The organism is Streptomyces sp. NPDC048288, from assembly GCF_043201555.1.
In the GTDB taxonomy this organism is placed as follows: domain Bacteria; phylum Actinomycetota; class Actinomycetes; order Streptomycetales; family Streptomycetaceae; genus Streptomyces.
The window spans coordinates 272,048-326,088 of record NZ_JBICZD010000005.1 but is presented as its reverse complement, the minus strand read 5'-3'; the positions used below and the strand labels follow the sequence as shown (position 1 = coordinate 326,088).

Genomic DNA, 54,041 nt, shown 5'->3' with positions numbered 1-54,041 from the left:
GCGAGGGCCATCAGCCGCTCGTGCTGCCGGGCCCTGGTGCTCAGATAGGTGATACGGGTCAGGGCGCGCTCGATCTCGACCACCTCCGGGGTGGCGGCGGGGACGGCTGGAAGCGGTTCTGTGGACATACCAGCCAGTTTACCATATCGTTGCGTAACTCAAGTAAGTTACTGCGTGCGTTTACGCAGAGTACTGCGTGACGCGCAGCGTTCACCGATCGGAGCCGTATGTCCCTCCTGGCCCGTCCATCGGTCGCCGCCCTCGGCGCGAAGACCCTGCAGCGGCTCACCCTCCTGGCGAGCAGGCGCCTGAGCGGCCCGGGCTCCGACGCCGCCTCGCACGCCCGGTTCCCCGAGTACCCGCGCCGGGTCCGCGAGCTGACCGTCCCGACGTCCGTCGCCCCGGCCCGCGCCACGGTCTACCTCCCGGCGGCCGAGGTGACCGCTCCCCCGGTGCACGTCAACTTCCACGGCGGAGGTTACGTCATGTCGCTCACGGAGCTCGACGACCCCCTCTGCCGGTTCCTGGCGGCCGAGGCCGGGGTGGCGGTGGTGAACGTGGACTACGTCGTGGCCCCGCAGCACCCCTTCCCGGCCCCGCCCCGCCAGGCCTACGAGGTGGTCCGCTGGGTCGCCGAGCACGCGGCCGAGCAGGGCTGGGACGGCTCCCGGCCGACCGTGGGCGGGCAGAGCGCGGGGGGCGGGCTCGCCGCGGCGGTGGCCCGGCAGGCGTGGGAGGAGGGCGGCCCCTCGATCGCGCTGCAGGTGCTGCACTATCCGCCGCTGGACCTGGTGACGAGCGCGGCGGACAAGCGGGCGGCCATCGCCAGGCCGATGCTGCGGCCGTGGATGGCGGAGGTGTTCGACACGGCGTATGTGCCGGAGCCGAAGCGGCGGGCCGACCCGCTGGTCTCTCCGGCGCACCCCTCGGACACGGCCGATCTGACCGGGATCGCCCCGGCGGTGGTGATCACCGCGGAGTACGACCTGTTGCGGGCGGAGGGTGAGCGGTATGCCTCACGGCTGGGGGCGGTGGGGGCGTTGGCGGAGCATCACGAGGTGGGTGGGGTGGATCACGGGTACGACGGCAAGGACGATGCGAAGGCGCGGGAGGTGTATGCGCTGATCGCGCGTCATCTGCGGGCGGTTCGGGAGAAGGGCGCCTGAGAACTCGGGGAGTGCGGGGGTGCCGGCGGCTGACGGTGAGCTGTGGCTGGTCGCGCAGTTCCCCGCGCCCCTTTGGGGCGCGGACGAACCGTTGCTTATGAAGCTAGGCTTCGAGACTCGGCACAGTGACGCCCAACTTGTCGGCTCGCTCGGTGAGTTCGCGCCAGACCTTCGGTGCCACCGGGATCCCCTTCTCGCCCCGTTCCGCAGCCTTCGCCGCGCTGCGCTCGCCCGGGTAGAAGACGCCGGCCGCGCCCTCGGCGGGCGGGAGGGACTTGAGCGTGGTGAGGGTGTCGTCGACCGCGGCGAGGAAGGCGGTCGGGTCGCCGAAGGCCGCCGGGTCGAGGGCGATGAGGAGGGCGTTCTGGCGGTGGGCGCGGTCGCCGGTGTGGAAGGAGGCGAAGATCGGGGCGCCGACCAGGACGCTGGTGAGGAGTTCGAAGGCCAGGGACATGCCGGAGCCCTTCGCGCCGCCCAGGGGCAGGGGCATGACGGCCTGTTCGGGGTCGGTCGTCGGGGTGCCGTCGGCGGTCGCGGCGGCGCCCTCGGGCAGCGGCGTGCCGCTCGCCTTGGCCTGGCGGATCTTGCCGAGGGCGATGGTGGCGGTGGCCATGTCCAGCAGCAGCGGGGCGTGTTCACGGGCCGGTACGGCGATGGCGAGCGGGCTGGTGGCGACGGCGGCGCCCTGGACGCCGGTGTAGCCCATGTTGGGCATGCCGGCCACGAACCCGATTCCGACCAGGCCCTGTTCGGCGATCCGGGAGACGTAGTAGCCGATGGCGCCGGTGTGGACCGTACGGCGGACGCCCACCGAGGCGATGCCGGTGTCGCGGGCCCGTCGTACCGCCTCGTCGGCGGCGGCGGTCAGGGCGACCGGGCCGGGGGCGCGGTCGGCGTCGAGGACGGCGGCGGCCGGGGCCGTGGATTCGACGGTCAGGTGCGGGTCGGCGTTGGCGACGCCCTTGGCGAGCAGGTCCAGGTACGCGGGGACCCGCGCGGTGCCGTGCGAGTCGACGCCGCGCTGGGCGGCCCAGACGAACACGTCGGCGGTGGTGCGGGCGTGCTCGGCGCTCAGGCCGCCCTTCTCCAGGAGGGCGGCGGAGAAGGCGCGCAGGTCGTCGGCGGGCACCAGGGTCTTGGTGGGGGTGTCGGACATGGTGGCGGGTCTCCTGGGCTAGCGGGTGACGAGGACGTCGACGACGGCGGTGGTGCCCTCGGAGACGGCCTTGAGAGCACGTTGGAGGGCGGGCGCGAGGTCGTTCGCGGTGTCGACGGTCTCGGTGTGCATGCCGAAGGGCTCGGCGAAGTCCGCGAGCCGGGGCAGCCGGTGCAGGTCGGTGCCCAGCCACTCGCCGGTCTCGGCGGCGGCGCCGTCGGGGTAGAAGCGGCGGTGGTTGAGATTCATCGACTTGTAGACACGGTTGTTGAACACCACGACCAGCAGCGGCAGGTCGTACGCCTTGGAGGCGTCGTACGACGGGATCACCGGGTTGTAGGTGAAGGCGCCGTCGCCGATGGTGAGGACCACCGGGCGTTCCCGCGCGGCGAGTTTGACGCCGAGGGCGACCGCGATGCCCTGGCCGAGTCCGCCCTGGACGTAGAAGTAGGAGTCGGGGTCGGCGGTGCGCAGATGGCGTTTGACGACGCGGCTGTGGGTGATGGTCTCGTCGACGACGATCCCGTTCCGGCCGTCGAGGAGCTTGCGCAGCGTGGCGGCGACCAGCACCGGGTCCACGCCCGTCCTGCCGGGCTCCTCGCAGGCCTTGACCTCGGCCATGGCGAGCGCGCCTGTCTCCTCGGAGTACCGGGTGTGCTGGGCCGCCCGGCGCTCGGCGACGGCCGTCTCGTCGAGGTCCCGCGCCCGCTTGGTCAGCTGGCGCAGCGTGTTCGCGGTGTTGCCCTCCAGGTAGGTGTCGGCGAACAGCACCTGGTAGACGACGTGCGGGCGCTGCGGCACCTCGTCGATGACGACGATCTTCGCCTTCGAGGGGCGGCGGGAGGGCGGGTAGAAGGGCGCCCGGCAGTTCACCAGGAGGATGAGGTCGGCCGTGTCCATCCACGGCCCGATGTCGCTGCCGGCGTGCAGCGGGTGGGTGCGCGGGAAGTTGCCGCACACCGCCGAGTCCGGCTCGACGACCGGGATGTTCCAGGCCTCGGCGAAGGCCACCAGGGCCTCGAAGCCGCCCGCTTCCCGTCCCGCCGTCTCGGTGACGATCACAGGGTTGACCGCCTCGCGGATCAACTGGGCGACGGGGTCGACCTCTTCGGGCGAGCTGTGGGTGGAGCCCGGCGCCACGACCGGCTTGGCCTCGCGGCCGTCCCACTCCTCCAGGAGGATCTCCAGGGGGATGTTCAGGTACGCCGGCCCGGCGGGCGCACGCCAGGCCAGTTCCGCCGCCCGGGTGACCATGGTCGGCAGCGTGTGCACGCTGGCGGCCTCGGTCGACCACTTGGTGAACGGCTGGGCGACGCCGTGCGGGCCGCCCACGATCGACAGGTTGCGGTACCACTGGCCGCCCGGGTCGTGGCCGGGGGCGTCGCCGTAGGTCGTCGACTCCGAGGAGGCGACCACCATGGGCACGCCGGCCAGCAGCGCGCCGTGCACGGCCATCGAGCCCTGGAGGAGGCCCGGGGCGGCGTGCAGGAGCACGCCCTGCGGGCGGCGCCTGACCAGCCCGTAGCCGGTGGCCATGCCGACGGCGACCGTCTCGTGGGTCAGGTCGAGGTACCGCGGTGCGGGGGCGCCGTCGCGGTGGCGGCGGGCCAGCGCCTCCCACACCGGGGCCCACTCGGACCCCGAGGAGCAGAAGAGGTAGTCGGCGCCCACGGCGTTGAAGGCGGAGACGAGGGCGTCCCCGCCGTCGGTTCCTGGGGTGTTGGTCATGAGCGGTGCTTCCTCAGCCCTCGATCGGCCAGTTCAGGACCTCGGAGATACCGCGGCCCAGGATCCATTCAAGCTCCTCGGGCGTGAAGTCCCAGTGCTTGGTGAACTGCTCGATCGTGTCGGTGTAGGTGATGCCGTGGCCTAGCAGCCGGGTGATGTCGGTGCCGTAGAAGCAGCGCTGCGGGCCCATCTTGTCGACCATCTCGCGCACGTACTTCTGGATGTTGTTGTTCGGGAAGGGCTGCGTGGAGTAGCCCGGCAGCGCCGACACCTTGACGTAGATGTTCGGGTGGACGGCCAGGTCCGCGGTCTCCTGGACCCAGTAGCCGATCGCGTCGTCGACGCAGCGGGCCATGATGCCCATGTGGTCGATGATGATCTTCAGCTCGGGGTGCTTGGCGGCGATCTCACCCAGCTCACGCTTCCAGATCGGCGCGTGGACCATGGTCGGAATCCGGAGTTCCTCGGCGAGCGGCCAGTACCAGTCGTTGGTGCCGTCGATCATCCAGTTGCGGTCCTGCGGCCGGTGGAAGGTGAGCCGGGTGCCCTTCACATGGGGGTTCTGCGCGAAGTCCTTGAGCATGGCCGTGCCCTCTTCGGGCTTGTTCTGCGGGATGCGGGCCATGATCCCGAACCGGTCCGGGTGGGCCTCGCAGGCCTCCAGGGCGTAGTCGATGCGGTCGCCCTCCCAGGACGGCGGCAGGATCAGCGCCCGGTTCACGCCGGCCTCGTCCATCAGCTCCAGGGCCTCCTCGTAGGAGAAGGGGTCCTCGCGGTGGCCGTTGAGCCGGATCCGCTCACGGGCGCCGGGCACCCAGGGGCGGTCCGGGGTCTCTTCCTTCCAGATGTGGATCTGCGTGTCGACGACGAACATGGCGCGAACTCTCTTTCTCGGTGGGGATCTTGGGGTGGTGCGGAAGGAACGCTAGGCGTCCGGTGCGCTCTTGCGGAGATCCCGGAGCGCAAGCTGTTGTTGCGCGGAAGCGCCCTGTTCACAGCGGCCTTTCAGGCCCCGGAGCGGGTACCCCGGGAGCCGTCGAAGACGGCGGCGGCGATGTGTTCGGCGATCGCCATGGAGGCGGTGGCGGCCGGCGAGGGCGCGTTGCGTACGGCCGTGATCCGGCCGACCTGATGGATACGGAAGTCGTCGACGAGCGTGCCGTCGCGGTCCAGCGCCTGCGCCCGTACGCCCGCTCCGCCGCGCACGACGTCACGGACGCCGACCTCCGGGACGTAGCGCCCGGCGTCCTTCATGAAGGCGGCGGTGGAGAAGGACCCGCGGTACTCCCTGATGCCGGTGCGCCAGTGCCGGGCGGCCATCCGCCAGGTACCCGGGTAGGCGGCGAGGGCCAGCAGGTCCCGGGGGGAGACGCGGCTGCGCCGGTACCCCTCCTTGGCGAGGGCGAGGACGGCGTTGGGGCCGACCTCCACCGAGCCGTCGACACGCGGGGTGAAGTGCACGCCGAGGAAGGGGTAACGGGGGTCGGGCACCGGGTACACGAGCCCGCGCACCAGATGCCTCTTGTCGGGCTTCAGCAGCATGTACTCGCCGCGGAACGGGATGATCCGGGGCTCCTGCTTGTCCTGGGCGAGTCCGGCCACGGTGTCGGACTGGAGGCCGGCGCAGAGGATCAGCCGGTCCACGCGCACGCGGTCCTGGCCGGAGGCGACCTCGATGCCGCCGGGCACGGTGGTGACGGACGTGACCGGGAAGCCGAGCCGTACCTCACCGCCCCCGTCGACGACGTCCTGGGCGAAGGCGCGGGCGACCGCCGGATAGTCGGTGATCGCGGTGCGCGGGGAGTGCAGGGCGGCGACCCCGCCGGCGTGGGGTTCGATCTCCCGGATCTCCTCGCGGGAGACCTTCCGCAGCTCCGGCACATGGTTGTTCTTCGCCCGGGTGTACAGGTTCTCCATCCGGCCGAGTTCGTCCGCGCGCACCGCCACGACCAGCTTGCCGATCTCGTCGTACGGCAGCCGCCGGTCCTGGCAGTACTCGCGCAGCAGGGACACACCGCGTACGCACAGGTCGGCCTTGAGGCTGCCCGGGGTGTAGTAGATGCCCGCGTGGACCACGCCGGAGTTGTGGCCGGTCTGGTGCCGGGAGACCTCCTGCTCCTTCTCGAACACCACGACCCGGGTGCCGGGTCGGCGCAGGGCGATCTCGCGGGCCGTGGCCAGGCCCACGATCCCGGCGCCGACCACGCCGATCGTCTCGTCAGCCATCGGCCCGCTCCGGGGCACCGATGTGGACGGCCACCGTCTTGACCCGCGTGGAGAACCTCAGGACCTCCTCGCCCTGCTCCTTGTAGGCCGTACCGGAGTCGTGGAAGCCGCCGAACGGGAGGTGGACGTCCCACCCGGTGGTCGTCGTGTTGACCGCGACCTGCCCGCACTCGGCCTCGTCGGCGAAGCGGTACGCGGAGCCGAGGTCGCGGGTGAACACGGCGGCGGCGAGGCCGAAGGCGGAGTCGTTGACCGCCTCGACGGCCGCGTCGAAGCCGTCGACCGCGCGGACGGCGAGGACCGGCCCGAAGACCTCCTCCCGCCAGACGGCCATGTCGGGCGTGACATCGGCGAGGACGGTGGGCCGCACGTAGCAACCGTGCGGCCGCTCGGGGTCCGTGTCGCCGCCCGTGAGCACGGTCGCGCCCTGCTCGACCGCCCTGGTGAGGTCGGCGAGGACGCTGTCGCGCTGCTTCGGGCTGGACAGCGGGCACAGGGTCGTCGCCGGGTCGTCGCCCGGCCCGACCGTCAGCGCCCGTACCTCCGCGACCAGCAGCGCGACGAACTCGTCGTACACCGGCCGCTCGACGATCACCCGGCTGGTGGCCGTGCAGCGCTGTCCGGCCTGCCCGAAGGAGGCGGCGACGACGGCCCGGGCGGCGGCCGGCAGGTCGGCGTCGCGCAGCACCACGGACGCGTTCTTGCCGCCGAGTTCGCCCTGGAAGCGGACGTTGCGGTCGGCGAGACGGCGGCGGATGCGGTTGCCGACGGCGTTGGAGCCGGTGAAGGTGATGCCGGTGATCCGGGGGTCGTCGAGGAGCGCCTCCTCGATCTCGGCGGTCCGGCCCGTGACCACGTTCAGCACCCCGGGCGGCAGGCCCGCGTCGTGCAGGGCGCGGGCGAAGTGCAGCCCCGACAACGGTGTCTCGCCGGCCGGCTTGAACACGGCCGCGTTGCCGGTGGCGAGCAGCGGGGCGAGCTTGCGGGCGGGGGTGATCAACGGGTCGTTCCAGGGGCTGATCACCAGGATCACGCCGATCGGCTCGCGCTGGGTGTGCGTACGGTGGTTCGGGCGTACGTCGTGCAGGAGGGTTCCGTAGCCCTGGCGGGCCAGACCCGCGTAGTACTCCAGGAAGTCGGCGGCCTTGAGGGTCTCGCCGGTCGCCTCCGCGACGGTCTTGCCGTTCTCGGCGGTGACGTCGGCGGCGATCTCCTCGACCCGTTCCCGGATCAGCCGGGCCGCCTCGGTGAAGACCCGGGCCCGCTCGAAGGGGCTGGTGCGCTTCCAGACGGCGAAACCGCGCTCGGCGTGGTCGTAGGCCCGGGTGACGTCCTTGGCGGAGAGCGCGGGGACGCGGGCGAAGGGGGTGCGGACGTCGGCGGGGTCGTGGACGTCGATCCATTCACCGGTCGTCACCCACTCCCCGCCCGACAGGGTTTCCAGGGTGCGCATGGAGATCACTTCCTTCGTCGTCCGCGGTGCCGCCCGTACGGGGCCGGATGCGACAACACACCATGTGGGAGGGGGTCCACCAGCCCCGTGGGGGCAGGCATTGATTGCGCCGTGCGCGCCTCGGCGGCCGGGTGATCCATGCTGGAATCGGCGGGTCCGACACGTCCTGAGGAGAGATCGCATGGCATACGCAGTCGTCGCCCAGTACCGCTGCGCACCGGCCGACGCGGACGCGGTGCGTGCCGCGCTGCTGAAGGCGCAGGCCGCTTCCCGTGCCGAGCCCGCGAACCTGATGTACGAGGTGCACGCGGTGGAGGGGGAACCGGGTGGGTTCCTGCTCTATGAGCGGTACGTCGATCGGGAGGGGTTCGAGGCGCACAAGGCGGCTGACCACTTCAAGGAGGTTGTGGTGGGGGTGGTGTGGCCGTTGCTTGTGGAGCGCACGGTGACGTTCGCGGAGGTGCTTTAGCGTCGGCCGTCTCAGAGGCGCGGATGGAGTGTGGTTCTCGCGCAGTTCCCCGCGCCCCTTCAGGGGCGCGGGGAACTGCGCGACCGGCCACGACGGGCCCGCAGTCAGAACTCGTTGCCCCAGACGTACCGGGCGACGGTCTCGACCAGTACGAGCTTCTTGCGCTGGTCCTCGGCTCCCAGGAGCGGGCGGCTCGCCACGTCCGCGAAGCCCCTCGACGGGGACACCGCGCCGTCCTCCAGGTCCTTGAACTCGCCGGCCGCGTCGATGCGGGACATGACGGTGTCGACGTCCTCCAGGTCGGGCACCGTCGCGTCGGCGACGCCGAGGCAGAAGTCGCGTTCGTCGGGCAGGGCCCTGAGGAGGTCCAGTTCCGCCGGTGTGCCCTGGTCGAAGGGCAGGATCCAGCGGTCGGCGGCGATGGCGTCGTAGAGGTGCTCGGCGCGGGTGCGGTCCAGGTCGGCCGGGGCGGTCCAGCCGGGGGCCACGGCGATCCGGACGCCCTCGGGGCGCTCGTCCAGGCGTACCGCCAGGGCGTCGACGGCGAGGGCGTCCGCGAAGGACAGGGCACCGGGGTCGGCCGGGCTCGACCCCAACTGGCCGAGCAGCAGGGGGTTGTTGAGCTGGATCAGGCGGACGCCCCGCGAGACCAGCAGCTGGATCTCCGCCCGGACGATCTCCGCGAGGGCCTCGCCCAGTTCGCGGGCCGAGGAGACGCCGAGGCCCGGCTGGAAGGTGGTGGCCGCGAGGTAGGCCGGGGAGGGCAGGGCGGCCTTCGGGGCGATCACCGTCAGATCGGCGAGCCGGGCGGCCCGGTCGGCGAGCAGCGGGCCGTTGGCCTTGGGCAGCGACTCGGCGACCCAGCGGACCAGGCCGTCGGGGCCCGTGTCGTCGGTGCGGCGGAAGCCCGACACGGTGTCGAGGACGGCGCCGCGGAAGTCCTCGCGGGGGAAGTCGCCGTCGGTGACGACGGTGGAGCGCAGCTTGCGCTGGTAGGCGACGGCCTCCCGGACCGCCGCGTCGACGGCCTCCGGGTCGGCGGTGGACAGGCCGGGCGGCCGGACCAGGCTGCCGTGGTGGTCGATGCGGTAGTTGAAGGTGTCCGCCATGGTGTCAGTCCTTTCCGCCGGAACCGGTGACGCCCCACGCGGCGAACTCCAGTTCGTAGCCGAGGTCCTTGAGGACGTCCTCGGCGATCCGCTGGTCCTCGTCCGCGGTGCCGCCGGCGATGCCGAGGCCGCCGATGATCTCGCCGTCCTTCTTGATGGTGACGCTGCCCTCGGCGGCCATGATCGGGAGGGCGGCGCCGGGGAGCTGGGAGAGCTGGGCGAAGAAGACGGGCTGGCTCTCCTGCCACTTCTTCAGCATGGGGCCGGGGCGCTGCATGACGGCCGCGGTGTAGGCCTTGGCGCGGGCGATGTCGGGGGTGAGCGGGCGGGCGCCGTCGGGGCGGCGGATGGCGATCGGGAAGCCGCCGGCGTCCACGACGGCGACGCTCACCGACTTCCCGATCTCCTGGGCGCGCTCGTGGGCGGCGCCGATGATCTCCTCGGCGGCGGCCAGGGTGAGGCTGGTCATGCTGCTTCCTTCGGTGCGGTGAGGGTGCGGCGGAGCCGGGCGACGGCCGCGTTGTACTTGTCGGGCGCCTCCCAGTACATGGAGTGCGGGGCGTCCGGGACGATCTCCAGGTGGGAGCCGGGCAGCAGTTCGTGGGCGCGGGTCACGGTCTTCACGCTGAGGACCGCGTCCTTCTCGCCCGCGAGGAAGGCGACCTTGACGCCGGAGGCTCCGATCTCCGCCAGGGAGGGGCCGTTGGTGTCGAGGTTGCGCAGGTCCTGCATCCTGGCCACGTTGAAGGTGCCCATCTGCTGGAAGAGGAAGGTGAGGTCGGCCCGCTCCCGCTGGAACGGTCCGGTGAGCAGCCGGTCGATCACGGGCAGCTTCACGGCCTCCGCCCGGTCGGCGGCGGCGAGTTCCTTCAGCTCGGGGTGGCTGATGCCGCCGAGGGAGTGGCCGAGGACGACGGAGGAGACGCGTTCGGGGCGGAGCAGGCCGGCGCGCAGGGCGGCGACGGAGCCGATGGACTGGCCGACGAGCATGGCGTCGGTGATGTCCTCCTGGTCGAGGACGGCGACGACGTCGCCGGGGAAGTCCTGGCCGTCGAACTCGTCCATGGAGGAGTCGGACTTGCCGAAGCCGCGCAGGTCCACGGTGAGGACGGTGAACTCGTCGCGCAGCGCGGCCACCTGCTGCCACCAGGCGGCGTGGTGTCCGCCGCTGCCGTGCACGAACAGGATCGCCGGGCCGCTGCCGTGGCGCTCGTAGTAGATGGCGGTGCCGTCGGAGTCGGCGAGAGGCATAGGGTGAACTCCCGTACTGAAGCGCTTAGTTGGGGCGGCGGCCGTGGTACACGAGCTCGATCATGGTGTGGTCGGGGTCGTGGATGTAGCAGAACTTGGACTGGTTCTCGGGGCGTTCGATCGGCCGGGTGTGCCGGATGCCGAGCTCCGTGAGGTGGGCGAGGAACTCGTCCCAGTCGTCGACCTCGACGGCGAAGTGGTAGGGCGCCATGCGCTCCATCTCCTCGACCGGGGTGAAGTGCAGGTCGAAGTTGCCCCGGGTCATCAGCACCACGCGGGTGTTGGACTTGGGCTGGATCCGCTTCATCCCGAAGACCTTGGTGTACCAGGCCGCGGTGCGATCGGGGTCGGTGGTGGGGAAGTTGACGTGGTGGATGTAGCGGGGTTCCGCGCTCATGAGTGGTTCCCTTCCAGGTGTACGGGGTTGGACAGCACGCCGATGCCGCTGATCTCGACCTCGACGGTGTCGCCGGGTTCGAGCTGGCAGGTGGATTCGGCGCCCATCCAGAGCACGTCACCGGGGTGAAGGGTGATGTGCCTGGTGATCTCGACGATGTGGTCGAACGGGTCGAAGACCATGTCCCCGGTCGGGAACGCGGCGCGGACCTCGCCGTTGACGCGCAGGGTGGTGGTCTGCGCGAGCGCGTCCACATCGGTCTCGATCCAGGGGCCCATCGGCTTGAAGGTGTCGCTGTTCTTGCTGCGCCAGAAGGTGCGGTCCTGGTGCTGCCAGGTGCGGGCGCTGATGTCGTTGCCGATGGTCCAGCCGAACACCGCCTCGCGTGCCTGCTCGTGGTCGGCGTGCCGGAGCGTGCGGCCGATGACGGCGACGAGTTCGGGTTCGGCCTCGAAGCGTCCGGTCACCTCGGCGGGCCGGACGATCGGCGAACCGTGCCCGGTCAGCGCGTTGTTGGCCCGGTAGCCGACCTCGGGGCGCTCGGGGGTCGGGGCGCCGGCGTGCTCGATGTGCCGGGGGTAGTTGTAGCCGACGGCGTAGAAGACGCCGGGTACGACGGGCGGCAGCCAGCCGGCGTCGGTCACGGGGACCGTGCCGAGGACGTCGAATCCGCCCTCCAGCGGCGAGCCGGAGAGCAGTTCGACGTCCTTCTTCCCCACCCGCCCCCAGACCGGCCGGCCGTCGATGGCCACCCGTGCGAACCTCATGGCGTCAGCAGGTGGGAGACGCGCTTGGTGACCAGGTAGGCGTCCAGCGCCTCCGGCCCGCCCTCCCGGCCGTACCCGCTGTCCTTCACCCCGCCCGACGGGGCTTCGTGCACCGAGCCGCCGCAGTGGTTGAGGGAGAGGATGCCGGCCTCCAGCCCGTCGGAGAGCTTCTCGGCGGTGGCGGCCGACTCGGTGAAGCCGTAGGCGGCCAGCCCGTAGGGCAGTGAGTTGGCGGTGGCCAGGGCCTCGTCGAGGTCGCGGAAGGGCACGATCGGCGCCAGCGGCCCGAACGGCTCCTCGGACATCAGGTCCGCGTCGGCCGGTACGTCGGTGAGGACGGTCGGCGCGAAGAAGTAGCCGGGGCGGTCGAGCCGTTCGCCGCCGGTGCGGACCGTGGCGCCCTTGGCCACCGCGTCCGCGGTGAGCCGCTCGATCGACCGCAGCCGGCGCTCGTTGGCGAGCGGTCCCATGGTGGTGCCCCGGGTCAGGCCGTCGCCGGTGACGACCGCCTCGGCGGCCTTCACGAACTCGGCGGTGAAGTCGTCGGCCAGGGACTCGTGGACGAGGAAGCGGCTGGGCGAGGTGCAGACCTGGCCGGCGTTGAAGAACTTGGCCTGGGCGGCGCGCCGGGCGGCCTGTCCGGGGTCGGCGTCGGCGCAGACGATGACGGGGGCGTGGCCGCCCAGCTCCATCAGGGACGGTTTCATGACCTTGCCCGCCTCGGCGGCGAGGAGCTTGCCGACGGGCACCGAGCCGGTGAAGGCGATCATGCGGGTGACCGGGGAGGCGATGAGGTGGGCCGAGATCTCGGCGGGTTCGCCGAAGACCAGGTTGAGCACGCCCGCGGGCAGTCCCGCGTCCGCGTAGCACTCCACCAGGGCGGCGGCCGTCGCCGGGGTCTCCTCGGAGGCCTTGATGATCAGCGAGCAGCCCGCCGACAGGGCCGAGGAGATCTTGCGGTTGGGGCCGCCGACCGGGAAGTTCCAGGGCACGAAGGCGGCGACCGGGCCGATGGGTTCGCGGCGGACGGTGAGGACCGTGCCGGGCGCGGACGGGACGATCCGGCCGTACGCGCGGCGGGCGTCCTCGGCGTGCCAGCGCAGGGTCTCGGCGGTGCGCCTGGCCTCGCCGGTGGACTCGGCGAGGGTCTTGCCCTGTTCCAGGGTCATCACCCGGCCGATCTCGGCGGCGCGGTCGGCGATGAGGTCGGCGGCGCGGTCGAGGATCGCGGAGCGCCGGGCGATCGGGGTCGCCCGCCACACCCGGAACCCCTCGGCGGCGGCTTCGAGGGCGCGGTCGAGGTCGGCCGGGGTGGCGAGGGGGACCTCGCCGATCGTCTCCTCCGTGGCGGGGTTGACGACGGGGGCGGTCCGTCCGGAGCCGCCCGGGCACCACTCGCCCGCTATGTACATGCGGACGGCGGGATAGCCGTGGTCGGTGGTCATGAAGGGGTGCCCTCTCAGATTCAGGAGGCGGTGGGGGCTTCCTGGTCGCGGTTGGTGCGCAGGGCCCAGATGTGGTGCGGCGGGGTCGTCTCGTGGACCCGGGTGCCGTAGGTCGCGTCGGCCCGGTCCATGTCGGCGGCGTACTCGACGCGGCCGCCGCACGGGGCGTGCAGGAAGCGGAAGACGTTGGAGCCGATGGTGTGCCGGCCGAGCCTGCGGGCCTCCCGCCAGCCGTGCTCGATCATGAAGTTGCCGCCCTCGATGACGTCGTCGAAGCCGGGGACCTCGTAGGCGATGTGGTTGATCCCCGCCCTGTCGGGGCGGTGGCAGAGCAGCATGGTGTGCTGGTCGTCGTCGCCGGGGGCCTGCAGGAAGACGCCCATGGGCTCGACCACGTCGGTCGGGCGGAAGCCGAGCCGGTCGACGTAGAAGCCGACGGCCGCCTCGCGCCCCTCCTGGGGGATGTTCAGGGCGACATGGCACATGCGCAGCGGGCGGACCCGGGTGATCGGCTCCAGGGCGGTGTTCCAGCGGTTGACATGGCCGAGCGCGTTGGCCGGGCGGGGCTCGACCGGGGCGGGCCTGGGGCGGGCCAGGGTCAGGCCGACCCCGAAGCCGGTCTCGTCGACGGTGTGGTGGACGCCGTCGGCGCTCTCGCGGACCTCGCGGTCCCGGCCCGCGGACGTGACCAGCCGTTCCAGTTCCTCCGGTGTGTCGACGCCCCAGACGACCTCGCGCAGCGTGGGCCCGTCCTCGACGGGGGCCGGCAGCAGCGGGCCCGGCAGGGTGTCGAGGTGGAGGGTCTGGCCGGTGCGGGTCTCGAACACGGCGTGCTCGTCGGTCAGCTCCAGCTGGTACAGCCCGAAGTCGTCGAAGAACCGGGCGCATACGGCAAGGTCGTCGATGCCGTAGGTGACCGATTCGATTCTCTGGATTCCCATGGATTCCTCGTTTCCGGGTCGCCCCGCGAGCGTAGATTTCGGCGCGCGAGGGCCTCAATGCCCTGAGCTCTACGGAATGCGCAAGCGTTTCTTGCGGCCCCGGCTATGCGCGGATCGCGGGAATCGGGTTCTGCGCGAACCACTCGGCGAGGAAGTCCAGGAACACGCTGACCTTGCGCGGGGTGTCCTGCCCGGGACCGTAGATCGCGTAGAGCGGGCGGTCCGGTACGGCGAGGTCGGGCAGCAGCACCTGCAGGGCGCCGGAGACGAGGTCGTCGTAGACCGGGCGCTGGGGCAGCAGGGCGATGCCCCGGCCGTGCACCGCCGCCTTCTGCAGGGCGATGTAGGAGTTGGACGAGAAGGCGATGTTGCGGATCTTGTGGAGGGTGCTGGCGTGCCCGTGGCCGATCCGCCACACCGGGTCGTTGACGTGCACCAGGCAGTCGTGGGCCGCGAGGTCGTTCGGGTGGGCGAGCGCGCCGCACCGCTCGATGTACTCCTCGGCGGCGCACAGCACGAACGGCAGCGAGGCGATCTTCTTCAGCCGGACGCTGGAGTCGCGCAGATCGCGGGTGTGGAACGCGACGTCGAATCCGCTGTCCAGGAAATCGTAGGTGCGGTCGGACATTCCGCCGAGTTCGAACCGGACCTGGATTCTGGGGTGCGCCGCCGAGAAGGCCGCTATCGCGTCGCCGAGGTCGAGGCTGCCTATCCACTTCGGGCAGATGACACTGAGGGTGCCCTCGGGCCGGTCGTGGAGCTGGGCGATGCCGGCGTCCTCGGCCTCGATCTCGTCGAGGATGCGCGCGGCGAACTCCGCGTAGCGCCGGCCGGGCTCGGTCAGGCTCACGGAGCGGGCGGTGCGGTTGACCAGGCGGACGCCGATCTGCCGCTCCAGTTCCGCCACGTGGCGCGAGACCAGGGAGCCGGACGAGCCGAGTTTCTTGGCGGCTCCGCTGAAACTGCCGACCTGGGCGACGGTGACGAAGCTGTGCATGAGGAGCAAGCGGTCCATTTTTCCTCCGAAGGCGCGCGTGCGGCTCGCGCCGGTCACCCACACAAATCGAATGTCGGCAATCTTGTCAACGTCTCTTCGCTTAAAAGATCAGCCGCGTTTCTCATGGTCAGGCCGGGGATCAGGCCCCGTCCGGGGTGATACGGCCGTAGCCGCGGATGTCCGGGAACGGCGGCTCCCGGTCGGCCTGGAGGTCCACCTGGAAGGTGTTGAGGCACATGCCGAGCATGGTGAAGTTGCCGAGCGCGCCGATGGTGTCGACCAGCCCCTTGGGGCCGAAGTGCTCCAGGGCGCGGGCGAAGGTCGCGTCGGTGACGAAGTGGTCCTCCAGGATCTCCCGGCAGAACCGGTAGAAGGCCTGGTCGGCCTCGTCGTCGAAGACCGCCTCGCGCTTCTCGGCGATGGCCTGGACGGCGGCCTCGGGGATGCCGGCCTCGATCGCCTGGTGGACGTGGGCGTTCCAGGAGTACTGGGCGTCCCAGTTGCGGGCCGCCATCAGGAGGGTCAGTTCGCGCAGGTGCTTGGGGAGGCTGCAGTCGAACCGGGCGAAGGCGCCGAGGGACTCCGCCCGTTCGCACATCTCCGGGCTGTGCAGCCAGACCCGGAACGGGCCGCGGACCGCGCCGCGCCGCCCGGCGATCCGGGCGGCGAGCTCCTGCTGCCGCGGGTCCATCGCGTCTTCGCTGAGAATGGGGAGCCTCATGGGGCCGGTACCTGCCTTTTCTCTCCGGCGGCCTGGGATGCCGGTGACGGTACCGCCGGTTCCGGCCGCCGCACCCACCTCGGAGCGCAAGGTAAAACTGCACGCCAGGGGGCACCCACGGGCCCGATCACGACCTAGCCTCGGTCGGCGTACCACCTCGCAGTGGAGAGCCGTGGAGAGGAATCCCCGATGACCACGATCATCAAGGCCGCGTCCGTGCCCCTGCTCGACCGGGGCGGCGCGGTCCTGTCGACACCGCTGATCACCACACCGTCGGCGGGCGGGGAGAACCTGATCACCAGCGGGATGAGCGTCTACCCGGTGGGTTCCGGCGCGCCGTTGCACTCGCACAACTGCGACGAGCACGTGACCGTCCTGGAGGGTGAGGCGGAGGTGTGGGTGGACGGAGAGGTGACCCGCCTGGAGCGGTTCGACACCACGTACGTCCCGTCCCCCGTCCCGCACCTGTTCCGCAACGTCGGTGACACTCCGCTGCGGATCCTGTGGGTGTACTCCTCGGGGTACGTGACCCGGACCTTCACGGAGACGGGGAAGACGGTCGAGCACCTCTCCACCGAGGACCAGATGGGCTGAGCCCCGTCCCCGGGGACGTCCCGCGCGTCCCACGGCACGCGGGGACGACATGGTGCCGTGCGGCCACGGCAATCCTCCGAATCGTGATCACGCTTCGTGGTCACGAGCACGACAGCACGGAGGTTTCCATGTCCCGACGGATCCTGAAGAGCGGGCTGCTGGCCACGGTCGCGGTGTTCGCGTTCCTGCCCACGGCCGGGGCCGCCACCGCGAGCGCCGCCACTCCGATCCCCGCGCCGCAGGGAATCGTGCAGTACTACGACTACACCACCCTCCCGGCGCCGGCGGTCCACCGCCTGCACCACCGGCACCACACGTACCGGAGCGTGGGCCGGGTGACCACGCGGCACCACGTCCGCCTCAACGTCCGCTCCGGCCCGAGCACCCGCTACCGCGTGGTCGGCCACCGCCACAACGGCCGGCTCGTCCCGGTGACCTGCAAGACGTACGGCGGTTCGGTGCGCGGCACGCACACCTGGTACCGGCTCCCGCACCGCAAGGGGTACGTCTCCGGCCGCTACGTCCGGGTCGGCCACGCCGTCCCGTGGTGCTGACGGTTCCGTCCCGCCGCACTCCCTGATCGCACCGGCCTGTTCGGGAACCCCGTGTTCCCGAACAGGCCTTCGACATGACCCCCTGATTCACCGTCTTCACACCCGTCCGCCGATTGCGGCCCCGGTCCCCCTGGGAAGCCATCCCGACAACAGGGGCGAAACGCCCATAGCGTTATGAAGTCGAGGCACGCGACATGCGGCACCCCGAAGGAGCGACCACCCCGCCGGAGGACGAACCGGCGGCGAGACTGCGCGAACTCAAGGAGCGTACGGGGCTGAGCCTGGCGGCACTGGCCGCCCGCACCCCGTACAGCAAGTCCGCCTGGCACCGTTATCTCTCCGGCGCCAAGCGGCCGCCGCGCCCGGCCGTGGAGGCGCTGGCCCGGCTCGCGGGCGCCGACCCGGCCGCCGTCCTGGCCCTGTACGACGCCGCCGAGGAACCCCCGCCCACCGAGCCGGCCGAGCGGCGGCGGCCGGCGGGACGGCGGTGGCGGCTGCCGCTGACCGCGCTCGCACTGTTCACCGTGGCCGGGGTGACGGCGGCGGCCGTGACCGTCTCGGACCGGCGCGGCACCCCGGGCGCGCAGCCGGTGTCGGCGGCGCCGCGCTGTCATGGCCGGTCCTGCCAGGGCGAACTGCCGGACGCGTCGGCGTGCGCCCGGGACGCGCAGACCAAGACCACCGTCACCGGCACCGCCTACGACGTCCGGCTGCGCTGGTCCCCCACCTGCGGTGCCGCCTGGTCCGAGGTGCGGCTGCACTCGGCGCACGCCCGGGAGGTCTCGGTCCGGGCCGGCCAGGACGTGCTCTCGGCGAGCTATCCGGCCGAGGACTCCGTCGGCTACACCAGCCCGATGCTCGCGGTGCCGACCCCCCGGGGTGTGGAGGCGTGCGCGGAGGTCGGGGGGCAGCTGGCGTGCACCGGCCTGGAGGGGCAGCCGGACGACGAGTAGACGGCATGAAGGCGCCGCGCCCGTGGAAGGGGCGCGGCGCCGGACCGGTCGGGGGTACCGGTCAGTGGGCGGCGACCAGTTCCTCCCGGTCGGCGCCGGCCGGCGGCTGCTTGGCCGAGCGCAGGGCGGCGATGCCTATGAAGACCATCGAGGAGAGACCGGCGAGCGAGAAGGCGGTGAAGCCCCAGTCGCCGTTGCCCGCCGCGAGCAGCTGACCGCCGAGCCAGGGGCCGAAGACGGCGCCGAAGCGGCCCATGCCCGAGGTCCAGCCGACGGCGGTGGCGCGGTTGTCGGGGGTGGAGCGGATGGAGACGGTCGCGTAGATCATCGTCTGGGCGCTGTTGAGGAAGACGCCGGTGAGGAAGACGACCAGCGTGGTCACGCCCATCGGCATGTGGACGCTGAGCAGGTAGACGCCGACGGCGGTGAGGGCGAACCAGACGGCCGAGATGCGCGGGGCGCCGAACCGGTCGGCGGCGCGGCCGGCGACCAGCATGCCCACGATGCCGCCGAGGTTGAAGACGACGACGAAGGTCAGGGCGTTGGCCAGCTCGTAACCCTCGGTGCGCATCAGGGTGGGCAGCCAGGTGGCGACACCGTAGACGAGGAGCAGACCGCCGAAGGAGGCCAGCCAGTAGAGCAGGGTCTGGATCCACTCGCCGCCGCGGAACAGGTTCCGCAGCGCGTCCCAGCGGTCGGCGGCGGTCTTCTTCTCCGCGACGGCGGGCAGTTCGACCTCGTAGCGCTCGGCCAGGGCACCGGCCTCCTCGGTGCGGCCCTTGGCGACCAGGAAGCTCAGCGACTCCGGCAGGAACTTCAGCAGGACGGGGACGAAGAGCAGCGGGAGCACGCAGACCCAGAACGCGGAGCGCCAGCCCAGCGGGTCGATCAGCCACTTGGCCACATAGGCGGAGAGGATGCCGCCCGCGTGGTGCGCGGTCATCAGCAGGCCGATGGTGATCGCCACCCGGCCGCCCCTGGCGTAGTCGGAGACCATGCTGATCGCGGTCGGCAGCAGCCCGCCGAGGCCGACGCCGGCCAGGGTGCGGCCGAGACCGAAGACGGCGACGCTGCCCGAGATCGCACAGATCCCGGAGGCGAGCGAGAACAGCGTGACGCAGCCGACCATCAGCTGCTTGCGGCCGATCCGGTCCGCGACCGTGCCCGCGGTCAGGGCGCCCACCAGCATGCCGAAGGTGGCGTAGGAGCCGAGGTCGCCGGCCTGGTCCGGGGTGAGGCCGAAGGTCTTGGTCTCCAGCAGGTGGGGCAGCACCGAGCCGTAGATGAACATGTCGAGGCCGTCGAAGAGGACGGCCAGCCAGCACAGGCCGACGACCAGCAGAGCCAGTTTGCCGCCGCGAGCGGACAGGGCGGGGGAGGAGGACATCTTTGTTTTCCTCTCGTCCAGGAGGCGTTCCCTGGAGGGGATCTGTGAGCGGGCCGCGCGGCTCGTGCGGCTGACCCGTGGTGCGCTAGACGTTAAGGACCCGGATCTGATGTGTCAACGTTTTTGTTAACAATCTCAGTGGAGCGAAAGACAGAGGAAGGCAGCGGGAAAGGCGGGGTGAAAAGGGGGGTGCCCGACGCGCGCACAGCAGCACGTCGTACACCCCCCTGCCGACCGGAGACGGATCAACCGACCGGCGGCGTCCCGTGGGTGTGGAAGGACTCGATCGTCTTCAGACCCCACGCCTGCCCCTTGGCCCGCTCGGCCTCGGTCCAGGTGATCAGCGGCCAGTCGGGGGCCAGCACCAGCCGGGTGAGCGGGTTGCAGAGCTCGATGCGGTTGCCGCCGGGCTCGTAGACGTACAGGAAGAACGTCTGCTGGATGGCGTGCTTGTGCGGGCCGGTCTCGATGAACACCCCGCTGTCGATGGCCAGATCGGCCGCGCGCAGCACGTCCTCGCGGGTGTCGGTGGCGAACGCGATGTGGTGCAGGCGTCCGGCCGAGCCGGTCCAGTCGGAGGTGTAGACGACGTCGTACGACTTGTTCGTGAAGGTCAGCCAGCGGGCGGCGATCCTTCCCGTGTCGAGCCGGATCTGCTCGGTCGGGCGGGCGCCCAGCACCTGTTCCTGGAACTCGGCGTTGGCGAGCACATCGGCGGCCAGGAAGTTGACGTGGTCCAGGCGCCGCACCCCCACACCCCGGTTGGGCTTGGCCTGCGGCTGGTTCTTCAGCGCGGGCCTCAGCTCGTCGGGGGCCCGGTAGTACTCGCTCTCCCAGTACAGGGCGTGCTCGTGGCCGTCCGGGTCGGTGGTGACGTAGAGCTTGCCGAGGCCCGGTTCGTCCTCGGTCCAGTGGCCGGTGCCGCCCGCCTCCTCGATCGCCTTGATACGGCGGTGGAGGGCCTCCTCGCTGGAGGTGCGCAGCGCGAGCCGGCCGAGGCCGGGCTGCTCCCGGGCGGTGAGGACCAGGCTGTGGTGTTCGTAGTCGTCGAAGGTGCGCAGGTAGACGGTGTCGCCGTGCCGGCCGTTGACGGTCAGTCCGAGGTAGTCGGTGAAGAAGGCGACGCTGGCGTCCAGGTCCGGGGTGAAGAGCTGGGCGTGGCCGATATGGGCGATGTCACCGAGGGGCGGGGCCATCGTTGCCTCCTTGGGGTCGTGCGGGTGTGGGGGTGGTGCCGACGGACCGCGGGAAGACGGTGCCGTCGAAGATCTTGCGGGCGGTGCGGACGACCGCGGTGCGGCGGGCGGCCGGCGGGGTGCCGTCGGAGCCCGGGTCGACGCTGGTGTCGATCTCCAGGAATCCGGTGGGGTGTTCGATGCGGATCCGGTCGCCGTGCTCCGGGAGCCGGGCCATCCCCTCCCCCACGCCGCCGGGCAGCCGCAGTCCGGCGGCCACGCTCGCGGCGCCGAGGACGCCGATCGAGGTGTGGCAGCGGACGGGGATGAAGGTCCGGGTGGTGACCGCGCCGCCGTCCCGGGGCGCGGCGAGCAGGCTGAGCTTGGGCACGGTGGCGGTCTCGACGTCACCGAGGCCCATCAGCTTCCCCGCCACGAGCCGGATCTCGCGCAGCCGGTCGGCGAGCGCCAGATCCTCCTCCAGGTCCTTGGGCTCCTCGTACCCGGTGACGCCGAGGTCGCCCGCCGCGACGAGCACGGTCGGCATGCCGTTGTCGACGCAGGTCACGGCCGTACCGGCGATGGTGTCGCGGACGTTCCCGGTGGGCAGCAGCGGGCTCTCCCCCGCCGGGAACTCGATCACCACCGGGGCGGCGGTGCCGGGCACGCCGGAGATCTCGGCGTCCCCGGTGTAGTCGACCCGCCCGCCCGGGGTCGGGAAGGTGGCGACGGCCGCCTCCCCCGTGTTGAGCATCCGGATCCGTACGGAGGTCTCGCCGTCCCCGGGGGCCACGAGCCCCCGCTCCACGGCGAACGGGCCGACCCCGGCGAGGATGTTCCCGCAGTTCTGACGGTCGGTCACTTCCGGCCGGTCGACGGCGACTTGGAGGAAGAGGTAGTCGACGTCCGCCTCCGGGTCGTCCGACACCGAGACGACCGCCACCTTGCTGGTGAGGGGGTGCGCCCCGCCGAGGCCGTCGATCTGGCGCGGGTCGGGGCTGCCCATCACCCGCAGCAGCAGGTCGTCCCGGACGGCGGGGTCGGCGGGCAGGTCCTCGGCCAGGAAGTACGCGCCCTTGGAGGTGCCGCCGCGCATCAGCATGCAGCGCACCTCCGCGGGCCCGGTCATTTGCTGTACTCCTCGTACGTCCGGTACTCGACGCCGAGCCGCTGAAGGGTCTCCCGCAGTCCGTAGCGGTCGAGACCGAGCTGGCCCTCGATGAAGGCGGCGCGGGTCGCGGCCTCCTTCGCCTCGCGGGCCTCGGACTTCTCGACCGTCTCCCGGGCCCGCTCGCGCGGTACGACCACGACACCGTCGTCGTCCGCGAGGATCACGTCACCGGGGTTGATCACCTGGCCGTCGATGGCGATCGGCACGTTGACCGAGCCGCCGGTGGCCTTGACCGTGCCCTGCGAGGAGACCGCCCGGGACCAGGCGGCGAAGCCCATGTCCCGCAGTTCCTGGGTGTCCCGGATGCCGGTGCTCAGGACGACCCCGCGCACCCCGCGCTGCTTCAGCGCGGTCGCGAACAGCTCGCCGAACAGCCCGTCCGTGCAGGGCGAGGTGGTGGTGACGACCAGGATGTCACCCTCGCCGCACTGCTCGACGGCGGCGTGGATCATGAGGTTGTCGCCGGGCCAGCTGAGCACGGTCACGGCCGTGCCGGCGACCCGCACGCCCTGCTGGACGGGCCGGATCTCCGGACCGAGCAGCCCGGTCCGGCCCATCGCCTCGCTGACGGTGGCGACCCCGAAGCCGGCAAGCGCGTCGACGTCCTTCAGCTCCGCCTTCGGCGGGTTGGTGACGATCACGCCGCTCATGCCAGCTCCTGCGCGATCTGCGGGAAGGGGCGCATGAACGCCTCGGCCATGGTCTGGTGCGCCAGGCCCAGGTTGGGGCCGGCGTTCCGCTTGAGCTGGACGCCCCGGCGGACGGCGAGGTCGGTGTAGTAGGCCCACAGGTGCTGCTGGGCGCCGAGGCACTCCATCGCCTTGCGCTTGGTGTCCCAGACCTCGGTGATGTCGAGGAGGACCTCGGGCCGGAAGCCGCTCATCTCGGGCTGGTGCGGCTCGAAGTAGAAGACCGGCGGGGCGCCGATGATGTCGCCCTCGCCCGGGTAGCCGATGGCCTGGGCGAGGATGCGCGCCTCCAGGGCCATCCGGTTGGCGGCCGGGTGGTCGCCGTTGTAGGGGTCGTCGACGGGGTGGGTGAGCACGACGTCGGGCTGGGTCTCGCGGTAGACGGCGACCAGCTGGTCGGTCAGCTCGGCGGAGGCGACCAGCGGGTAGTCGCCCGCGTCGAAGAAACGGACCTCGGCGCCGAGGGCGGCGGCGGCCTTCTCCGCCTCCTCCCGGCGTATCGCCTTGATCTCCTCGAGGTTCCTGCCCTCGCGCCACGCCTTGGCGGACTCGCCGCGCTCGCCGAAGGTCAGGCACGCGATGGTGACCTTCTCGCCCCGGGACGCGGCCAGGGCGATGGCTCCGCCCGCCCGCCACACGAAGTCCCCGGCGTGCGCGGTGACGACCAGAGTGGATCGCGGTGGGGTGGCGGGCGCATTGGCGTGGGTCATTGCAGAAATCTCCTTGGTGGACAGGTGTGCGCCCACCCACCCCGGGCGTGCTCAGTCGCGTAGTGCGTCGATCACGCTGGTGAGGTGGGCGCGGACGGCCGCCTCGGCCGCCTGCGGGTCCCTGGCCCTGATCGTCTCGATCATCGCCAGGTGCTCGTTCAGGGAGTGCTGCGGACGCCCCGGGCGCAGCGCCAGCTGGAAGCGGTGACGCACCAGTTGGGCGTTGAGCCGCTCCAGCAGTTCCACGGCGGTCTGCTGGCCGGAGATCACCCGGATCCTGGCGTGGAGTTCCTGGTTGAGCTCGGAGTAGGTGACCGGTTCGCCGTCGGCGACGGCCTTGGTCATGGCCGTTCCGAGGTCAGCGAGTTCGGTGAGCTGCTCGTCGCTGGCCGCGACGGCCGCCTTGGCCGCGCACAGTCCTTCCAGGACCATGCGGCACTCCGTGATCGCGACCGCTTCCTCCACGGTCACCACCCGCACCCGCGAGCCGCGGTTGCGGATCCGCTCGACCAGTCCCTGGGCCTCCAGATCGATCAGCGCCGCACGGATGCTGGCCCGTGTCACACCGAACTCCTCGGCGAGTTCGTTCTCCACCAGCCGCTGGGCCGGCGCCATCTCGCCGTGCAGGATCGCCTGCCGCAGCTGCGCGAGCGCATGCTGCTTGGCCTGCTCTCCGGTGGTCGGACGGGCTTCTTTCGGCATTGCGCCCTCCCTGAGTGAGTGCCTGTCGAACGTAAATCTAGCCAAACAAGATTGTCAACAATTTTGTCTGCCGTATTGCCGCCGCAGTCCGCGGACGCGTTCCGGCGGACGCGCGCTCAGCCGGAGCGGTACAGCTCGCTGAGCAGTTCGAGAACCGCCTGCTGGGCGGGGTGCGGATCGTCCCGCCACCAGGCCAGCCGGACGGCCACCGGTTCGGCGTCCCGCACCGGCCGGTAGACGATGCCGGGCCGCGGATACTGGTTGGCGGTCGACTCCGCGGTCACGCCGATGCCCCGTCCGGCGGCGATCTCGGTGAGCCAGTCCTCGACGTCGCGGATCTCCTCGACGACGGGACGCGCGTCGGGCGGCCACAGCTCGGGGGTGGTGGTGCCGGTACGCCGGTCGACGAGCAGGATCCGCCCGCCGATGTCGGCGAGCCGTACGGAACGGCGCCGGGCCAGCGGATCATCGGCGGCCAGGGCGCACAGCCGTCGCTCCAGCCCCACGATGGCCGAGTCGAACCGCCGGTCCTCCAGCGGCCGCCGCACGACGGCGAGATCGCAGGCCCCCTCACCGAGCCCGGCGAACGCCGCGTTCACCCGGATCAGATGCAGGTCGATCCCGGGGTGCGCCGCGTGCCACCTCCGCTGGAAGGCCACGGTGTGCCGGCCCACCGCCGACCAGGCGTACCCGATCCGCAGCCGGGTGTGCCCGGAACCGGCCTCCTGGACCAGGCCGGCGACGTCCGCGAGCACCCGCCGGGCCCGCTCCACCACCCGCAGCCCCGTCGCCGTCGGCGTCACCTCGCGCGAGGTGCGCCGCAACAGCCGCACGCCGAGGGCCCGTTCCAGCCCCGCCAGGGTCCTGGAGACGGCCGCCTGGGACACCCCCAGGGCGATCGCCGCGTCGGTGAAGGTGCCCTCGTCGACGATGGCGACGAGACAGCGCAGCTGCCGCAGCTCGACCTCATCCATACGTACAGCGTATAGATCCGCGAGAACATGCATTTTGCGCATGAGCCGACCGGGCGGACTCTGCTCTCATGCGACGAACCCTCGAACGCCCGGCCGCCTCCCCGGCGCTGCCGGCCGGCGTGGCCACCATGTTCGGCAGCGGCCTGTCCAACCAGACCGGCGCGGCCATCGGCTCCCTGGCCTTCCCGGTCCTCGGCCCGCTGGGCGTGGTGGCGGTACGGCAGTACGTCGCCGCCCTCGTCCTGGTCGCCGTCGGCCGCCCCCGCGTGCGTGCGTTCACCTGGCGGCAGTGGTGGCCGGTCCTGCTGCTGGCCGTGGTCTTCGGCACCATGAACCTGACCCTGTACACCGCGATCGACCGCATCGGCCTCGGCCTGGCGGTCACCCTGGAGTTCCTCGGCCCGCTGAGCATCGCGCTGGCCGCGTCCCGCCGCCGACTGGACGCCTGCTGCGCGCTCCTGGCCGCCGCCGGCGTGGTCGTCCTGATGCGCCCCCAGCCCTCGACCGACTACCCGGGCATGGCCCTGGGCCTCATAGCCGCCTGCTGCTGGGCCTCCTACATCCTCCTCAACCGCCTCGTCGGCCGCCGCGTCCCGGGCGCCCAGGGCTCGGCGGCGGCCGCGTCCGTCTCGGCGTTCACGTTCCTGCCGGTCGGGATCGTGCTGGCGGTACGACACCCACCGACGGCCGGCGCGATCCTCTGCGCGGTGGCCGCCGGCGTCCTCTCCTCAGCCGTCCCCTACCTGGCCGACCTCCTCACCCTCCGCAAGATCCCGGCCCAGACCTTCGGCCTGTTCATGAGCGTCAACCCGGTCCTGGCAGCGGTGGTGGGGTGGGTGGTGCTGGGGCAGAGCCTGGGGGTCGCCGAGTGGGCGGGGATCGGCGCGGTGGTAGCCGCGAACGCCGTAAGTCTCACGCCCCGCTAGGGGCGCGGGGCTGTATCGATGTGCGGCTCCGCCGCGTGGGCGCGACCAGCCCCCACCGGCCCGCAGTCCACCCACGACCGAACCACCCCCCATTACCCAACCGCTTCCTTCCAAGCCGCTCCCGCCACGATCGCCTGCCGCCACCCCCGAAGCACCTTCGGCGGCACCCCCACCGCAAGCACCCCGCTCAACCGCTCCCCCGTCCGATACGCGGCCACGAACCGCCCCTCCTCCAACTCCCCCTCCACGACCCGCACTTCCTCGTGCCCGCGCAGGTACCCGTACGCCTGGACCTTCATCTCGTACTGGTCCGACCAGAAGTACGGCACCGGCGCGAACGCCTTGCGCGCCCCGGGACGGAGGAGATTGCGGGCCGCGGCCATGCCCTGCTCCGCCGCGTTCGTCCGGTGCTCGATCCGCATGGAGACCCCGAACAGCGGGTTGTACCACCGAGCCACGTCCCCGGCCGCGTACACATCGCGCGCGGCCTCGCAGTACTCGTCGCAGACCACCCCGTCGCCCACCGAGAGCCCGCTCCCGGCCAGCCACTCCGTGTTCGGCAGGGAGCCGATCGCGACCAGCACTTCGTCGGCCTCGATCTCCTCCCCGTCGGCGAGCCGCACCCCGTCCTCGGTCACCTCGCTCACGCCGACCCCGGTCCGCAGGTCCACGCCCCGCTCCCGATGGGTCCGGGACAGCACCCGCCCCACCGCCTCGCCGACCGCGTGCGCGAGCGGCACCGGCACCGGTTCGAGCAGCGTCACCCGCGCGCCCAGCTTCCAGGCGACGGCGGCGGCCTCCGCGCCGAGGAACCCGGCGCCGACCACCACCAGCCGCTGCCCCGGACCGAGCCGCTCCCGCAGGGTCAGCGCGTCGTCGAGGGTGCGCAGCACATGCGCCCCCTCCCCCGGCAGCCGGCGCGGCCGCACCCCCGTGGCCAGGATCAGCCCGTCGTACGACAGCTCCGAGCCGTCGGCCAGACGCACCGTACGGTCCGCCACGTCCAGCCCGGCCGCCGCCGTCCCGAGCCGCAACTCCAGCCCCAGGGCGTCGAGTTCCACGGGCGCCCGCAGTACCACCCGCTCGGGCGCCCACTCGGCCGACAGCACCTGCTTGGAGAGCGGCGGCCGGTCGTACGGCGCGTGGAGTTCGTCGCCGACGAGGGTGAGCGTGCCGTCGTAGCCCTCGCGCCGGAGCGTCTCGACCGCCGCGAGCCCCGCGGCGGAGGCGCCGACGACCACGATCCGGTTCACTTCTCCGCCAGCCGGATCGCGGCGGCCGGGCAGATCGCGACGGCTTCGCGGACGTCGTCGAGGGCCTCCTCGGCCGGGTTCTCGTCGATCACGAAGGCGATGCCGTCCTCGTCCCGCTGGTCGAAGACCTCGGGGGCGACGAGCACGCACTGCCCGGACGCGACACACTTCGGTTCGTCCAGTTCGACATGCATGGTGTTCTCCTCAGCTTTCCTTCGGGGGGTGGGGTCACCAGGTGACGGGGAGTTCGTGGACGCCGTACACACCGCCGTTGTGCTTGAACGGGAGGTCGTTGATGTCGGCGGCGAGGCGGAGGGTGGGGATGCGGCGGTAGAGGGTGCCGTAGACCACCTGGAGTTCCATCCGGGCCAGCGGCTGGCCCAGGCACTGGTGGACGCCGAAGCCGAAGGCGACATGGCGGCGGGCGTCGCGGGTCAGGTCGAGGCGGTCGGGGTCGGCGAAGACCTCGGGGTCGCGGTTGGCGATCTCGTTGGGCATGATCACGCCCTCACCGGCGCGGATCACCTGCCCGCCCACCTTGATGTCATCGAGGACCGCACGGCGCCTGCCGCTGTGCACGATGCTCAGGTAGCGCAGCAGTTCCTCGACCGCGCCCGCGATCGCCGCGGGGTCGTCGGTGTCCCGCAACAGGGCCAGCTGCTCGGGGTGTTCGAGCAGGGCGAGGGTGCCGAGCGCGATCATGTTGGCGGTGGTCTCGTGCCCGGCGAGCAGCAGCAGGACGCCCATCTGCGCGGCGCCCAGCCGGGTCAGCTCGCCGGCCCGCACCCGGGCCACGAGCCCGGAGAACAGGTCGTCGGCGGGGCGCTCCATCTTCTCGCCCATCAGCCGGTCGAGGTACTCGGCGAGCCTGCCGTGGGCGGCCGTCCGGTCCTCGACGGTGGTGTCGCGGCTGATGAGCAGCCTGCTGTTCTCCTGGAAAAAGTCGTGGTCGTCGTAGGGGACGCCGAGCAGCGCGCAGATGACCAGCGAGGGCACCGGGAGCGCGAAGGCCTCGACCAGATCGACGGGGTTGGGCCCGGCCAGCATCTCGTCGATCAGGTCGTCGACGATCTTCTGCACGGCAGGCCGCATGGCGTCGACGCGCTTGATCGCGAACGGCGCGGTGACCATACGGCGCAGCCGGGCGTGCTCGGGGTCGTCCATCATGATGAAGCTGGCGGTGTTCCCGCCGTCGGTGACCGGCATCTGCAGCGGATATCCGGGCCGGGTGAGATCGGCGCTCAGCCGGGGGTCGAGCAGCAGGGCGCGCTGGTCCGCGTACCGGGTGAGCAGCCAGTAGTCCTTGCCGTCCCAGAGCCGGACCTTGGTGAGGGGGCCCTCCTCCTGGGCGGCGGTCAGGGCCGGGGGCGGGTCGAAGGGGCAGCCGGGGGCCCGGGACATCGGGTAGTCCGTCAGGGTGTCGGCCATCTCTGTCTCCTCGGGGTGGGGGGACTCCGCTCGCCGCGGAGCGCCGGGATGATGGAAGCGAGGCCTCGATGAGCACATGCAAACAGGCGGGACTGACTGGTTCCGGTCAGATTCCTGACAACGGGCTGACGTGGTCCGGATCACACCGCAGCACTGTTGCCGTACCTGGCACATCAGTGGCAGATGGCGTGAATCTGCCGACGGAAAAGGGAGGTTGACACGGTGTCAGGACACTGTGTGCGCACCCGACGACCGCCACCCCCACCACCCGGACACCCATCGGCGACCGATCGGCACCGCAGCCCGCACATTTGCTCCCGGACACCATCGCGAATCCTTCACCCACCGTCCGTCGACTCCCCCAGCCAGTAGCCGAAGCCCCGCCGGGTGTGGATCAGCGCGGACGCGTCGTGGTCCACCTTGCGCCTGAGCCGGGAGACCAGTTGCTCGATGGCGTTGTCGCCCCGGAACTCGCCCCAGACGTAGCGGCTGATCTGCTCCTTGGACAGCACCTTGTCGGCGTTGACGAGCAGGTGGCGCAGCAGCCGGTACTCGGCGGGCGTGAGGTCCAGGCTGCGGCCGCCGCGGCGGGCCCGGCAGGTGCCGTCGTCCAGGACCAGGTCGGCGTGGTCGAGCACGCTTCCCAGGCGGCCGCCGTCACCCCGGTCCCGGAGCAGCACCTTCACCCGGGCGAGGACTTCGGCGATCCGGAAGGGCTTGGTGACGCAGTCCCGCTCGCCGGCGCCGAGTTCGGGCACCAGCCGGGCCAGGGAGTCGCAGTCGGCCAGGAGGAGGACGGGTGGCCGGTAGGCGGGTTTGAACCGGCCACCCCGGGTGAGGTCGTCGAGTCCGGGCAGTTCGGCGTCGATGACGACGAGGTCGAACCGGTGCTCGGCGAACCGCCGGACCACGTCGGCACCACTGTCCGCCAGGCCGATCCGATAGCCCGCCAACTCCAGTGTGGTGGCGAGGAGTTCGGCGATGTCCGGGTCACCGGCGGCGACCAGGAGATGTTGTCCGCTGCCACGGGCGAGCACCTGCGGTGCCGGGGAGCTGCCGTACATGGGGAGCCGTTCCTTCGTGAGCGCCGGGCAATTCGCTTGCTTGACTCAAGTAAGCCACATATGCTTGCCTAACTCAAGTAATCGGGGTCGCTCTGAGCGGAGGCCGCCCCGAGGGGCCTGCCCGGCGGCAGGCCCGGGCGCCGGACCCGTGGGGACGGGTACCGGCGCAGCCCTCGGGCCGGGCCGCCGGCCCACTCCCCCCGGCCCGGCACCCGGCCCGAGGGCACCCACCACAACCGCACCACCCCCGGGCGAGCCCCGGCGGCCCGCCCGGGCCGGTACCTCCAAGAAAGCGAGAAGCACCCCATGGCCACGATGAAGTCCGTACAGACCGGTGGCGTCGGCAGGATCGAGGTCGTGGACGTCGAGCGTCCCGTGCCCGGCCCGAAGGACGTGCTGCTGAAGATCCGCGCGGGCGGTATCTGCGGCACCGACGTCACCTTCCTGCACATGGGCGGCATGCCCGCCCGCGCCCACCTGGGCGGCGACCTGGTCCCGGTCCCGCTGGGCCATGAGCCGGCCGGTGAGATCGTCGAGGCCGGCGCCGAGGTCACCGGGCTGAAGGTGGGCGACCGGGTGGTGGTGAACCCGCAGGACGCGCCCACCGGGATCATCGGCTGCGGCGGCCGGTACGGCGCGCTGAGCGAGTACCTGCTGATCGAGAACGCCGAGGTCGGCCGGAGCGTCGCGGTGTTCCCGGAGACCGTGCCGTTCGAGGTCGCCGCCCTCAACGAGCCGATGGCCGTCTCCCGGCACGCGGTCAACCGCTCCGAGGCCGGTCCGGACGACAAGGTGGTCGTCTTCGGCGCGGGCCCGATCGGACTGGGCGCGGCGATCTGGCTGAAGCTGCGCGGCGTCCGGCACGTGGTCGTCGCCGACGTCATCCCGGCCCGGCTGGAGAAGGCGCTGGCCGTGGGCGCGGACGCGGTCATCAACTCGGCCGAGGAGGACGTCACCGCGCGGCTGACCGAGCTGCACGGGCAGGGCGCCAACGCGCTGGGCCAGCCCCGCCCGGACACCGACATCTTCATCGACGCGGCCGGTGCCCCGGTCGTCTTCGACACCGTGGTGGCCAACGCGAAGTGGCACGCCAGCCTGGTCATGGTCGCCGTGCAGAAGAAGGGGGAGGTCGACCTGGGCGGCATGCTGCGCAGCGAGCTGACGCTCATCGCCTCGCAGGGCTACCCGACCGAGATCTTCGAGGTCACCCCCGAACTGGTCGAGCACCACGAACGGTTCGCGAAGCTGATCAGCCACCGCGTCCCGTTCACCGACGTGGAGGGCGCCTTCCAGCTGACGCTCACCCCGGGCGCCGCCGAGAAGGTCGTCGTCACCTTCGACGCGTAGCGGTGACCGGCGCCAGCCACATCCCGAGCAGCGCGTCGGCGAGCCCGGTGGCCGCGTCGTCCCAGGTGGCGCGGGGTGTGTCGGTGCCCTCGGCGAGGGCGCGCTCGCGCTCGGCGCAGGTGTGCAGGATCAGGGTGCGGGCCATCTGGGCGCGTTCGGTGCGGACCTCGGCGGGCAGCTCGGGCAGCCGGCGGGTCAGCTCGGCCGCGGCCTGGCGCAGCGACGGCGAGTTCAGGGATTCCTCGACCATGATCTCGTAGAGGGCCGGGTCGGTCGCCACCTGGGCGCAGAAGCGGGCGTACCAGGTGGGGCTGCCCAGCCCCGCGAGGTGCTCGGTGATCGGGCGGACCAGGCAGTCCACCCAGCCTCGGATGTCGTCGGAGTCGCCGACGGAGGCCAGCAGGCGGGCCCGGATCTCCTCGATCTGCCCGAAGTGCCGGGCGGCGATCGCGCGGACCAGGTCGGCCTTGGTGCCGAAGTGGTAGCCGACGGCCGCGTTGTTGCCCTGGCCGGCGGCCTCGCTGACCTGGCGGTTGGACACGGCGTAGACGCCCTGTTCGGCGAAGAGCCGTTCCGCCGTGCCGAGGATGACCTCCCGTGTCGCGCCGGCCTGCTCCGCCCGCGCCGTCCTGCCCGCCATGCCCACCACCGCTCCGGGACCGCGCACCGCCCGGACCGGCCGGTCCCGCGAGCCGTACCGGGGCCTCGCCCGGGGCGGCGAGGTCCAGCCGAAAGAGCCTACGCGGCGGCGGTGCGCGATGCCGCCATCCGTACCAGTAACGTAAGTCAAGCGACTGACTTAAAAAAGGGTCACGTCGCTCCCTGTTCTGCCTACGGAGGCCCTCTCCCATGTCCGAAGCCCCTGTCCGGCCCGCCGGGTCCGCCGGGCCCGCGCGCCCCGCGGGCCCCCATCCCAACGCGGTGGTGGCGGTGCTGGCCCTGGCCGGTATCACCGTCTCGCTCATGCAGACCCTGGTGATCCCGATCGTCCCGGAGCTGCCGAAGTACCTGGACGCCTCGGCGTCCAACGCGGCCTGGGCGGTGACGGCGACCCTGCTGGCCGCCGCCGTGGCCACCCCGGTGGCCGGCCGTCTCGGCGACATGTTCGGCAAGCGGCTGATGCTGCTGGTCAGCCTGGTGCTGCTGGTCTGCGGCTCGGTGGTGGCCGCGCTGAGCGACACCCTGGTCCCGATGATCGTCGGCCGTGCCCTCCAGGGCCTCGCGGCCGCCGTGGTCCCGCTGGGCATCAGCATCATGCGCGACGAGCTGCCGCCGGAGCGCCTCGCGGGCTCGACCGCGCTGATGAGCGCCTCACTCGGCGTCGGCGGCGCGCTCGGTCTGCCGTCCGCGGCCTTCATCGCCGACCACTTCGACTGGCATGTGCTGTTCTGGACCTCGGCCGCCCTCGGTGTCGTCGCCTTCGCGCTGGTCATGCTGCTGGTCCCGGAGTCCAAGGTGCGCTCGGGCGGCCGCTTCGACGCGGTCGGCGCCGTCGGCCTCGCGGTCGGTCTGGTCTCGCTGCTGCTGGCCGTCTCCAAGGGCGCCGACTGGGGCTGGGCGAGCGGCACCACGCTCGGCCTGTTCGCGGTCGCGGTGGTCGTGCTCGTCGCCTGGGGCTTCTTCGAACTGCGCACCCCGCAGCCGCTGGTCGACCTGCGCACCACGGTCCGCCGCCAGGTGCTCTTCACCAACCTCGCCTCGATCGCGTTCGGCTTCTCGATGTTCGCGATGTCCCTGGTCCTCCCCCAGCTGCTGCAGCTGCCGACCCAGACGGGCTACGGCCTCGGCAGGTCGATGCTGACGGTCGGTCTGGTGATGGCCCCGCAGGGTCTGGTGATGATGGCCTTCGCCCCGGTCTCGGCCGCCATCACCAAGGCCAGGGGACCGAAGATCACGCTGATGATCGGCGCGGTGATCGTCGCCGCCGGCTACGGCCTCAACATCGTCCTGATGTCCGAGGTCTGGCACCTGATCCTGGTCTCCTGCGTCATCGGCGCCGGTGTCGGCTTCGCGTACGGTGCGATGCCCGCCCTGATCATGGGCGCCGTCCCGGCCTCGGAGACGGCCGCCGCGAACAGCCTCAACACGCTGATGCGGTCCATCGGTACGTCGGTGGCGAGCGCCGTCGCCGGTGTGATCCTGGCCCAGATGACGATCAGCCTCGGCACCGCCACCCTGCCGTCCGAGAACGCCTTCAAGGTCGTCATGGCGATCGGCGCGGGCGCGGCCGTCCTGGCCTTCGTCCTCGCCTCCTTCCTGCCCGGCCGCCGGCCGGCCGCGGCGGAGCCCGTTCCGGTCCCGGCCGAGCCCACGGCCGAGTCCGTGCACTGAGCGCGATGAGCCACGGTGGAGCGGGCCGTTCGCCGGCGGGCGGCCCGCGCCACGCTTTCGACGCGGTACGCCGCCTCGCGCGGCGGACCGTCGGCCGCCGGGATGACGGCGGCCGCGCTCGTACTGCGTCCTCAGTAGCCGGGATCGACGGCAATCGCACGACGACAGGACGGGATGGTTCCGGGAGCCTGGACCGGTCCCCGAGTACAGCGGTACGGCCACCCGGAGCGCTGGGACGCGCTCAGCCGTACGCCGACCGTCCCGGCCGGGCATCGCCGACCATGGTCAGAGCAGAGACCGACCGGAGCGACCGATGAGCACCCCCTGGCAGCGCTATGCCGAAGAACACGCCCGGACCGCCGACACCATGGCGTCCGTCCTGCTGTTCGCCTCGTTCCTGTTCGGCAGCGAGATCACCATGAGCAGCGACGAGCGGCCGCACGAGGTCGGGATCACCATCGCCCTCGCCGCCGTCGGCTGCGGTGCCCTGCTCTGGCAGCGGAGCCGGCCGCGCACGGTCGTCGCCGTCAGCGCGGTCTGCACCGCGGCGGCCTCGGGGCTGGGGCACCTGCCCACCCCGCTGCTGCTGGGCGGGCTGATGCTGGCGCTGTACCGGCTGGCCGTCGACACCGACCGGCCGACCGCGCGCCGCTACTACTTCGCCGGTCTCGCGCTGGTGGTGGGCGCCGCGACGGTCTTCGGCCCCGGGGCCGTCCCCTGGCCGCTGAAGACGATCAGCCCGGCCGCCTGGCTGCTGCTGCCGATCGTGGCCGGCAACGCCGTCCGGCTGCAGGGCGCGTACCTGGAGGCCGTACAGGCGCGGGCGGAGTACGCGGAGCGCAGCCGCGAGGAGGAGGCCCGGCACCGGGTCGGGGAGGAGCGGATACGGATCGCGCGGGAGCTGCACGACGTGGTCGCCCACCATCTCGCGCTGGCCAACGCCCAGGCCGGGACGGCGGCCCACCTCTCGCGCACCCATCCCGACCAGGTGCACCGGATCCTCGGCGATCTCGCCGGTACGACCGCCTCCGCGCTGCGCGAGCTGAAGGCCACCGTGGGCCTGCTGCGGCAGACCGACGACCCAGACCTGCCGCTGGCGCCGAGCCCCGGTCTCGCCCAGCTGCCGGAGCTCACCGAGGCCTGCGAGACGGCCGGGCTCACGGTGCACGTCAGCGTCGAGGGCACCCCGCGCCCGCTGACGGCCGGCGTGGACCTCACGGCGTACCGGATCGTGCAGGAGGCGCTGACCAACGTCACCAAGCATGCCGCCGCCGAGGCCGCGTACGTCCGGCTCGGCTGGTCCCCGGACCGGCTGACCCTCACCGTCACCGACGACGGCACCGCCACCGCGCCGACCGCCACCGCTTCCGGGAGCGGCTTCGGGCTGATCGGGATGCGCGAGCGGGCCCAGTCGGTCGGCGGTGCCTTCGCCGCCGGGCACCGGGACGGGGGCGGCTTCGAAGTCACCACCCGGCTGCCGCTGTACCCCAGTGCCACGGAAACGGAACCGGAACCGGAAGAACGGACCTCATGACCATCCGCGTGCTCCTCGCCGACGACCAGGCCCTGCTGCGGGCCACCTTCCGGATCCTGATCGACTCCTGCGCCGACATGACAGTGGTCGGCGAGGCCACCGACGGCGCCGAGGCCGTCACCCTCACCCGTGAGCTGCGGCCCGACATCGTGCTGATGGACATCAGGATGCCCGGCACCGACGGGCTGGCCGCCACGGCCGCCGTCTGCGCGGACCCGGAGCTGTCCGGCGTCCGGGTGCTGATCCTGACCACCTTCGAGGTCGACGAGTACGTGGCGCAGGCGCTGCGGTCCGGGGCCAGCGGCTTCCTCGGCAAGGACGTGACGGCGGAGGCGCTGCTGGCCGGGATCCGCACGGTGGCCTCCGGCGAGTCGCTGCTCTCGCCCACCGCGACCCGCACCCTGATCAGCCGGTTCCTGGCCACGCCCGCGCCCGGCGCCCGGCTCGCCGCCCCCGAGCAGCTGCGGGTGCTCACCGCGCGCGAACGCGAGGTCATGGCGCTGGCGGCACAGGGCCGCTCCAACGAGGAGATCGCCGAGAAGCTCTTCGTCTCGCCGCTGACCGTGCGCACCCACGTCCACCGGGCGATGACCAAGCTGGACGCCCGGGACCGGGCCCAACTCGTGGTGATGGCCTACCAGTCGGGGCTGGTGCAGCCCCCGCCGCCGGCCCAGGACGGCTGAGGCCTGTTCGGGGGAACCGGTGCCGCGGGGCGCGTGCGCGGGCCCCGGCCGGGCCACCTCTTCTGCGTGACCGCGCTGCCGCTGATCCCGCCCATGCTCGCCACCCCCGGCAGGCTGCCGCCCGCCGCGCAGGACACCCGGTGGGCCTACGAGACCAAACAGGACGGTTCTCCAGACACTTGAAGTTGTCTCATCCGAGTGACATCGCGGCATCTCCCAGCACACCTCCGACTGGCACCGAAAGACTGCACGTTGCCAGAGTGGTGACGCTCGCCTGTGGGGTTACGTGCATCTGTTCTTCACCGACCAGCGGAAGGTCTGGAAGGTCGGCCAGGTCGCTGGATTGAGTCAGGCAGAGCTGTCAGCTCTGTTCGCCCGGCGTCTGGTGCCTTCGGGTACGCCGATCCTGCTGGATGAAGCGATGCGCCCGGTCGAGCCGGTGTCGTCGTGGTTCCGGTCGCTGGCGCTGGAACGCAAGGACGCGAAGACGATGCGTTCGTACGCGTACTCCGTGCTGATGCTGCTGCACTTCCTGCTGGCGCGTGAGAGGGACCTGCAGTCGGTCACGGAGACAGACCTTCGGGAGTTTCGTCTGTGGCGGCAGGACGAGGCGGAGGAGGTGGTCGGTGACGCCGCCTGGGACCGGGACTGGGCTGCCATCGAGTCTCTTTACCGGTATCTGATCCGGATCGGTGTCGTCACCCGGCAGCCCTGGCGGGCGACACCGCAGCGTGACAACCTCGCCAGCAGAATCCGCCCTGACCTGCGCGTCCGGCATATGGAGCTTGACCAGTACCTCTACCTGAGGGACGTCGGATTCGGAGGACTGACTCCGGGCGCCGGACTGGATGTCTCGTTCCGGGGCTGGCGGCCCCACCGAAACCGCGCCGCCTGCGAGCTGGCGCTGATGACGGGGATGCGGATCCAAGAGTGGTCCACCTTGCTCCTGCCCGAGCTCGGTCTGGTGGATGGCCGGCGGCCGGCGTTCGCGGACGTCGAGCTGAAGGCTTGCGCCAAGTTCGGACGGCCGCGCTCGGTCTATGTCGCACCGGACCCGATGGAACTGCTCGGTCCCTACCTGCTGCTCGAACGTCCGGAGATCGTGGCGAGGGCCCAACGCTCACTTCGACGGCGGCACCGAGAGCTGTTCGTAATCCATAGCCTGGAGGCCGACGGCACGAGGGTCCGCGGGGTACTCGACGGCCGGACGATCACGCGCACGGTCAAGAACATGAAGCCGGACCTTCGGCGTCTAGCGGTGGTAGAGACCGGTGAGGGCCTCGATCCGCTTGCGCTGTTCATCGGTCAGGGCGGCAGGATGCTCACCTTCTCGGCTTGGGACAAGATCCGCTGGAGGGCCTGGGACCGGATGAAGGCGTGGGCCGGCGACCGGCACGCGCCGGTGCTGCCCAGGCGGTGCTGGGTCTACCACGACCTTCGGCACACCTTCGCCTTGCGACTATTGATCTTCCTGACGCGCGAGGCCCTGAACGACGCCGAGGACCAGGGACTGCCGATGTCCACGCTGCTGGACCACATGACCGGCAATCCGCTGCTGGTGGTCCAGCGCCGCCTTGGCCACGCACACCCGTCGACCACCTACCGCTACATCCGCTACCTGAAGGACCCGATGCGGGAGGTCGATGACGCCTTCCGCGAGTGGACGGCCGCCGGCGGCGCCTCCTACATCACGATCGCCCGCACCCTGATGGACTTGGAGGACGCTGGCCATGCCCCGACGCGGACACTACACCCGTGATTTCCCCGCTCCTGTTCCTCGCCCTGCGGCCCCGGCCCGGGTCGGCGTCCGCGAGGTGTCGACGGTCGACGGTCAGGGCCGCCCCCGGACGGTGACGTTCGATCCGGCACGCTTCGCCTGCGCGACGCTGGCGGGGGAACTCGCGAACGAGTGGGTGGAGTTGGTGGAGGACGCCCGTTACGGTCCGACCTCGGCGACGCACTACCGGCAGACGATCGAGGCGTTCTGCAAGCATGTCGATGCCACTGTTCCCCGGCCGCATCGGGCGAGTCTGGCGGGCACCGAGCCGGACCTGCATCACGCGGTGACGGAATGGGTCCGTCTGCTGCCCTCCCGGCACAGGCCCGGCTCGCGAAGTCCGTCCTGGCACGCGGGTCGGCTGAGGACGCTGATCGGGCGGCGGTCGCTCCACGCCGAGCGTGTGGTCGCCGGGCACATGCACGGCTGGCTCGAAGGGGCCCTGGGACTTCGCCGAGGGGAGACCACTGAGCTGGACGAGTTCTCCCGGGCCGACAGGAAGAAGATTGTCCAGGCCGCCTGGGCCGCCCGCTTGGACGTCGAGAGACGCCTCGCTCGCGGCTGGGAACTCTCAGCCCGCGGCCGTGATCCGCGCGAGGGCGGCTGGGCCGAGGAGGCCAACCTCCTGTGGGCGATCGCCCACGATGCCCTGAACTGCACGGAGATCAGCAAGGCCCTGCCGTCCTGGCGGGACATGCCGCCGAGCCTGCGGCAACTGGCACCGGCCGGCACCCAGCCGGTCGCCGCCAAGGTTGCTGTCGTCAGGGGCCTGGTGAGGCAACTGTTCCTGCACAACTCCGATCTGCAGGCTTACCGGATCTTGCTGATGGCAGCCACGGGCCGGGCCCCGGAGGAAGTGGCCGCGCTCACCGAGCACGACATCGAGTTCGGCTCCTCCAGCGTGACCATCGACTTCAGCAAGGGCCGGGCCCGCGCCCGAATGCGCCAGGCGTTCAGCACACCGGCACCGACGAGCCCAGCTCTGCTGCACCCGGCCCGGCCGCGGCTCGACGCCGGGGAGATCTGCCGTCGGCTGCTGGAACTGAACAGGCCGTTGGCCGAAAGGTTCGGTATCTCGCCTGTCCCGCTGTTCCTGCGGGCGGCAATGTTTTGGCCACAGGTCACACCCGCCAGGCTCGACCGGACGTCGACCTTCGCCGGCTGGCTGCAAGAGCGAGGGCTGTCCGTCGACGGACAGCCGGACATCCGGCGCCTGCGCAAGTCCAGCAAGGTCGAGAAGGCCATCACCTTCAAGGGCCGCGTCAGCGACATCGCCGACGACCATTCGGTCCAGACCTTCCACCGCCACTACGCGCACGGCACGACCTTGAAGGTGATCGCCGGCAGCGTGATCACCGCAGCACAGACGCGCTGGCTCGACAAAGCGGTGGCCGGTCCCGTCGTGCTGGGCGAGGAAGCCGAGCGGTCGCTGGGCCAGCCGGGTTCTGCCGCCGCCCTGGGGCTGTCGGAGGAAGAAGTGGAACAGCTGCGCACCGGGCAGCTCGACATGGGAGTCTCCAGCTGCAGGGACCCCTTCGCGTCTCCCTACGGACGCGCCGGCCAGCTCTGCCCGGTCGCTCCCACCCGCTGCCTCGAATGCCGCAACGCGTTCGTACTGCCCTCGAACCTGCCCCAGCTTCTGCTCTTCTCCGACCATCTCGAACGCCTGCGGCTGCGGCTGTCGCCTCAGCTTTTCCACACGCTCTGGGGACAGAGCCGCGCCAACGTCACCGAAGCGGTCAAGGCCCGCACCGACGCAGAGATCGCTCAGGCCCGCCGCCAGATCGCCGACGGCACAGCGGCCCTGCCTCTCCCCCTCTCGGCACACGTGGAGTTCGACGCATGACCAGCCGCCTGCCGCTCGCCCTGCCCGTCTCAATCTTCCGGGACGACGAACCCGTCATCCAGTCCCACCCCGTCCTGGAAGGCGCCTGTCCGCCACTGTTCGGCAACACCGGCTGCTGGGACCTGAACGGCATCGTCCGCAGGGCACCGAACCTGGCTGCCTGCGGCTTCCGCGTGCTCTTCCGCGAGCTGGACCCTCACTGGAATCTCCTGGCCCGCGAGATGGCCATGATCTGGTTCAACCCGCGCCACCCGGCCGTACTCGCCCGCGGGCTGCATCTTCCGCCCGACCCGGTGGCACCGCACACGGTCTCCCAGCGCATCGGACACCTGCGAGCCCTGCACGCCCACGGCGTCTCCCGGCAGCTTCCCCCATGGGTCGGCGACTGGCGCGACGACGACTTCAAGACCTACATCGAGCACCGCTGCCAGCAGGGCGAAGCGGCCAGCGCCACCGGACACGTCCACGTGATCAAGACCCTGCACCGTTTCCGGGGAACACTGGCCAGCAGCGGGCTGGCACGCGATCCCTGGCCCGACACCAGCACGAACGCCGTCGTCAACCATCCCACCGTCCCCGAACTGAAAACCCCTGTGATCCGGCCGGAGACATGGTTCCCGCTCGTCCGGGCCGCATGGGCGTACATCAACGACTTCGGCCCCGACATCCTGCGCGCACTCGATCACTGGAGCCGTCTCCAGGACGAAGCCCTCCCACTGTCCACGGCCGAGGCGGACACCCGCTTCACCGCGTGGGTCGCCGACCCCGGCAACAGGGTCCCCGTGCACCAGCTCACAGGGAAACCGACGGTGAACTGGCAGCTGCTGACCTTCCTGATGGGGTTGGAGTCCCGCAAGATGGCCTTCTTCACCAAGCAGAAGCGCATCGGCCTGGCCCGCCGGGCCATCGCTGAACGGCTCGTTGCCGAGGGCCGCATCCGCACCAGCCTGATCGACGGACTGTGCGAGGTGACCAGGCCGGACGGCAGCCGCGGCCCCTGGCACGACAGTCTCCAGCCCCGCGAACTCGCGGTGGAGTGCCTGGCCCTGCGCAATGCCTGCTATGTCTTCGTCGCCGCGCTGTCGATGATGCGTGACTGCGAGATCCGCGAGATCACCAAAGACGCTCTCACCGAGTACTTCGGCACCCCGGCGGTGAAGTCGGTCAAACGCAAGCTCGATCCCGACCTGCCCACCGCCCACTGGTGGATCATCGCACCGGTTGCCCAGGCCATCGAAACGGCCATGCACCTATCGATGAGCGACACCCTCGCCTTCGCGGCGGTCACCCCGCGCTTCCACGGCAGCGGCTTCACCAGCCAGACCGCCATCAGGTGCTTCATCCAGCACGTCAACCGTCACCGGAGCGTCACCGGTCTCGCCAAGATCCCTCCCAGCAAGGTCACCCCGCACATGTTCCGCCGGACCATGGCCATGCTCACCCGCGACTATCCCGGATCGGAAATCGCTGTCGGCATGCAGCTCAAGCACGCAGCCACCCGAGCCCTGGCCAACCGCTGGACCCAGGGCTACATGGATCACGACCCCTCCTGGGCCCGTCTCCTCACCACCGCCATCGCCGAACGCCGCCTCCAACGGCTGAGGGACCTCTTCGACGCCGACAGCCGCGGCGAGGCCATCGGCTTCGGGCCCGGCGCTGACCAGATGCGTTCGGCCTTCGCTGCCGTCAGGGAGAAGGCCGAAGCCCTCCGAGCGAACGGAAAGGCCCAGCGAGGGGACGTTCGCGTCGAACACGGCCTGCTCAAGCGCACGCACCTGTCGATCCGGTTCGGAAAGCTCAACCACTGCACCCTGGACGAGAACAACCCCGTCGGCGCGAAGTGCCTGGAAGACACCATCGTGCCCCCGGGACACCGAGGGCCGCTCATCGATCGTTGCCAGCCCGCACGCTGCAGCAACAGCATCATCGCCCCCGAACACCTACCGATCTGGAAGGCCGAGCACGATTCGCTGAGCCGGCTCCGTGACCAGCCACGGCTGCCCCCGAACCGCCGAGCTGCCATCGACGAACAGATCCGTGACGTCGAACTCGCCATCAGGAAGGCAGACGGCGCATGAGCGAGGCCCCTCGGCCCAAGGTCTCCGCGCGGGCTGAGAAGGCACTGCGAGAAGCTATGGAACGACTTCTCACCGGCCGACCGTCCCGCACCGACGGCAAGCTGACGAAGAACAACCTCTGGCGGGAGGCCGGCATCAGCCGAGCCACCATGAACCGCGCCACCGACGTGCTCGCTGACTGGGACGACCACATCGGCCAGAGCCCGGCAAGTCTCCACGACCAACGGCAAACGCAGGAGATCGCTGACCTTCGCCGCCAGCTCAAGAACAACCGGCAAGAGCGGCAGAAACTCCAGGACCAGGTCGACGCAGCCGCTACCGTCATCGCCGTCTTGCTCGCGGAGAACGCAGCCCTGCGCGAGCAAGCCACCAAACAATCAGCCGTCATCATCCCCCTCGACCGCACTCACTTCATTACGGAGTGAAGACCCCTTGGCCCTACAGGTTGTGCGCGCCCTTTTGTCAGCCATTAACGACACCTCAACGCGCGAACTCGGGGGCCTTCTCCGTAGGCAACGTGCGCATTGTTCGAAGCGGTGACAGAAAGTTGGGAAGGACACTCAGCGTCATACCCGCTGCACCAATCCACAAAGTGCCTGCCGCTCCGAACACGGAGCCCGAGGCTCCACCCAAAAGCCCACCGAGAGGTATGCCACCCCAGGAAACAAATCGAGCTGTTGCGCTCATCCGGCCCAGAAGCCGATCCGGCGTCAGGACCTGCTGGAGGCTTGACTGAGTCACCACTCGGACGACTCCCCCCATTGAAAGAGTCGCGAGTCCGATCGCAGCCACATACAGGCTCCAACCCGTTCGCGCCAACGGCATGAGCATGGTCAACGGACAGGTAACCAGCGACGCGAGCCAGATGACCGGACCTTGCCCGACCCACTTGGAGACCCTGGTTGCCAACAGTGCGCCCAGCAAGGCACCACAACCCATTCCGGAAAAAATGAGGCCGATGCCAAAGGACTGGAGACCTATCTCCCGCTCCAAAAAGACCAGCAACATGGTCTGATACATGACGAGGAAGAGGTTGAATATCGCATCCCCCAGCATGATCGCACGGAGGGTAGGGGACTTAATGACGAACTTCAGCCCCTCCTTGATCTCTCGGGCCAATTGAGGGTGATCACTCGGCTCAGGCTTCTGTTCGCGTTTCCGGATAGTGATCGCGAGCAGTCCTGACATAGCCATCCCTGCTGAACTCGCCAAAAGCGTTGCAGGAGCTCCGACCAGGCCGACCAGCGGCCCTGCCACCGTCGGCCCGCTGATACTGGTCACCGAGCGTATCGCCGACAGTTTTGAGTTTCCTTCCACGAGATTGCGGCGTCCCACCAAGTGCGGGAGATAGCTGACGTATGCAACATCGAAGAAGACAGTCAACACTCCGTGAATCAAGGCGACTGCATAGAGCCACCAGATGGTGAGAAGGCCCGCCCACCACGCCATCGGAACCGTCAAGAGGGACAGCGCGCGAGCGAGATCAGTGCTGACCATCACCGATCGCTTCCGCATCCGGTCCACCCATGCACCTGCCGGCAACCCGACCAGGAGCGACCCCGCCGAAGTCGTCGCGGCCAGTAAGCCCACTTGGAACTCGTCGACATGCAATGCCGCGATGGCAACCAGAGGCAAGGCCAAAAAGATGATGCGGTCGCCCAACTGACCGAGCGCAGTGGCAGCAAACAATCGTCCGAAGTCCTGATTACGTAAAAGGCCGAGCCGGGAGGATTTTGGCATGGCATACCCTACTGTCGAATTTCCGATGCATGTCTCATGGCTCCAACGGCTAAGGACGGCCGACTCCGAACTCGTAGACCACTTCCCGGCGCACGTCCGGAATGACCATGTCGGCCGTTTCCACCGGGCGTCCGTCCGTGTCGAAGATGGTCCGCTCGATCTGAAGCACGAGGTCCCCCACGCTGATCCCCAAGAGGTTCGCCTGCACCTGGGTGGCGCGAGCCGGGCGCGGCACCTCAACCACAGTCGCGATGACCACGCCAATCGAACGCATACGTTCTACCACCCCCTTTCCTGCAAAGGGCCCCATCTCGGGCAGCACAATCGGCGTTCCATCCGTGATAGCCATCGGCTCCCAGGATTCGGAAAGCTGGACGGGTTGCCCGTCGGCGAGGAACTCGTAATGCGTATTGACACAGAGGTCCCCAGGGCTGATGGCGAGTCGCTCGGCGATTGGCTCGGGGGCGGGGACGCGCACCTGACTGTGTGAATCCCAGGCGTCGGCCCTGCCCCGCTCCCTCCTATCGGGCCAAGGCCGGGAGCCCTCCCGGCGTTCGCGGTGCCGCGAGCGAACCAGCCGCAGGCGCTCTCGCGGCGTGCGGACGTAGGTGCCCGATCCGGCGCGTCCTTCGAGAAGACCGTCGATGATCAGACGGTCCATGGCCCTCTGCATGACGTTGCGTCCGACCCCGTACTCCACGGCGAGTCGTGCCCGCGACGGCAGGCGCTCCCCGATCTCCCACTCTCCCGAGAGGATCCGTGCGCGCAGCACGTCGGCTACTGCGAGGTACGGCGCCTCTCGGGGCATGGATGATCCTCCGGCTGTCCTGCCCTGCGGCAGCTGATCGTTCCCAGGGGGCGTTGGCAAGTTACTGCACCAGGAAAAAGCTGCTGGAGTAGAAATACGCTCCGAGTTCATGCGCCTACCGAGGTGGTCGGCAAGCAAACCACCTCGACCTGCTGATCGGCCGCCGGCCACCAAGGCGTGGACCCGGCATGCTGGTGCTGGGAAAACAGTCCGGTGGGACGACCAGCTTCTGCGGACACAGCGGATGCACGGGGCTGGAGGAACCCGAGAACTCCTGGCAGTCGAGCGCAGGCGGATAGGGAACCGTTACGGCGCGTCGTACCTGCTCGTGGCGCTCTGCACGGGGCGGATAACCGCCTTGCCGGAGTCAAGGTCTACAGAGCTGGGAGGTGCACCGGATTCGGCGTCGTCCCGGAGAACAAGTTGGCGTTCCCGCTCCTGTTGCACGTGTCGCTGTGACGGATGGAAGAGCTCGCCCCACGCCTCAGCAGTGGATGCTCCGCCACCGCCATGCCTGCGCCGCCAGCCGACCCACGTAAAGAGGAACAGCCATAGGCAAATGACGACACTGCCAGTCGCAAGGAGCAAGGGTTCTCGCCTTCCGGGCGCCGATGGTTCGTGCTGACAGTCTGCTGACCAGCGGGGTACGACCGCCAGTGCAAGCCGAGCCAATGACTTGGCGGTAAGAGAGGCAGCTCAGCCGCCGGTGTCTCATGAGACACCTCGCAGTCTGGAGAACGACGGCCAGCGCGCGGTCGTCTATCTGCCCGGGGACGGCAGTCTGCTGCTGCGCGCCCGCTCCGGTGCGGAGATCACCGCCGCGTATCCCGAACTGCGCCCGCTGGCGGGGGTCCTGGGCCGGGTCCCGGCGATCCTGGACGGCGAGGTACTGGCCCTCGACGAACACGGGCGGGCCGACTTCCAGCTGCTGCAGAGCCGGATGGGGCTGGCCCACTCCCCCGCGCGGGCGGCCCGGATGGCTACCCGGGTGCCGGTCCGCCTCGTGCTGTTCGACGTACTGCTCCTGGACGGCGACCCGCTGCTCGGGGTGGCCTACGCGGAGCGCCGGGCGCGGCTGGAGTCCCTGGCCCTCGACGGGCCGTACTGGTCGACGCCGGCGGCCGTCGTCGGGCACGGCGCCGAGGCGCTGCGGGCCACCCGGGAGAACGGTCTCGAAGGCGTGGTGTGCAAGCGGCTGGACTCGGTGTACGAACCGGGTGTGCGGTCCCGCGCCTGGATCAAGATCCGGAACATGCGCACCGAGGACGTGATCGTCGGCGGCTGGCTGCCGGGTCGGGGCCGGCTCGGCGGGCTGCCCGGCGCGGTGCTGGTCGGCCAGCGCGCCGCCGACGGACGGCTGCGGTACGTCGGCGGGGTGGGCACCGGCTGGAGCGAGGCCGAACGCACCGAACTGGCCGCGCTGCTGCGGGCCGCCGGGACCGACCGCTGCCCCTTCGACCCGGTCCCGCCGGTCGCGGGCGCCCGCTGGGTGCTGCCCCGGCTGGTCGGCGAGGTCGGCTACAGCACCCGTACCCGGGCCGGGCTGCTGCGCCAGCCGTCCTGGCACCGGCTGCGCCCCGACCTCGCACCCGAGGAGTCGGCGGCGGAGCTGCCCGGGGACCTCGCCTGAACCGACTGTTGGACGGGGCTTCACCGACGGGACGCCCACCACCTCTTGGCAAATCCTTGACCGAACGCGAAGCTGAACCGCCTTGCTCCCCACAGCAGTTGGAGGTTCCCGTGTCGTCACGGACGTTCCGCATCGGCCGCCGCAGATGGCTGACCGGTCTCGCCGGTGCCGCCGCCCTGGTCGTCGCCTTCCCCGCCGCCGCCTTCGCCGCCCCGCCGCAGGCGCTGCCCGCCAACGCCGAGACGGTCGAGAAGACGTACCAGCCGGCCTTCGACTACGACACCGACGGCTGCTACTCGACGCCCGCGATCGGTCCCGACGGCACGGTCAACGGCGGCCTCAACCCGACCGGCGCGCTCAACGGCCAGTGCCGGGACGCCTCCGACCTCGACAACACCAACAGCTACTCGCGCTACAAGTGCAACAACGGCTGGTGCGCCTACATGTACGGCCTGTACTTCGAGAAGGACCAGGCGATAGCCGGCAGCAGCATCGGCGGGCACCGGCACGACTGGGAGCATGTCGTGGTGTGGGTGCAGAACGGCCAGATCCAGTACGTGTCCACGTCCAACCACGGCTCGTTCACCGTGCACGCCGCGTCCACGGTCCGCTTCGACGGCACCCACGCGAAGATCGTCTACCACAAGGACGGCGTCAGCACCCACTGCTTCCGGCTGGCCAACTCCAATGACGAACCGCCGGAGAACCACAAGGGCACCTGGCAGTACCCGCCGCTGGTCGGCTGGAACGGCTACCCTGCCGGAATCCGCGACAAGCTGAGCGGCTACGACTTCGGCAGCGCCAACTTCGGCCTCAAGGACGCGAGCTTCGCCTCCCACCTCGGCTCGGCGAAGCCGTCGGGCATCTCCTTCGACCCCAACGCCTGACCGCGGTCAGGACGGCGGCCGGCGGTTCGGGGACGCGTACTGTACCCGGATCGCCGCGCGCCGGCGGGCGACGGCGCGTTCCCGTCCCCCTGAGCGGCGACCGACAGGATGTCGGAATCCACGGGCGTCACGAAGGTCTATCGTGTCCCCATGTCCGTGCCCGAGTTGATCCGTATCGTCTCCCGAGACTCACCGATGGCGCTCGCTCAAGTGGCCCGTGTCCGTGCCGAGTTGGCCGCCGTCCATCCGCATGTGCGCACCGAGGTCGTACCGGTGAAGACGACCGGTGACAAGTGGCTGGGCGATCTCTCCAAGGTGGAGGGGAAGGGCGCGTTCACCAAGGAGGTGGACGCCGCGCTGCTGGCCGGCGAGGCGGATCTCGCCGTGCACTGTGTGAAGGACGTGCCGGCGGACCGGCCGCTGCCCGCCGGGACCGTGTTCGCGGCGTTCCTGAAGCGGGACGACATCCGTGACGCCCTCGTCCACCCGGACGGGCTGACGCTGGACCAGCTGCCGGCCGGCACCCGGATCGGCACCTCCTCGGTCCGCCGGGTCGCCCAGCTGTCGGCCACTCACCCGCATCTGGAGTGCGTGCCGTTCCGGGGCAACGCCAACCGCCGGCTGGAGAAGCTCGCCGCCGGGGACGCGGACGCGCTGCTGCTCGCGCTGGCGGGTCTGGAGCGGATCGACCGTACGGACGTGGTCAGCGAGGTGCTGGACACGGAGACGATGATGCCGCCGATCGGAGCGGGCATCCTCGCCCTGCAGTGCCGGGAGGGCGACAGCGAGCTGATCGACGTGGTGAGCGAGCTCGGTGACCCGGACACCTACCGGGAGGCCACCGCCGAGCGGATGTTCCTGCATGTGCTGCAGGGGCACTGCAACAGCCCGATCGCCGGCTTCGCCCGGGCCGACCGCGGCGGTGAGCTGTCGTTGCGCGCCTGTGTGTTCACCCCGGACGGCAAGACCCGGCTGAACGCGCACGAGTGGGCGGGCCGCCTCGACCCGGCGACGCTGGGCACCTCGGTCGCCGTGGCGCTGCTGCGGCAGGGGGCGCGTGAGATCATCGACGGTATTCCCCACTAGGCGCTCCGCGGGGGGGCCGCCGGGGGGGGCGGGGGGCGTCGTTCGGCTGCGGCGGCATCGTGGCTGGTCGCGCAGTTCCCCGCGCCCCTTCGGGGCGCTAACGAACCGGGGAGATAGCGAACCGGGGCGCGTTGGTGCTCAGGGGGTGGTGGGGCCGGGCTCTGTCTGGTCCTTGAGGAAGGTGCTGACCTGGTGGGCGAGGCTGCCCGGGGTGGCGGTCTGGCAGGTGGTGGCGGTGGTGGACTCCAGGACTCCGATACCGCCGGCCCACAGGCGGCGGTCGGTCCACTCCTCGTCGACGCGCAGCTGGATCTGGATGTCGACCTGGGTGAGGGCGGCCTCCGGGCCGGCGGCGTAGAGGACGGCGGTGGCCCGGCGCAGCGGGTAGACGTCGAAGCCCTCGATGAACTGGGAGTTGCGCCAGTCGATGAAGGCGCCCTCGCCGTCGGGGCCGAGGCGGACGTCGATCTGGCCGTCCTCCAGCTGGACGCTGTAGTGGCCGGAGCCGCGGTTCTCGATGGTCACGCGAGCACTGAAGTAGGTGAGCCCGGCCGCGGCGTCGTCCCGGCCGCGCGGCGGCTCGGCCTCCTCCAGGCGGTGGACGCGGACCCGCAGACCGGCATGCTCGTCGTACTCGTGCCAGTCCCCGACCACGTTCGGCTCGTACACAGTGCCCCTCTCGACCCCCGCTGTTTATCTGTGCGCCGAGCGCACTGTCAAATGAGTGGAATGCGCTGTGGCCAGGGCATTCGCCCGCTTTGATCGCTGATCAAGCGTTGCGCAGCGGTTATCCCTCCCGGGGCCTTCGGGGCGGGAGGGAGCCGCGTGCCGCACATCACGTCGGTGCCGTCCCGCCCTCGGCGGGATCAGCGGGCCAGACGGCCGAGCAACGAGGAGGCCGCGGTGATGCCGAGGGCGGCGGCGACCGCCAGCACCGCGAAGTCGAGGCCTAGATGCGCGGGTGTGCCGAGCAACAGGCCGCGCAGGGCGTCGACCTGGTAGCTCAGGGGGTTGATCTTGCTGACCACCTGCAGCCAGCCGGGCATGATCGCCACAGGGTAGAGGGCGTTGGAGGCGAAGAACAGCGGCATGGTGATCGCCTGCCCGATGCCCATCAGCCGGTCGCGGCTGAGGACGATGCCCGCGATGCTCATCGACAGGCAGGAGAAGAAGGCGGAGGCGAGGACGACGGCCAGCCCCACCCCGAGCAGCTTCAGCGGGTTCCAGGTGAGGGAGACCCCGAGGATGGCGGCGATGACGATCACCACGACGGCCTGGATCAGGGACTTCACCCCGGCCGCGAAGGCCTTGCCGGTGATGAGGGCGGAGCGCGGGGTCGGGGTGACGAGGAGTTTGTTGAGGACGCCGGCGTCGCGCTCCCAGATGATCTGGATGCCGTAGAAGATGGCGATGAACATCGCGGACTGGGCGATGATGCCGGGCGCCAGGTAGTCGACGTAGGGGATGCCGCCGGTGGGTATCGCCTTGATCCGGGTGAAGGTCTGGCCGAAGATCAGCAGCCAGAGGGCGGGCTGGATCGCCCGGGTGTAGAGCTCGGTGCGGTCGTGGCGGAGCTTCTGGAGTTCCACGGCGCACATGGCGACGACCCGGGCGGGCAGCAGCCGCCAGCCGGAGCGCGGCTGGGGCGGGGTCAGCAGCAGGGACACCGGTCCGGTGCGCTCAGCCGACGCGGTGCGCGGTGCGGCGGGTGCTTCGGACATCGCGGAAACCTCCTGACTGCTCGTCGAGGCCGCTGCCGGCCACGTCGCGGAAGACGTCTTCGAGGGTGGGCAGGGTCTCGGTGCCCTGGCGTTCGGCGAGGCCCTGCCGGAGCTCGGTGGGGGTGCCGAGGGCGCGGATGCGGCCGCGGTGCATCAGGCCGACCCGGTGGCAGTGCTGATCGGCCTCGTCCATGTAGTGGGTGGTGACCAGGACGGTCATACCGGTGGCTTCGCGTACGGCGTTGATCTGGTCCCACACGCTGGTGCGGGCGATCGGGTCGAGGCCGATGGTGGGCTCGTCGAGAATCAGCAGCCGGGGCGCGCTGACCAGCGCCTGGGCCAGTTCGAGGCGGCGGATCATGCCGCCGGAGTAGGTGCCGGCGAGCCGGTCGGCGGCGTCGGTGAGGTCGACGGCGGCCAGCGCCTGCGCGACCCGTTCGGCGCGTTCGCGCCGGGAGACGTCGAAGACGCGGGCGAACAGGGCGACGTTCTCGCGTCCGGTGAGCCCGCTGTCGGCGGACAGCTGCTGCGGGACGTAGCCGAGCAGCCGGCGGACGGCCATCCGTTCCCGGCCGGAGTCGTGGCCGAAGACGCGGACCATGCCGGCGGGGACGGGGAGCAGGGTGGTGATGCAGCGGATGGCGGTGGTCTTGCCGGCGCCGTTGGGGCCGAGCAGTCCGAAGACCTCGCCCTCGCCGACGGTCAGGTCGAGCCCGTCCACGGCCCGGGTCTCCCCGAAGGAGTAGGCAAGCCCGGTGCAGTCGACGGCGGGGGTGTCCGGCGTCATGTTTCCTCAGCCTCCTCGTGCAGGGCGACGGCCAGTCTGCGCAGTGCGGGAAGCGCCGCTCTCAGCGCTTCCCGATCGGCCTCGTCGAGCCGGGAGACCTGGCCGGCGACGAGTTCGGAGCGGCGCCGGCGCCAGTCGGCGAGGCGCTGGGCGGCGGAGTCGGTCAGCAGCAGCCGGGCGGCCCGCCGGTCGGCCGGGTCCGTCTCCCGAAGCAGGTATCCGTCCTTGACCAGCCGGTTGACCAGCGTCGACACCGAGTTGCCCGCCAGGTACAGCTCCTTGGCCGCGTCCGAGATGCCGATCCCGGGCCGCGATTCGACCAGGCGCAGCAGCTCCACCTCGGCGCCGCGCAGCCGGGGCAACGGGCGCCCGCGCCGCAGCCGGCGGCGGATCAGCCGCTGGATGCCGACCAGCGCGTCGGCCAGTTCTTCCGGAAAGGTCTCCGATTCCACACCCCGAATATTACCTCTGCTACAGAGGTATCGCCCCCAAGGGAGGGTCAAGGAGCGATACGCGGGCGGACCGGACGGGCGGACCAAATGAGATGCATCTCACCTTTTCGAGTGAATTGTTTCGCTATGTCCGTCCCGGGGCATCCGGAGGGCAGTGCTTCGGACCGGAGGCACCCGCGTGGGAGCCGGCTTTCGCCGGTCGCCCCGTGTCCTCCCCAGGGTCCGAGCGCGTTCCTCCCACGGTGTCCGTCCACCAGCACCCGCTGAGGGAGGTGCGCGCCCATGGGTGCCACCTGCAAACCCACGTCCCATCCGCACGACGACGCTCCGGACACGGCCGAGGGCTTCGCCCGGCTGGCCGGGCTGCCCGAGGGCCCGCGGCGCCGGGCGCTGCGGGACGAGCTGGTCGAACTCTGGCTGCCCATGGCCGAGCGGATCGCGATCCGCTTCCGCGGCCGTGGCGAGACCCTGGAGGATCTCTACCAGGTCGCCGCGCTGGGACTGGTGAAGGCCGTCGACCGCTACGACCCGGCCCGCGGCCGCGCCTTCGAGGCGTACGCCGTGCCGACGATCACCGGTGAGATCAAGCGCCACTTCCGGGACCACATGTGGACCCTGCACGTCCCCCGCCGGGTCCAGGAGCTGCGCAACCGGGTCCGGGCCGCCCTGAAGGAACTGGGCCAGACGACCCCGGGCCACACGGCCACCGTCGCCGAGATCGCCGAGCGGGCGCAGCTCACCGAGAGCGAGGTGCGCACCGGCATGGAGGCCCTGGACTGCTTCTCGGCGCTGTCCCTGGACGCCGAGGTGCCCGGCGGCGAGGGTTACGCGCTCTGCGACACCCTGGGCGACACCGACTCCGGTTACGACCTGGTCGTCGACCGCACCGCCGTCCGGCCCTGTCTCGCGGGCCTGCCCGAGCGCGACCGGCTCATCCTCTATCTGCGGTTCTTCCGCGGTATGACGCAGAGCCGCATCGCCGAGCAGCTGGGCATCTCGCAGATGCATGTGTCCCGGCTGCTCAGCACCTGCTTCGACCGGCTGCGCGAGGAGCTGCTGGCCGAGGCCGGCTGAGGCTCACCCGACGGGCGGCGCGCCGGGGATCTGGGTGGGGCCGTAGCGCTCCAGCGCCTCCCCCAGCTCCGTGCGGATCTCGTCCGGCATGTCCCCGGTGCGCCCCCAGACCAGGATCAGCTCCGCGACGTTGCGCAGCTTGATGTTGGTGTGCTGGGAGACCTCCTTGAGCACCTCCCAGCCCTCGTCGGGCGTGACCCGGCCGAGCGCGACCACCATCCCGATGGCCTGGTCCACCACGGCATGGGAGGCGACGGCTTCCTTGAGCTGGTCGACCTCGTCCTGAAGGTGGAGGATCCGGTCCGGCTCGCTCTCGCCCATCCCCCCATCGTGTCACTCGAATGACCTCCTGCCACCGGGGTACTCGCCAGGCGTTCCTGCCGCTTCCGGTTGGAGACTGGTGTCAGGCCGGTCCCCCACGCCGGCCCCGACACCAGGACGCGAGTGCCATGAACAACGACACGCCTCCCCCCGGTCCCGTGCCCAAGAAGCGAGAGGTCGTCTCCACGCACTCGGTCTTCGGGGCTCCGTGCTGGGTGAGCCTGACCAGCCGCGACCTCCAGACGACCGAGGAGTTCTACAGCGCCGTGCTCGGCTGGCGATGGCGCAGCGTCCGGCTCGGGGACCACTTCCGGATCGCGCTGGCGGACGGGGTGCCGGTGGCGGGCATCGCCGCGGTCGCCTCGATGTGGCAGATGGCGGTGGCCTGGACACCGTACTTCGCCGTCCAGGACGCGGACGAGGCCGTCGCCCGGGCCCGCGAGCGCGGCGGTACCCCGGCGGTGGGGCCGCTCTCCTTCCCGCCCGGCCGGGCGGCGCTGATCGCCGACCGGGACGGCGCCGTCTTCGGTATCTGGGAGGGCGAGCTGGTCTCCAACTGGGAGATCTGGCGCCGGGCCGCCCCGACCTTCATCCGGCTGCACACCCGCAACGCCTTCGACTCGGCGATCTTCTACGGCGAGGTGCTCGGCTGGGCCTCCGACCGGCGGGGCTGCTGCGAGGTCGAGTACGAGGGCGGCGAGGTCGTGCTGCGCAGCCGCGGTGACGCCGTGGCGCGGATCGACTCCGGTGCGGTGGAGGCGGCCCCGGATCCGTCGGTACGGCCGCACTGGCAGATCCACTTCGCGGTCAGCGACATCGAGGAGTGCGCCCGCACGGCCGAGAAGCACGGCGGCAGCGTCCTGAGCGAGAAGGACACGGAGGCGATCCTGCGCGACCCGGACGGGGCGCAGTTCACGGTGATGACGCGCCCTGTCGGCTAGGCGGGCGGGGTCCGGGGCGTCCGGCCGCGAGGCGGCGGAGGACGCCCTGCCGGACCCCGCGTCGGCGGCAGCGGACCCCGCGTCCGCCGCACGATCCGCCGGACGGCCCCGGGCTCCCGCTAGTTCCCGCCCTCCTCGCGGGACGGCCGGGTCAGCACCACCATGCTGCGGGCCTCGACGCGCAGCCTGGTGCCCGCCTTGTGTTCGCGTTCGTCGGGGATGCCGTCGGGGTCGGCGGTGTCGATGAGGGTCGTCCAGTGGTCGCCGTAGGAGTCGTCGGGCAGCCGGAAGTCGACCGGTTCCCAGTGGCTGTTGAGCAGCAGCAGGAACGAGTCGTCGATCAGGCGCCGGCCGTAGGGGTCCCGTTCGGCGATGGCGTCGCCGTTGAGGAAGACGCCGACCGAGTGGGCGTCGGGGCGCTGCCAGTCCCGGTCGGTCATCTCGCGGGCGTCGGGCAGCAGCCAGACCAGGTCGGGCAGCGGCTGCCCGGGGTGCACGGCGGTCTCGCCGCGGAAGTACCGGCGCCGGCGCAGCACGGGATGGGCGGCGCGCAGTGCGATGACGTACCGGGTGAAGTCCGTGAGGGCCCGCTGTTCCCCGGTCAGTTCCCAGTCGGTCCAGGAGACCTCGTTGTCCTGGCAGTAGGCGTTGTTGTTGCCGCCCTGGGTGCGGCCGAATTCGTCGCCGTGGCCGAGCATCGGGATGCCCTGCGAGAGCAGCAGCGTGCCGAGGAAGTTGCGCTGCTGGCGGGCCCGGAGTTCGAGGACGCCGGGGTCGGTGGTCTCGCCCTCTGCGCCGCAGTTCCAGGACCGGTTGTGGCTCTCGCCGTCCCGGTTGCCCTCGCCGTTGGCCTGGTTGTGCTTGTCGTTGTACGACACCAGGTCGCGCAGGGTGAAGCCGTCGTGCGCGGTGACGAAGTTGACGCTCGCCCGCGGCAGCCGCCTGCTGTGCTGGTACAGGTCGGAGGAGCCGGTCAGCCGGGAGGCGAACTCGCCGAGCGAACCCGGCTCGGCCCGCCAGAAGTCCCGTACGGCGTCCCGGTACTTGCCGTTCCACTCCGACCACAGCGGCGGGAAGTTTCCGACCTGGTAGCCGCCCTCCCCCACGTCCCAGGGTTCGGCGATGAGCTTGACCCGGCTGATCACCGGGTCCTGCTGGATCAGGTCGAAGAACGCCGAGAGCCGGTCCACCTCGTGGAACTGCCGCGCCAGCGTGGCCGCGAGGTCGAAGCGGAAGCCGTCGACATGCATCTCGGTCACCCAGTACCGCAGCGAGTCCATGATCAGCTGGAGTACGTGGGGATGCCGCATCAGCAGGCTGTTCCCGGTGCCGGTGGTGTCGTAGTAGTGCGCCCAGTCGCCGTCGACGAGGCGGTAGTAGGACGCGTTGTCGATGCCACGGAAGGACAGCGTGGGCCCCATCTCGTTGCCCTCGGCGGTGTGGTTGTAGACCACGTCGAGGATGACTTCGAGGCCGGCCGCGTGCAGCGCCTTCACCATCGCCTTGAACTCGTTGACCTGCTGGCCCCGGGTGCCGAAGGCGCCGTAGGCGTTGTGCGGGGCGAAGAAGCCGATGGTGTTGTAGCCCCAGTA

The 54,041-nt window shown here is 70.9% G+C and carries 55 protein-coding genes and 1 pseudogene (2 of these 56 running past the window's edge); 20 read left to right on the top strand and 36 right to left on the bottom strand.

Features of this window, described 5'->3' with window-relative positions; all coding sequences use genetic code 11:
• On the bottom strand, positions 1-128 hold the 5' end (the start) of the coding sequence (locus ACGFZS_RS20235) for a MarR family winged helix-turn-helix transcriptional regulator (RefSeq protein WP_393796250.1). It extends 406 nt beyond the left edge of the window; the window shows 128 of its 534 coding nt (coding positions 1-128); it begins with the start codon at positions 126-128; the stop codon falls past the left edge of the window.
• Positions 129-227: 99 nt separating this feature from the next.
• Between ACGFZS_RS20235 and ACGFZS_RS20230 the strand changes: the two genes are divergently transcribed.
• A complete protein-coding gene (locus ACGFZS_RS20230; protein ID WP_393796249.1) occupies positions 228-1,166 on the top strand; it encodes an alpha/beta hydrolase fold domain-containing protein in 939 nt (312 codons plus the stop codon).
• A 103-nt stretch (positions 1,167-1,269) separates the two neighbouring features.
• Here the strand turns inward: ACGFZS_RS20230 and ACGFZS_RS20225 are convergent, their stop codons facing one another.
• The 5 genes from ACGFZS_RS20225 to ACGFZS_RS20205 all read right to left on the bottom strand — a co-directional run bounded on the left by ACGFZS_RS20225 (position 1,270) and on the right by ACGFZS_RS20205 (position 7,729).
• The gene (locus tag ACGFZS_RS20225) at positions 1,270-2,322 is read right to left on the bottom strand and encodes an Ldh family oxidoreductase (protein ID WP_393796248.1); all 1,053 of its coding nucleotides are present in this window, start codon (positions 2,320-2,322) and stop codon (positions 1,270-1,272) included.
• 18 nt (positions 2,323-2,340) lie between these two features.
• Complete coding sequence (locus ACGFZS_RS20220) at positions 2,341-4,050, bottom strand: thiamine pyrophosphate-dependent enzyme (RefSeq protein WP_393796247.1); 1,710 nt, start codon at positions 4,048-4,050, stop codon at positions 2,341-2,343.
• A gap of 13 nt (positions 4,051-4,063) precedes the next feature.
• Positions 4,064-4,924 (bottom strand): amidohydrolase family protein, encoded by an 861-nt coding sequence (locus ACGFZS_RS20215; RefSeq protein WP_355723464.1) that lies wholly within the window; start codon positions 4,922-4,924, stop codon positions 4,064-4,066.
• A 131-nt stretch (positions 4,925-5,055) separates the two neighbouring features.
• Entirely contained in the window at positions 5,056-6,276 is a 1,221-nt protein-coding gene (lhgO, locus tag ACGFZS_RS20210) for an L-2-hydroxyglutarate oxidase (RefSeq protein ID WP_393796246.1), read from the bottom strand.
• The gene (locus tag ACGFZS_RS20205) at positions 6,269-7,729 is read right to left on the bottom strand and encodes an aldehyde dehydrogenase family protein (protein ID WP_393796245.1); all 1,461 of its coding nucleotides are present in this window, start codon (positions 7,727-7,729) and stop codon (positions 6,269-6,271) included. Before ACGFZS_RS20205 ends, lhgO begins: the two co-directional genes overlap by 8 nt.
• A gap of 181 nt (positions 7,730-7,910) precedes the next feature.
• On the opposite strand from ACGFZS_RS20205, the gene ACGFZS_RS20200 reads away from it, so the two are divergent.
• Positions 7,911-8,198, top strand: a complete 288-nt coding sequence (locus tag ACGFZS_RS20200; protein WP_393796244.1) for a putative quinol monooxygenase — start codon at positions 7,911-7,913, stop codon at positions 8,196-8,198.
• 104 nt (positions 8,199-8,302) lie between these two features.
• On the opposite strand, the gene ACGFZS_RS20195 is transcribed toward ACGFZS_RS20200, so the two are convergent.
• The 9 genes from ACGFZS_RS20195 to ACGFZS_RS20155 all read right to left on the bottom strand — a co-directional run bounded on the left by ACGFZS_RS20195 (position 8,303) and on the right by ACGFZS_RS20155 (position 15,796).
• The gene (locus tag ACGFZS_RS20195; RefSeq protein WP_393796243.1) at positions 8,303-9,307 is read right to left on the bottom strand and encodes a methionine synthase II (cobalamin-independent)-like protein; all 1,005 of its coding nucleotides are present in this window, start codon (positions 9,305-9,307) and stop codon (positions 8,303-8,305) included.
• 4 nt (positions 9,308-9,311) lie between these two features.
• Complete coding sequence (locus ACGFZS_RS20190) at positions 9,312-9,776, bottom strand: heme-binding protein (protein WP_393796242.1); 465 nt, start codon at positions 9,774-9,776, stop codon at positions 9,312-9,314.
• Entirely contained in the window at positions 9,773-10,558 is a 786-nt protein-coding gene (locus ACGFZS_RS20185; protein WP_393796241.1) for an alpha/beta fold hydrolase, read from the bottom strand. The genes ACGFZS_RS20190 and ACGFZS_RS20185 overlap by 4 nt, the downstream gene beginning before the upstream one ends.
• 25 nt (positions 10,559-10,583) lie before the next feature.
• Positions 10,584-10,955 carry a VOC family protein gene (locus ACGFZS_RS20180; RefSeq protein WP_393796240.1) on the bottom strand — a complete coding sequence of 124 codons (372 nt, stop codon included), beginning with the start codon at positions 10,953-10,955 and terminating at the stop codon, positions 10,584-10,586.
• Complete coding sequence (locus ACGFZS_RS20175; RefSeq protein ID WP_393796239.1) at positions 10,952-11,722, bottom strand: fumarylacetoacetate hydrolase family protein; 771 nt, start codon at positions 11,720-11,722, stop codon at positions 10,952-10,954. The genes ACGFZS_RS20180 and ACGFZS_RS20175 overlap by 4 nt, the downstream gene beginning before the upstream one ends.
• Entirely contained in the window at positions 11,719-13,167 is a 1,449-nt protein-coding gene (locus tag ACGFZS_RS20170) for an NAD-dependent succinate-semialdehyde dehydrogenase (RefSeq protein ID WP_393796238.1), read from the bottom strand. The genes ACGFZS_RS20175 and ACGFZS_RS20170 overlap by 4 nt, the downstream gene beginning before the upstream one ends.
• 20 nt (positions 13,168-13,187) lie before the next feature.
• Entirely contained in the window at positions 13,188-14,108 is a 921-nt protein-coding gene (locus ACGFZS_RS20165) for a VOC family protein (RefSeq protein WP_393796237.1), read from the bottom strand.
• A 103-nt stretch (positions 14,109-14,211) separates the two neighbouring features.
• The gene (locus ACGFZS_RS20160; protein ID WP_365681998.1) at positions 14,212-15,123 is read right to left on the bottom strand and encodes a LysR family transcriptional regulator; all 912 of its coding nucleotides are present in this window, start codon (positions 15,121-15,123) and stop codon (positions 14,212-14,214) included.
• A gap of 121 nt (positions 15,124-15,244) precedes the next feature.
• A complete protein-coding gene (locus ACGFZS_RS20155; protein WP_355723529.1) occupies positions 15,245-15,796 on the bottom strand; it encodes a carboxymuconolactone decarboxylase family protein in 552 nt (183 codons plus the stop codon).
• A 219-nt stretch (positions 15,797-16,015) separates the two neighbouring features.
• On the opposite strand from ACGFZS_RS20155, the gene ACGFZS_RS20150 reads away from it, so the two are divergent.
• The 3 genes from ACGFZS_RS20150 (at position 16,016) to ACGFZS_RS20140 (ending at position 17,927) form a co-directional block, all read left to right on the top strand.
• On the top strand, positions 16,016-16,420 hold the full coding sequence (locus ACGFZS_RS20150; RefSeq protein ID WP_355723496.1) for a cupin domain-containing protein: 405 nt from the start codon (positions 16,016-16,018) through the stop codon (positions 16,418-16,420).
• Positions 16,421-16,548: 128 nt separating this feature from the next.
• Positions 16,549-16,974 carry an SH3 domain-containing protein gene (locus ACGFZS_RS20145; RefSeq protein WP_393796236.1) on the top strand — a complete coding sequence of 142 codons (426 nt, stop codon included), beginning with the start codon at positions 16,549-16,551 and terminating at the stop codon, positions 16,972-16,974.
• Positions 16,975-17,168: 194 nt separating this feature from the next.
• Positions 17,169-17,927, top strand: coding sequence for a DUF2690 domain-containing protein (locus tag ACGFZS_RS20140; protein WP_393796235.1), 759 nt, complete (start codon positions 17,169-17,171; stop codon positions 17,925-17,927).
• Positions 17,928-17,988: 61 nt separating this feature from the next.
• Here ACGFZS_RS20140 and ACGFZS_RS20135 read toward each other — a convergent pair whose 3' ends face one another.
• From ACGFZS_RS20135 to ACGFZS_RS20105, 7 genes are all read right to left on the bottom strand, one after another.
• Entirely contained in the window at positions 17,989-19,314 is a 1,326-nt protein-coding gene (locus ACGFZS_RS20135) for an MFS transporter (protein ID WP_393796234.1), read from the bottom strand.
• 245 nt (positions 19,315-19,559) lie between these two features.
• Positions 19,560-20,510, bottom strand: a complete 951-nt coding sequence (locus tag ACGFZS_RS20130) for a catechol 2,3-dioxygenase (RefSeq protein WP_393796233.1) — start codon at positions 20,508-20,510, stop codon at positions 19,560-19,562.
• Complete coding sequence (locus ACGFZS_RS20125) at positions 20,491-21,618, bottom strand: 4-oxalomesaconate tautomerase (RefSeq protein ID WP_393796232.1); 1,128 nt, start codon at positions 21,616-21,618, stop codon at positions 20,491-20,493. The genes ACGFZS_RS20130 and ACGFZS_RS20125 overlap by 20 nt, the downstream gene beginning before the upstream one ends.
• Complete coding sequence (locus ACGFZS_RS20120) at positions 21,615-22,310, bottom strand: 4-carboxy-4-hydroxy-2-oxoadipate aldolase/oxaloacetate decarboxylase (protein ID WP_393796231.1); 696 nt, start codon at positions 22,308-22,310, stop codon at positions 21,615-21,617. Before ACGFZS_RS20120 ends, ACGFZS_RS20125 begins: the two co-directional genes overlap by 4 nt.
• Positions 22,307-23,059 (bottom strand): PIG-L deacetylase family protein, encoded by a 753-nt coding sequence (locus ACGFZS_RS20115; protein WP_393796230.1) that lies wholly within the window; start codon positions 23,057-23,059, stop codon positions 22,307-22,309. The genes ACGFZS_RS20120 and ACGFZS_RS20115 overlap by 4 nt, the downstream gene beginning before the upstream one ends.
• A gap of 51 nt (positions 23,060-23,110) precedes the next feature.
• The gene (locus ACGFZS_RS20110; RefSeq protein ID WP_365682013.1) at positions 23,111-23,761 is read right to left on the bottom strand and encodes a GntR family transcriptional regulator; all 651 of its coding nucleotides are present in this window, start codon (positions 23,759-23,761) and stop codon (positions 23,111-23,113) included.
• A 116-nt stretch (positions 23,762-23,877) separates the two neighbouring features.
• Entirely contained in the window at positions 23,878-24,735 is an 858-nt protein-coding gene (locus tag ACGFZS_RS20105) for a LysR family transcriptional regulator (protein WP_393796229.1), read from the bottom strand.
• Between the two features lie 68 nt (positions 24,736-24,803).
• Between ACGFZS_RS20105 and ACGFZS_RS20100 the strand changes: the two genes are divergently transcribed.
• Positions 24,804-25,661: a DMT family transporter gene (locus ACGFZS_RS20100; protein WP_393796228.1), complete on the top strand. Its 858-nt coding sequence runs from the start codon at positions 24,804-24,806 to the stop codon at positions 25,659-25,661.
• Between the two features lie 92 nt (positions 25,662-25,753).
• Here the strand turns inward: ACGFZS_RS20100 and ACGFZS_RS20095 are convergent, their stop codons facing one another.
• From ACGFZS_RS20095 to ACGFZS_RS20080, 4 genes are all read right to left on the bottom strand, one after another.
• The gene (locus ACGFZS_RS20095; protein WP_393796227.1) at positions 25,754-26,914 is read right to left on the bottom strand and encodes an NAD(P)/FAD-dependent oxidoreductase; all 1,161 of its coding nucleotides are present in this window, start codon (positions 26,912-26,914) and stop codon (positions 25,754-25,756) included.
• The gene (locus ACGFZS_RS20090; RefSeq protein ID WP_359223486.1) at positions 26,911-27,108 is read right to left on the bottom strand and encodes a ferredoxin; all 198 of its coding nucleotides are present in this window, start codon (positions 27,106-27,108) and stop codon (positions 26,911-26,913) included. Before ACGFZS_RS20090 ends, ACGFZS_RS20095 begins: the two co-directional genes overlap by 4 nt.
• A gap of 34 nt (positions 27,109-27,142) precedes the next feature.
• Positions 27,143-28,342: a cytochrome P450 gene (locus tag ACGFZS_RS20085; RefSeq protein WP_393796226.1), complete on the bottom strand. Its 1,200-nt coding sequence runs from the start codon at positions 28,340-28,342 to the stop codon at positions 27,143-27,145.
• Between the two features lie 338 nt (positions 28,343-28,680).
• Positions 28,681-29,406, bottom strand: coding sequence for a response regulator transcription factor (locus tag ACGFZS_RS20080; RefSeq protein ID WP_393668021.1), 726 nt, complete (start codon positions 29,404-29,406; stop codon positions 28,681-28,683).
• Positions 29,407-29,712: 306 nt separating this feature from the next.
• On the opposite strand from ACGFZS_RS20080, the gene ACGFZS_RS20075 reads away from it, so the two are divergent.
• Positions 29,713-30,753: a zinc-binding dehydrogenase gene (locus ACGFZS_RS20075; protein WP_393796225.1), complete on the top strand. Its 1,041-nt coding sequence runs from the start codon at positions 29,713-29,715 to the stop codon at positions 30,751-30,753.
• Here the strand turns inward: ACGFZS_RS20075 and ACGFZS_RS20070 are convergent.
• Complete coding sequence (locus tag ACGFZS_RS20070; protein ID WP_393796224.1) at positions 30,737-31,393, bottom strand: TetR/AcrR family transcriptional regulator; 657 nt, start codon at positions 31,391-31,393, stop codon at positions 30,737-30,739. The genes ACGFZS_RS20075 and ACGFZS_RS20070 overlap by 17 nt on opposite strands.
• 209 nt (positions 31,394-31,602) lie before the next feature.
• Here ACGFZS_RS20070 and ACGFZS_RS20065 point away from each other — a divergent pair, with 209 nt between their 5' ends.
• The 8 genes and pseudogenes from ACGFZS_RS20065 to ACGFZS_RS20030 all read left to right on the top strand — a co-directional run bounded on the left by ACGFZS_RS20065 (position 31,603) and on the right by ACGFZS_RS20030 (position 41,427).
• Complete coding sequence (locus ACGFZS_RS20065; protein WP_393796223.1) at positions 31,603-33,084, top strand: MFS transporter; 1,482 nt, start codon at positions 31,603-31,605, stop codon at positions 33,082-33,084.
• A gap of 313 nt (positions 33,085-33,397) precedes the next feature.
• Positions 33,398-34,618, top strand: a complete 1,221-nt coding sequence (locus ACGFZS_RS20060) for a sensor histidine kinase (protein WP_393796222.1) — start codon at positions 33,398-33,400, stop codon at positions 34,616-34,618.
• Positions 34,615-35,301, top strand: a complete 687-nt coding sequence (locus tag ACGFZS_RS20055) for a response regulator (RefSeq protein ID WP_393796221.1) — start codon at positions 34,615-34,617, stop codon at positions 35,299-35,301. Before ACGFZS_RS20060 ends, ACGFZS_RS20055 begins: the two co-directional genes overlap by 4 nt.
• A 66-nt stretch (positions 35,302-35,367) precedes the next feature.
• A pseudogene (locus ACGFZS_RS20050) lies at positions 35,368-35,469 on the top strand (ATP-dependent DNA ligase); the annotation flags it as partial.
• Between the two features lie 118 nt (positions 35,470-35,587).
• Positions 35,588-37,060: a tyrosine-type recombinase/integrase gene (locus tag ACGFZS_RS20045; protein ID WP_393668036.1), complete on the top strand. Its 1,473-nt coding sequence runs from the start codon at positions 35,588-35,590 to the stop codon at positions 37,058-37,060.
• Positions 37,061-37,115: 55 nt separating this feature from the next.
• Positions 37,116-38,924, top strand: a complete 1,809-nt coding sequence (locus ACGFZS_RS20040; RefSeq protein ID WP_393668038.1) for a hypothetical protein — start codon at positions 37,116-37,118, stop codon at positions 38,922-38,924.
• Complete coding sequence (locus tag ACGFZS_RS20035) at positions 38,921-41,002, top strand: hypothetical protein (protein WP_393796220.1); 2,082 nt, start codon at positions 38,921-38,923, stop codon at positions 41,000-41,002. Before ACGFZS_RS20040 ends, ACGFZS_RS20035 begins: the two co-directional genes overlap by 4 nt.
• Before the next feature lie 56 nt (positions 41,003-41,058).
• A complete protein-coding gene (locus ACGFZS_RS20030) occupies positions 41,059-41,427 on the top strand; it encodes a hypothetical protein (protein ID WP_393668042.1) in 369 nt (122 codons plus the stop codon).
• Positions 41,428-41,482: 55 nt separating this feature from the next.
• Here ACGFZS_RS20030 and ACGFZS_RS20025 read toward each other — a convergent pair whose 3' ends face one another.
• The 3 genes from ACGFZS_RS20025 to ACGFZS_RS20015 all read right to left on the bottom strand — a co-directional run bounded on the left by ACGFZS_RS20025 (position 41,483) and on the right by ACGFZS_RS20015 (position 44,138).
• Positions 41,483-42,742: an MFS transporter gene (locus tag ACGFZS_RS20025; protein WP_393668043.1), complete on the bottom strand. Its 1,260-nt coding sequence runs from the start codon at positions 42,740-42,742 to the stop codon at positions 41,483-41,485.
• Between the two features lie 49 nt (positions 42,743-42,791).
• Entirely contained in the window at positions 42,792-43,550 is a 759-nt protein-coding gene (locus ACGFZS_RS20020; RefSeq protein WP_393668046.1) for a GntR family transcriptional regulator, read from the bottom strand.
• Between the two features lie 306 nt (positions 43,551-43,856).
• A complete protein-coding gene (locus ACGFZS_RS20015; RefSeq protein ID WP_393796219.1) occupies positions 43,857-44,138 on the bottom strand; it encodes a DUF6191 domain-containing protein in 282 nt (93 codons plus the stop codon).
• A gap of 118 nt (positions 44,139-44,256) precedes the next feature.
• Between ACGFZS_RS20015 and ACGFZS_RS20010 the strand changes: the two genes are divergently transcribed.
• From ACGFZS_RS20010 to hemC, 3 genes are all read left to right on the top strand, one after another.
• On the top strand, positions 44,257-45,180 hold the full coding sequence (locus ACGFZS_RS20010) for an ATP-dependent DNA ligase (protein WP_393796218.1): 924 nt from the start codon (positions 44,257-44,259) through the stop codon (positions 45,178-45,180).
• A gap of 110 nt (positions 45,181-45,290) precedes the next feature.
• On the top strand, positions 45,291-46,067 hold the full coding sequence (locus ACGFZS_RS20005) for an NPP1 family protein (protein ID WP_365682037.1): 777 nt from the start codon (positions 45,291-45,293) through the stop codon (positions 46,065-46,067).
• A 150-nt stretch (positions 46,068-46,217) separates the two neighbouring features.
• A complete protein-coding gene (gene hemC / locus ACGFZS_RS20000; RefSeq protein ID WP_355727802.1) occupies positions 46,218-47,153 on the top strand; it encodes a hydroxymethylbilane synthase in 936 nt (311 codons plus the stop codon).
• Positions 47,154-47,291: 138 nt separating this feature from the next.
• Here hemC and ACGFZS_RS19995 read toward each other — a convergent pair whose 3' ends face one another.
• The 4 genes from ACGFZS_RS19995 to ACGFZS_RS19980 all read right to left on the bottom strand — a co-directional run bounded on the left by ACGFZS_RS19995 (position 47,292) and on the right by ACGFZS_RS19980 (position 50,113).
• Positions 47,292-47,822, bottom strand: a complete 531-nt coding sequence (locus ACGFZS_RS19995) for a hypothetical protein (protein WP_393796217.1) — start codon at positions 47,820-47,822, stop codon at positions 47,292-47,294.
• A 197-nt stretch (positions 47,823-48,019) separates the two neighbouring features.
• On the bottom strand, positions 48,020-48,874 hold the full coding sequence (locus tag ACGFZS_RS19990; protein WP_365682041.1) for an ABC transporter permease: 855 nt from the start codon (positions 48,872-48,874) through the stop codon (positions 48,020-48,022).
• Entirely contained in the window at positions 48,834-49,661 is an 828-nt protein-coding gene (locus ACGFZS_RS19985) for an ATP-binding cassette domain-containing protein (RefSeq protein WP_365682043.1), read from the bottom strand. The genes ACGFZS_RS19990 and ACGFZS_RS19985 overlap by 41 nt, the downstream gene beginning before the upstream one ends.
• Positions 49,658-50,113, bottom strand: coding sequence for a MarR family winged helix-turn-helix transcriptional regulator (locus ACGFZS_RS19980; RefSeq protein WP_393796216.1), 456 nt, complete (start codon positions 50,111-50,113; stop codon positions 49,658-49,660). The genes ACGFZS_RS19985 and ACGFZS_RS19980 overlap by 4 nt, the downstream gene beginning before the upstream one ends.
• Positions 50,114-50,395: 282 nt before the next feature.
• On the opposite strand from ACGFZS_RS19980, the gene ACGFZS_RS19975 reads away from it, so the two are divergent.
• Positions 50,396-51,187, top strand: a complete 792-nt coding sequence (locus ACGFZS_RS19975; protein ID WP_393796215.1) for an RNA polymerase sigma factor SigF — start codon at positions 50,396-50,398, stop codon at positions 51,185-51,187.
• Between the two features lie 3 nt (positions 51,188-51,190).
• On the opposite strand, the gene ACGFZS_RS19970 is transcribed toward ACGFZS_RS19975, so the two are convergent.
• Positions 51,191-51,508 carry an ANTAR domain-containing protein gene (locus ACGFZS_RS19970; RefSeq protein WP_365682049.1) on the bottom strand — a complete coding sequence of 106 codons (318 nt, stop codon included), beginning with the start codon at positions 51,506-51,508 and terminating at the stop codon, positions 51,191-51,193.
• A gap of 128 nt (positions 51,509-51,636) precedes the next feature.
• On the opposite strand from ACGFZS_RS19970, the gene ACGFZS_RS19965 reads away from it, so the two are divergent.
• Positions 51,637-52,449 (top strand): VOC family protein, encoded by an 813-nt coding sequence (locus ACGFZS_RS19965; RefSeq protein ID WP_393796214.1) that lies wholly within the window; start codon positions 51,637-51,639, stop codon positions 52,447-52,449.
• Positions 52,450-52,568: 119 nt separating this feature from the next.
• Here ACGFZS_RS19965 and glgX read toward each other — a convergent pair whose 3' ends face one another.
• A protein-coding gene (gene glgX / locus ACGFZS_RS19960) for a glycogen debranching protein GlgX (RefSeq protein ID WP_393796213.1) crosses the window boundary here: on the bottom strand, positions 52,569-54,041 show its 3' portion. 651 nt of this gene lie beyond the right edge of the window; the window shows 1,473 of its 2,124 coding nt (coding positions 652-2,124); its start codon lies off the right edge, out of view; it ends in the stop codon at positions 52,569-52,571.

Excerpts from the sequence above, each read along its gene's own strand:
- ACGFZS_RS20100 (WP_393796228.1), top strand. The coding sequence starts at position 24,804 with ATGCGACGAACCCTCGAACGCCCGGCCGCCTCCCCGGCGCTGCCGGCC.
- ACGFZS_RS20115 (WP_393796230.1), bottom strand. The coding sequence starts at position 23,059 with ATGACCCACGCCAATGCGCCCGCCACCCCACCGCGATCCACTCTGGTC.
- ACGFZS_RS19965 (WP_393796214.1), top strand. The coding sequence starts at position 51,637 with ATGAACAACGACACGCCTCCCCCCGGTCCCGTGCCCAAGAAGCGAGAG.
- ACGFZS_RS20205 (WP_393796245.1), bottom strand. The coding sequence starts at position 7,729 with ATGCGCACCCTGGAAACCCTGTCGGGCGGGGAGTGGGTGACGACCGGT.
- ACGFZS_RS20125 (WP_393796232.1), bottom strand. The coding sequence starts at position 21,618 with ATGACCGGGCCCGCGGAGGTGCGCTGCATGCTGATGCGCGGCGGCACC.
- ACGFZS_RS19990 (WP_365682041.1), bottom strand. The coding sequence starts at position 48,874 with ATGTCCGAAGCACCCGCCGCACCGCGCACCGCGTCGGCTGAGCGCACC.
- ACGFZS_RS20110 (WP_365682013.1), bottom strand. The coding sequence starts at position 23,761 with ATGCCGAAAGAAGCCCGTCCGACCACCGGAGAGCAGGCCAAGCAGCAT.
- ACGFZS_RS20120 (WP_393796231.1), bottom strand. The coding sequence starts at position 22,310 with ATGAGCGGCGTGATCGTCACCAACCCGCCGAAGGCGGAGCTGAAGGAC.
- ACGFZS_RS20030 (WP_393668042.1), top strand. The coding sequence starts at position 41,059 with ATGGAACGACTTCTCACCGGCCGACCGTCCCGCACCGACGGCAAGCTG.
- hemC (WP_355727802.1), top strand. The coding sequence starts at position 46,218 with ATGTCCGTGCCCGAGTTGATCCGTATCGTCTCCCGAGACTCACCGATG.
- ACGFZS_RS20165 (WP_393796237.1), bottom strand. The coding sequence starts at position 14,108 with ATGGGAATCCAGAGAATCGAATCGGTCACCTACGGCATCGACGACCTT.
- ACGFZS_RS20155 (WP_355723529.1), bottom strand. The coding sequence starts at position 15,796 with ATGGACCCGCGGCAGCAGGAGCTCGCCGCCCGGATCGCCGGGCGGCGC.
- ACGFZS_RS20220 (WP_393796247.1), bottom strand. The coding sequence starts at position 4,050 with ATGACCAACACCCCAGGAACCGACGGCGGGGACGCCCTCGTCTCCGCC.
- ACGFZS_RS20225 (WP_393796248.1), bottom strand. The coding sequence starts at position 2,322 with ATGTCCGACACCCCCACCAAGACCCTGGTGCCCGCCGACGACCTGCGC.
- ACGFZS_RS20195 (WP_393796243.1), bottom strand. The coding sequence starts at position 9,307 with ATGGCGGACACCTTCAACTACCGCATCGACCACCACGGCAGCCTGGTC.
- ACGFZS_RS20055 (WP_393796221.1), top strand. The coding sequence starts at position 34,615 with ATGACCATCCGCGTGCTCCTCGCCGACGACCAGGCCCTGCTGCGGGCC.
- ACGFZS_RS20175 (WP_393796239.1), bottom strand. The coding sequence starts at position 11,722 with ATGAGGTTCGCACGGGTGGCCATCGACGGCCGGCCGGTCTGGGGGCGG.
- ACGFZS_RS20135 (WP_393796234.1), bottom strand. The coding sequence starts at position 19,314 with ATGTCCTCCTCCCCCGCCCTGTCCGCTCGCGGCGGCAAACTGGCTCTG.
- ACGFZS_RS20180 (WP_393796240.1), bottom strand. The coding sequence starts at position 10,955 with ATGAGCGCGGAACCCCGCTACATCCACCACGTCAACTTCCCCACCACC.
- ACGFZS_RS20215 (WP_355723464.1), bottom strand. The coding sequence starts at position 4,924 with ATGTTCGTCGTCGACACGCAGATCCACATCTGGAAGGAAGAGACCCCG.
- ACGFZS_RS20200 (WP_393796244.1), top strand. The coding sequence starts at position 7,911 with ATGGCATACGCAGTCGTCGCCCAGTACCGCTGCGCACCGGCCGACGCG.
- ACGFZS_RS20065 (WP_393796223.1), top strand. The coding sequence starts at position 31,603 with ATGTCCGAAGCCCCTGTCCGGCCCGCCGGGTCCGCCGGGCCCGCGCGC.
- ACGFZS_RS20025 (WP_393668043.1), bottom strand. The coding sequence starts at position 42,742 with ATGCCAAAATCCTCCCGGCTCGGCCTTTTACGTAATCAGGACTTCGGA.
- ACGFZS_RS20185 (WP_393796241.1), bottom strand. The coding sequence starts at position 10,558 with ATGCCTCTCGCCGACTCCGACGGCACCGCCATCTACTACGAGCGCCAC.
- ACGFZS_RS20080 (WP_393668021.1), bottom strand. The coding sequence starts at position 29,406 with ATGTACGGCAGCTCCCCGGCACCGCAGGTGCTCGCCCGTGGCAGCGGA.
- ACGFZS_RS20070 (WP_393796224.1), bottom strand. The coding sequence starts at position 31,393 with ATGGCGGGCAGGACGGCGCGGGCGGAGCAGGCCGGCGCGACACGGGAG.
- ACGFZS_RS20105 (WP_393796229.1), bottom strand. The coding sequence starts at position 24,735 with ATGGATGAGGTCGAGCTGCGGCAGCTGCGCTGTCTCGTCGCCATCGTC.
- ACGFZS_RS19975 (WP_393796215.1), top strand. The coding sequence starts at position 50,396 with ATGGGTGCCACCTGCAAACCCACGTCCCATCCGCACGACGACGCTCCG.
- ACGFZS_RS20160 (WP_365681998.1), bottom strand. The coding sequence starts at position 15,123 with ATGGACCGCTTGCTCCTCATGCACAGCTTCGTCACCGTCGCCCAGGTC.
- ACGFZS_RS20170 (WP_393796238.1), bottom strand. The coding sequence starts at position 13,167 with ATGACCACCGACCACGGCTATCCCGCCGTCCGCATGTACATAGCGGGC.
- ACGFZS_RS20075 (WP_393796225.1), top strand. The coding sequence starts at position 29,713 with ATGGCCACGATGAAGTCCGTACAGACCGGTGGCGTCGGCAGGATCGAG.
- ACGFZS_RS20190 (WP_393796242.1), bottom strand. The coding sequence starts at position 9,776 with ATGACCAGCCTCACCCTGGCCGCCGCCGAGGAGATCATCGGCGCCGCC.
- ACGFZS_RS20085 (WP_393796226.1), bottom strand. The coding sequence starts at position 28,342 with ATGGCCGACACCCTGACGGACTACCCGATGTCCCGGGCCCCCGGCTGC.
- ACGFZS_RS19970 (WP_365682049.1), bottom strand. The coding sequence starts at position 51,508 with ATGGGCGAGAGCGAGCCGGACCGGATCCTCCACCTTCAGGACGAGGTC.
- ACGFZS_RS20090 (WP_359223486.1), bottom strand. The coding sequence starts at position 27,108 with ATGCATGTCGAACTGGACGAACCGAAGTGTGTCGCGTCCGGGCAGTGC.
- ACGFZS_RS20035 (WP_393796220.1), top strand. The coding sequence starts at position 38,921 with ATGACCAGCCGCCTGCCGCTCGCCCTGCCCGTCTCAATCTTCCGGGAC.
- ACGFZS_RS20230 (WP_393796249.1), top strand. The coding sequence starts at position 228 with ATGTCCCTCCTGGCCCGTCCATCGGTCGCCGCCCTCGGCGCGAAGACC.
- ACGFZS_RS20145 (WP_393796236.1), top strand. The coding sequence starts at position 16,549 with ATGTCCCGACGGATCCTGAAGAGCGGGCTGCTGGCCACGGTCGCGGTG.
- ACGFZS_RS20140 (WP_393796235.1), top strand. The coding sequence starts at position 17,169 with ATGCGGCACCCCGAAGGAGCGACCACCCCGCCGGAGGACGAACCGGCG.
- ACGFZS_RS20150 (WP_355723496.1), top strand. The coding sequence starts at position 16,016 with ATGACCACGATCATCAAGGCCGCGTCCGTGCCCCTGCTCGACCGGGGC.
- ACGFZS_RS20060 (WP_393796222.1), top strand. The coding sequence starts at position 33,398 with ATGAGCACCCCCTGGCAGCGCTATGCCGAAGAACACGCCCGGACCGCC.
- ACGFZS_RS19985 (WP_365682043.1), bottom strand. The coding sequence starts at position 49,661 with ATGACGCCGGACACCCCCGCCGTCGACTGCACCGGGCTTGCCTACTCC.
- ACGFZS_RS20020 (WP_393668046.1), bottom strand. The coding sequence starts at position 43,550 with ATGCCCCGAGAGGCGCCGTACCTCGCAGTAGCCGACGTGCTGCGCGCA.
- ACGFZS_RS20130 (WP_393796233.1), bottom strand. The coding sequence starts at position 20,510 with ATGGCCCCGCCCCTCGGTGACATCGCCCATATCGGCCACGCCCAGCTC.
- lhgO (WP_393796246.1), bottom strand. The coding sequence starts at position 6,276 with ATGGCTGACGAGACGATCGGCGTGGTCGGCGCCGGGATCGTGGGCCTG.